The following is a 57,671-nucleotide window of genomic DNA, read 5'->3' as shown; positions in this document are numbered from 1 at the left end:
CGGAGGACGAACGCGAGCGCGCCGCCGCGGAGCTGGCCGCGCTGCTGGCCGCCGGGACCGCCGAGTCCGCCCCGGGTCCCCGCCACACGGTGGCCGCCGCCGGGGACATGCGGGTCAGCGCGAGAGGCGGCGGCGTCGCCGCCGGCGTCGTCCAGGGGGACGTGACCCTCGGCCACCCTCGGATGCCGGCTCCGCCCCAGGGCTGAGCGGAGACCCGGCGCCCCCACCCCCAGGCCCTGTCCGCGCGCCACGCGGCGGCAGCGCACCCGGCGCACCACCGGATCAGCCCGCGTCGTCGGACGCGGTGCATGGGCGTACGTGGGCGAGCCCGGCAACGCAGCACCCCAGCCACCATGCCGCTGCCGCGGCGTGGGCCGCGGCCGGCGGCGCGGGCCCGGCGCACCACCGGACGGCCGCCTCCGCCCACGACGGCGGCGTGGCGTTCGGCCTGGTGCTCGGCGGCGTGCACCAGCACCATCACCAGCATCTCCACCACCCGCCGCCGGTGTCCTGGCCGCACCTGATCGGGGTCATCCCCCGCGAGGCCGACAGCTTCCAGCGCCGCGCGGAGGCCGACGAGCTGGAGGCGGCCGGCTGCCAGGTCCTGACCGGCATGGGCGGCGTCGGCAAGACCCAGCTCGCCGCCCACCACGCCCGGCGCGCCTGGCAGGCGGGCGAGGCCGACCTCCTGCTCTGGATCACCGCCACCTCCCGCCAGGAGATCGTCAACGCCTACGCCGACGCCGCCGCCCGCATCCTGTACGCCGACCGCGCGGACCGCGCCGACCCGGAGGCCGCGGCGCGCGCGTTCCTCGCCTGGCTCGAGCCGGGGCCGGCGTCCCCGGGCCCCGTCCGGTGGCTGATCGTGCTCGACGACCTCGGCGACCCGGCCGACCTCCACGGGCTCTGGCCCCCCGCCGGCCCGCACGGCCGGACCCTGGTCACGACCCGCCGCCGCGAGGCGAGCCTCGCCGGGCGCGGCCAACGGCGCGTCGCCGTCGGCCTGTTCAGCCCCGCCGAAGCCGTCGGCTACCTCACGACGGCCCTCGCCGCCCGCCGCCGCCACGAGCCGCGCGAGCAGCTCGACGCCCTCGCGCGCGACCTGGGATGCCTGCCGCTGGCCCTCGCGCAGGCCGCCGCGTACCTCGTCGACACCGGCCTGGACAGCGCCGCCTACCGCCGCCTGCTCGCCGACCGCGCCCGCGCTTTCGCCGACATGCTGCCGGACCCTTCCGGGCTCCCCGACGACCAGACGACCAGCGCCGCCGCGGCCTGGTCGCTCTCCCTCGACCGGGCCGACCAGCTTCCGCCGGCCGGCTGGGCGCGCCCCATGCTGCGGCTGGCGGCCGTCCTCAGCCCCAACGGCATCCCGGCGACCGTCCTCACCGCCCTCCCGGCGCTGGCGTACCTCGCGGGCCCGCAGGACGGGCAGGCCGGTCCCCACCCCCTCCCCTTCGGCCACGCTGTCGCCGCCGAGCGCGCCACCCGCGCGCTGCGCGCCCTGCACCGCCTCAGCCTCGTCGACCACTCCCCCGGCGACCCCGACAGGACGGTCCGCGTCCACCAGCTGGTCCAGCGCGCCGTCCGCGACGACCTCGGCGCCGCCGAGCGGGACCGCGTCGCCCGCGTCGCCGCCGACGCGCTGGCGGCGGCCTGGCCCACGTGGGAGCGGGACGCCGCCCAGAGCGAGATCCTGCGCGCCAACGCCGAGGCGCTGAGGGAGCACGCGCCCGAGGCGCTCTACCGGCCCGACGGCCACCACCTGCTCATCCTGAGCGGCGACAGCCTGGGCCTCAGCGGCCGGGGCGCCGCCGCCGTACGCCACTTCCAGCACGTGGTCGACACCGCCCGGGCCCTGCTCGGGCCCGACCACCGCCTCACGCTGGACGCGCGGGGGCACCTCGCGGGCTGGCGCGGCGAGGCCGGGGACCCGGCGGGAGCGGCGGCGGCGTTCGCCGGACTCCTCGCCGACCGCGAGCGGGTGCTCGGGCCCGGCCACGCCCGCACGGTGATCGCCCGCCGCAACGTGGCCCTGTGGCGCGGGGTGGCCGGAGAGGCCGCCGCCCAGGCCGTCGTCGCCGAGCTGGCCGACGTCCTGGAGCGGTCCCGGCGGCTGCTGGGTCCTGGCCACTTCGAGACCCTGCGGACCTGGCGGGAGCTGGCCGACTGGCGCGGGCGGGACGGCGAGCCCGAGGCGGCCGTCCGCGAGCTGTCCGGCCTCCTCGCTCACGCGCGGCGTGTCCTGGGCCCGGACCACTTCTACGCCCACGCCCTGCGGGCCGACCTCGCCGGCTGGCTCGGGGAGGCGGGGCACCCGGCCGGGGCCGCCGCCGCGTTCGCCGCGCTCCTCGCCGACGCCGAACGCCTCCACGGCCCCCATCACTCCATGACGCTGTCGGTGCGTCAGGAGCTCGCCCACTGGCGGGGAGAGGCCGGGGAGTGGAGCGTCGCCGCCGCCGAGCTGGCCGAGGCCCTCGAACAGACCCGCCGCCTGCTGGGGCCCGACCACCCGCAGACACTGGCCGCCCTCGCGGACCTGGCGTACTGGCGGGCCAGGACCGACGACCCGGCCGGGGCGGCCGAGGCGTTCGCCGAGCTCCTCACCGACCAGCTGCGCCTGCTGGGCCCCCGCCACCCCGAAACCCTCGAAACGCGGCGCCTCGTGGCCCACTGGCGGGGGAACGCCGGGGACCCGGCCGCGGCCGTCGCCGGTCTCGCGGCGCTGGTGCCGGACGTGGAGTCGGCCCTCGGCCCGGACTCCGCCGACCTCCTGAGGGTCCGCACCAACCTCGCCCACTGGCGGCGGGCGACGGGCGAGACCGCCGACGCCACCGAGGCCGCCGCCGAGCTGGCCGACGTCCTGGTCCGGCAGCGGCGGGTGATGGGCCCCGACCACCCCGACACGCTCAGCACCCGCCACCGGCTGGCCCTCTGGCACGGCAGGGACGGAGACCCCGCGGGCGCGGCCGCCCGGCTGGCCGACCTCGTCCGCGACCAGGCGCGCGTCCTCGGCCCGCACCACGCCGACACCCTCAGCACGCGCAGCAACCTGGCGCTGTGGCGCGGCTACGCCGGCGACGCCCGGGGGGCGGCCGACGCCTTCGCGGAGCTGGTCCCCCTACGCCGCGATCTGCTCGGCCCCGACCACCCGACGACGCTGCGCACCCGCTTCTTCCACGGCTACTGGCTGCTCTCCGCCGGGGAGGCGGCGCGGGCCGCCGCCGAGCTGGCCGACGTGGTGGAACGCCAGGAGCGCGTGCTGGGGCCCGGCCACGACCAGACGGCGCAGACGCGGAAGGCCCTGGCGGCCGCGGAAGCCGCTCAGCGCGCGGGCCGGTAGCTCGCGATGACCGTGCCGCTGCTGGTGGGCTGGGCGCTGATCAGGTCGAGGTTCTTCAGCGCGGCGTCGTCGGCGAACAGCTTCCTGCGGCCCCCGCCGGCGACCACCGGATGGATGAACAGGTCCAGCTGGTCGAGCAGGTCCCGCTCCAGCAGGGAGCGGACCAGGGTGGGGCTGCCCGCCACCGAGATGTTCCCGCCCTCGCCGGCCTTGATCTCCCCGATCGCGGCGGCCAGGTCGCCCTTGAGCAGCGTGCTGTTGGCCCAGGCGTCGACGCTGTCCAGGGTGGTCGAGGCGACGTACTTGGGCGCGTTGTTGATCCAGTTCGCGAATCCCGCGTCCTCGCCGCTGGTCACCGTCGGCCAGTACCCGGCCCACTCGCTGTAGGTCACCCGGCCGAGGAGCACCGCGTCGCAGGTCTCCATCGTGCCGGCCAGGGACGCGCCCATCTCCTCGTCGAAGGCGTGCTGCCACTGGTCCGGTGACTCGACGACGCCGTCGAGCGAAATGAACAGACCCGAGATGACCTTCCGCATGGCTTCCTCCCCATCGTTCGCGTGTGCTGTGCCGGAGGCTACGGGGTCGGCGGGTCTCATGTCTTGTACAGAAGCGACAGCGGCTCGGACGTCTCCGGCTCGCCGGACAGGCGTGTGGCGGTCCGCCCGACGAAGCGGGCCAGGGAACGCGCCAGGTGCGGCTGGTCGAAGTACCCGAGCCGGTGGACCACCTCGTGGGCCGGGACGCCGCCCTCCTGGAGCAGGACCGCGGCCTGCCGCGCGCGTTCGATCTGCCGGATGGCGCCGCGCGTGAGGCCGGTCGCCGCGACGAAACGCCGCTGGAGGGTGCGTTCCGACACCTCCGGCGGCGCGCCGCGCAGCACGTCGGCGACGATCGGGTCGCGGGCCAGGATCTCCTCGCGCACCAGGCGCCGCACGAACGCCTCGGCGTTGTCGTAGTCGGGAAGGTGCCAGGCGGAGCCCTTCAGCCGGAACGACCTGCCCGTCACGTCGGGGATCTCCACGGCCCCGTCGACGAGCCCGCCGACCGGGAGGTGCGGCATGGACGTGCCGAGCGAGAAGGTGATCCCGAAGAAGGTGGCGTCCTCGGGCACCGGGGCCAGGGTCGCCCGCGTCTCCGGCCCGCGCACGGCCACGCCGACGCGGCCGCGCTCCTCCCAGGCGACCAGCTCGCCGTGCGCGGTGGCGACCGACGTCATCCGGTCGACCTCGGAGCTGTGGCTGCGCCAGACCCGCTCGATGTAGAGCGAGTCGGACGGCCGGCTCTCGACCTCCAGCCCCATCGTGACTCCTGCCCTGTCAGTCCGTCAGTCCGTCAGTCCGTCGCCGTCGGGCGGCGCGAGGCCGCCATCGCGTCGGCGACGGAGGCGAGGGGGCGCAGCCGGTAGGTGTAGGCGTAGTCCTGGTCGGCGAACAGCTTGTACTGGTCGTGGGTGTGCGCGCCCCAGCTGTCGTCGCCGCCCACGCCCATCTGATGGTGTGCGAGCCGCAGCACGACCTCCTCGCGGGGGTCGAGCTGGTAGTCGTGGCGGCGGCCGACGGACAGGTCCTCGGGCGTGTGGAGGAAGAGGATGGTGCCGACCTCCGGGATGTACGGCAGCGAGGACGCGCCGGGGTGCAGGGTGTTGTCGACCTTGATCTCGGCGTTGCCGAAGACGGTGTACGTGGTGGTGTAGGCGGACTCCACGCTGGTGGGGAGGGTCCCGCTGACGGTGATCTCCACGGCTCGGTCGCGCAGCGCGCGCACGCGCACGTCCGTCACGGTCCGGCGGGCGCCGGCGTCGCGCCAGGTCTGGTTGCGGGTGTGCTGCCCGTTGCCCTTGTCGTTGTCGGTGGGGGCGCGCCAGAAGTTCGGCTCGGGGCCGGAGGCGATGAGCTGGGCGCCGGCGGCCTCGTAGGAGGTGATGACGCCGGTGGCCTTGTCGATCGTGACGGAGAAGCCGTCGCCGGTGACCGTGACCGCCGCGTCGCCGTCCTCGTGGCTCAGCGCGGGGACGGCGTCCAGCGGCAGCGGCGTCACGGGCGGGCTGCCGGCGTCCACGGGGAGCTGCTGCCGGGCCACTTCGAAGCCGGCCTCGGCCCAGGGCGTGGGCTCCTTGGTGGTGAAGGAGAGGCGGAGGAAGTGCTCGGCGCCGGGCGCGGGGTCGTCGGGCAGCCGGAACGGCACGGTGATGTCCTTGCCGGTCAGGGGCGGGATGTCGAGCTGGGCGCGGGTGAGGCGGCCGCGCTGCACCACCTCGCCGTCGGCGATGAGGGCCCAGCTTCCGTCGAAGGCGCGGAGGTTGGTGAAGAGGTACTCGTTGGTGACGGTGACGCGGCCGTCGGTGAGGCCGTCCGTGGCGGGTGCGGCGTTGACGGCCTGGTAGACGTGCTTGACCTCGGCGGCCTTGCCCGTGTGGCCGCGGTCGGCGAAGACGATGCCGTCGGCGATGTTGCCGTCATTGGGGTTGTCGCCCAGGTCGCCGCCGTAGGTGAGGTACGTCGGCTGGTCCGGCCGCGTCTCGGTGACCTCGGCGGTGGCCGCGTCGAACCAGAAGCGGACGCCGTCGTCGCCGGGGCCGCCGGTGGTGGAGGCGAGCTCGGCCGCGCTCAGCGCGCGGGCGTGGACGCGCGCGGCCCGGATGGTGCCGCTGAAGGAGCGGGTGGCGTTGTCGACGTCGTAGCCGAGCGCGAGCGGGGCGGTGTTGACGCCGGGCCGCCGCGTGGTGGCCTTGGCGGCCTTCTCCTCGCCGTCGACGTGGAGGGTCAGCGTGCCCGCGCCGGCGTCGAAGACGCCCGCGACGTGGTGCTCGGTGCCGGTCCAGCCCTCGGCCGGCAGCGCCCAGCTCGCGGCGATCCACTCGCCGCCGGCGTGGATGAAGAACTCCAGGCTGTCGCCGCTCTGCTTCAGGGCGTACTGGGTGTCGCCCTTGGCGAGGATGGGCTGGTCGAAGCCGGTGAACGCCTGTGTGATCCAGGCTTCCAGGGTCAGCGAGCCGGTGATGTCGAGGGCGGGGTCGCGGTCGAAGACGGTGGCCCCGTCGACGCCGCCGTCGCGGTCGAAGGTGCCGGAGGGGGCGAGGATCTCGCCGCTCAGCGCGCCGGGCCCGGTCTCCGGGTAGCCGTTGGCGGGCGGCTCCCACGCGGCGCCCTCACGGCCGGCCGCGTGGGCGCCCGGCACGGACCCGAGGGCGAGCACACCGAACCCGGCGGCTCCCGTCTCGAGAAAGCGGCGGCGGCTGACGGGCAGGGGGGAAGGCGGCATGCCCGACAGGCTAGGTAACTGACGGGTTCTGTTCAATACTGTTGACAGTGGTGACGCCGGGACACCGGGCCGGATGGTCATGACGGTCCAGATGGCCCGAATAGCCTGAACGGCCTGAACGGCCTGAACGGCCCGGAGGGTCAGCGGCCCGGCGCCGGGGCGCCGCGGAAGGTGCGCCGGTAGGCGAGCGGCGAGACGCCGATGGCCGCGTGCAGGTGCTGCCGCAGCGAGGTGCCGCTGGCGAAGCCGACCTGCCCGGCGATCTCGTCCACCGCCAGGTCGGTGGACTCCAGGAGGTGCCGCGCCCGGGCGACGCGCTGCTGGATCAGCCAGCGCCCCGGGCTCATGCCCACCTCCTCGTTGAAGCGGCGCGCGAAGGTGCGCAGGCTCATGCGGGCCTGCCGGGCGAGGTCCGCCAGGGTCAGCGGCTCGTGGAGGCGCTCCAGCGCCCACTGGCGGGCGGCGGCCGTGCCGTTCGCCGGGTCCTGGGGCACCGGCTGCTCGATGTACTGCGCCTGCCCGCCGTCCCGCCACGGCGGCACGACGCAGACGCGCGCCACCCGGTTGGCGACCTCGCTGCCGTGGTCCTCGCGCACGAGGTGCAGGCACACGTCGAGCCCGGAGGCGGCGCCGGCCGAGGTCAGCACGTCCCCGTCGTCGACGAACAGGACGTCCGGGTCCAGCGCCACGCGGGGGAACCACGCGCGGAAGACGTCCGCGAGCCTCCAGTGCGTGGTGGCCGGGCGTCCGTCGAGGAGGCCCGCCGCCGCGAGGACGAACGCGCCGGTGCAGATGGAGACGATGCGCGCGCCCGGGGCCACGGCGGCGAGCGCCGCCGCCACGCCGGCGGGCAGCTCCCGGGTGACGCGGGCGGTGTCGAACGGCGGGATGACGACGGTGTCGGCCGTGCCCAGCGCCTGCGGGCCGTGCTGGACGGTGACCGAGAAGTCGGCGTTGGTGCGCACCGGGCGGGCGTCGACGGTGCAGGTCAGGATCTCGTAGCGGCCGTCCGCCGCCCCGAGGACCCGGCTGGGAATGCCCAGCTCGAAGGGGTAGACCCCGTCCAGGGCCAGGACGACGACGCGGTGGGCGCCCGGGGCTTTTCGGCCTTCTCGCATGGCAGGATCCCGTCGAAAGTTGGCAATCATGCCATGGTACGGAACGCGGGTGCGCGCGACGCTGGGACGCATGACGAACACCGCGAGCAACGCGAGCACCGCGAGCACCGCCACCATGCGCGCCATCAGCCAGGACGCCTACGGAGCCCCCGAGGTCCTGAAGGAGGTCCGGCTCCCCCGGCCCGCGCCGGGCCCGAGCCAGATCCTGGTCGCCGTCCGCGCGGCGGGCGTCAACCCGACCGACTGGAAGCACCGCGCCGCCGCCCGGTTCCTGGACCGCCTTCCGCTCGTCCTCGGCTGGGACGTCTCCGGCGTCGTCGAGGCCGTCGGCTACGGCGTCACCCTCTTCAAGCCCGGCGACGAGGTCTTCGGGATGCTGCCCTACCCCTACGGCGTCGGCTCCCACGCCGAGTACGTGACGGCACCCGCCCGCGCCTTCGCCCGCAAGCCCGCCGCCATCGACCACGTCCAGGCCGGCGCCCTCCCGCTCGCCGCGCTCACGGCGTATCAGGCGCTCGTCGACACCGCCGGGCTCCGGGCCGGGCAGCGGGTCCTCGTCCACGCGGCGGCCGGCGGCGTCGGCCACCTCGCCGTCCAGATCGCCAAGGCCCGGGGCGCGTACGTCATCGGCACCGCCAGCGCCCCCAAGCACGACTTCCTGCGCTCCCTCGGTGCGGACGAGGTCATCGACTACCACGCCGTCGACTTCGCCGGGGCCGTCGCCGACGTCGACGTGGTCCTCGACGCGCTCTCGGGCGAGGTCCGCGCCCGCTCCCTCGACGTCCTGCGCCCGGGCGGCATCCTCGTCTCGCTGCTGCCGGGCGCCGGCTCCGATGCCGACGAGGCGGCGAGGGCCGCCGAGCGGGGCGTGCGCGTGGAGACCATGCTCGTCGAGGCCGACCACGCCGGCATGAACGCCGTCGCCGGCCTCGTCGAGACCGGCGAGCTGCGCGCCCACATCGAGGCCGCCTTCCCGCTCGCCGAGGCCGCCAAGGCCCACGCCCTGGGCGAGACCGGCCGCACCACCGGCAAGATCGTGCTGATCGTCCCGGGGGCGTGAGGGCGCGTCAGTCCTTACGGTACGGCCCAGCAGCGCGAGGGCGTTTCATCCCGGAATCAGCCTGGAGTCATCCCGGAATCATCCGGGAATCAGGCCTTCCCCGCTCAGCAGCTCCGCGACCTCCGCCAGGCCGGCGTCCGGTCCGGGCAGCACCAGGTCCGAGGGGGTGAGGACGTCGGCCGGCAGGGGCGTTCCCAGGCGGCGCACGGCGTCCAGCAGGTCCCGCAGCGCGGCGGCGAACGCCCGCTCGTCGCCCGATTCGACGGCGCGCTGCGCCGCCGCGTCCAGGTCGTTGAGCTCGTCGAGGTGAGCCGCGTCGATCTCGTACTGTGCCTCGCCGAGGATGCGCATGATCACGATGCGGAGCCCTCCTTCCCAGCCTCCCCCGGCGGGAGCTGGGCCTTCATCCGCTCCAGCTCCCGCTCCACCTCGCCGCGCGTGGACACGGCCTCCAGCTCCGCCTGGATCTCGTCCCGGCCGGGCGGCAGGGTCGCGTCCTCGAGCGCACCGGAGGCGAGCAGCTCGTCCAGCGCTCCGGCGCGGGCCTGCATCTGGTCGGTCTTGTCCTGGGCGCGCTGCATCGCCATGCCGACGTCGCCCATCTCCTCGCCGATGCCGGTGACCGCCTCGCCGACGCGGGTCTGGGCCTCGGCCGCGGTGTACCGGGCCTTGATCGTCTCCTTCTGGGTGCGGAAGGCCTCCACTCTGGCCTCCAGGCGCTGCGAGGCGACCGTGAGCTTCTCCTCCTCGGCCCGCAGCGCGTCCTGCTGCCCGCGCAGGTCCGCGATCTGGGAGGTCACCGCGGCGCGCCGGGTCAGTGCCTCGCGGGCGAGATCCTCGCGTCCGGCGGCGAGCGCCTGCTGCGCCTGCTCGTTCAGCTTCTCGCCGGACTGCCCGAGCTGGACGATCTGCGTCTCGACGCGCTTGCGGCTGGTGGCCACGTCCGCGACGCCGCGACGCACCTTCTGGAGCATCTCCTGCTGCTGGGTGTAGGAGTAGTCGAGCACCTCGCGCGGGTCCTCGGCGCGGTCCAGGACCTTGTTCGCCTTGACCCGGAAGAGGCCGGCGATGCGCTGAGCGATGCTGGCCACGGCGACCCGCCTCCGTACTCCTCGCGTGCTCCTCGCGTACTCCTCCAGCCTCCGGCGCCACGCCCCGGGCCGCAAATCCGCCGCCTGGAGGCCGTGGCGCACTCGCGCGGCTGCGTGCTTGCGCCACCGCTCTGACATGGGAAAACGCGCCGCCGGCAGGTCGCCGCACCGGCTCGGTGGAGCTGCGGGCCGCGCGCTGCGGGCGCCGCTCCGGAGGCGGTGGCCGAGGGGGTGTCACGAGGCGATCGTCACCGACTTCGGGCACGTCGGCGTCGCCGACGCCCCGTTCCAGCGCTGCGTGCGGGCGCTGCTCCGGCGGTGCGGCTGGCCGCGGAGGGCCTGCTCGTCCCCAGCGCCCGGCCGCCAGCGCGGCCCGCGGCCCGCGGCCCGCCCGGCTGGGGCGTCCCGGTCGACGGCTCGCCGGGCAGGGCGTGGGCGCCGCCTTCGCGAACCCCGCGCGACCGACGGCTTCGCCGTGGCCGGGGCGCCGCTCGTCGCCGCCCCCCCGCGCGCCAGATGGGCCTCCCCGCGTGGAGGAGCGGCGCTGACGGCGGCTCAGCCCGCGTGGGCCGTCTCGGCGCGGGAGAGGGCGACGTCGAGGACGACCAGCAGCGCGTCGCGCACCGAGCCGGTGTCGCGCGCGTCGAAGACGACCAGCGGGGTGTGGTCGGCGATGTCCAGCGCCCACCGCACCTCGTCCAGGTCGTGCTCGATCTGCCCGTCGAAGGCGTTGATGGCCACGGCGAACGGCACCCCGCGGTGCTCGAAGTAGTCCACCGCCGCGTAGCAGTCGTCCAGGCGGCGCGTGTCCACGATCACCAGGCCGCCCACGGCGCCCTCGACGATGTCGTCCCACATGAAGCCGAACCGGTCCTGGCCCGGCGTGCCGAACAGGTACAGCTTCAGCGTCGGGTCGATGGTGATGCAGCCGAAGTCCATGGCGACCGTGGTCGTGGACTTCCCTGGCGTGTGCGTCAGGTCGTCCACGCCCGCCGCGACCTCCGTGATGGCGGCCTCGGTGGTGAGCGGCCGTATCTCGGATATCGCGCCCACGGCGGTGGTCTTGCCGACCCCGAAGCCGCCGGCGATCACCATCTTGACGGGCAGCGGCGGCTGTTCGGCGCGCTCTGCACGTTCAGCTGGTGTCGCGGAGTGTGTTGCCCCCGGAGTCGGGGACGGCACGGAGACCATCGATAACCCTTCGCAGTACGGAGATGTCCTGGACTGTGCCGGCGTTCGGCCGGTGGATCGCCAGATGCCCGGCGGTGCACAGGTCGTCGGCCAGCACACGAACCACGTTCAGGTGCAGCCGCAGCCGGGCGGCCAGTTCCGCCACCGACTGCGGCTGACGGCAGGCGGCGACGATGTCGTGCTGCTCGAAGGCGAGCGAGTGCAGGGCCCCCAGCCCGGCCGAGGTGGCCACGACCTGCGTCTCCAGCGGGAGCGGCGGCCCGGCGCTACGCCCCGACACCCGGCCGGCGGTCAGCAGGAACGGCCGGATCGCCAGGGCGCGGCGGGCGTCCCCCGCCGCCTCCGTCTCGCCTGCTTCCTCGTGCGGTGCTGATTCCCCGTCGGCCATCACGGTCCCTCCGGTCAGCCGGCCGGCGTGGCGCCGACGCTCTTCTTCAGCTCCAGTACGAGCTGTGGGGTGAGCGCCGCGCCGGCCCGGTTGGCGAAGAGCGTCATCTCGTAGGCGATGTTGCCGAGCTTCGCCTCCTTGGTGGCCACCACGCCGAGGACGGCGCCGCAGCCGATGGACGACACCAGGACGTGGCCGCCCTCCAGGTCGATGATGACCTTGTTGAGGCCGCCCAGGCCGTAGTTGCCGGAGGCGCCCGAGGCGAGGCTGGTGAGGCCGGAGACGATCGCGGCGAGCCGCTCGGAGTCGCCCTGGTCGCGGAGTTGGGAGACGGCGATCAGCAGGCCGTCGGACGACACGGCGATCGCGTCGACGACCCCCGCGGTTTCGGTGGCGAACCGGTCGAGCAACCAGGTGAAATCGGCCGCGGCGGCTCGCAGGTCGGTGGGCTCCCCCGGTTCCGCCAGTTCGGAAACGCTGTCACCTGTCGGCGTGGTCACTGCCCGACTCCTTTTGTTCCTGGGATGGCGAAGGTGCGTCGTCTGCTGTTCGCTCCGCATCGTGCTCGGCCCGGCGTACGGCCGACTCGAGCTCGTCCAGCTCGGAGCGGACCGCGTCGGCGTCGACGGGCGGCCGTACGGCGGCGGTCCCCCGGTCGGCCGGCGCGATGGTCCTGGCGAGCGTAGCGCCCCGCACGCGCCGCCTGAGGGGCCGAGGGCCGGAGGCCACCTCCGCACCATTGCGGATGGGGAGCGAGGGCAGGGTGCCGTCGGCCGGAGCCGGTACCGGCGCCGTGGCCACGGGCCGCCCCTCGCGGTCGGCCGGCGCCGGAACCGGAGCCGTAGCCGTAGCCGTAGCCGGGGCCGTAGCCGGGGCCGAGGACGCCGCCCGCTGCGGCGGAGCGGCGGCGACGGCCCTGGCCGGGCTCGCGGCCGGGGACGGCACGGGGTCCGCCGCGCCCTCGTCCACCAGCAGCGAGGCGGGGATCCACACGGTGCCGGTGACGCCGCCCCCCGGCGTGCGGCTCAGCGTGACCCGCACGCCCCAGCGCCGGGCGAGGGTGCCGACCACGAAGAGGCCGAGCACCTTGGTCGGGACGAGGTCGAGCCGCTCGCGGCGGATCAGCCGGGCGTTCTCCTCGGCGAGGCGTTCCGCGGTCATGCCCAGGCCGTGGTCGATGACCTCGACCAGGGCGCCGCCGTCCGACGTCACGTCGGTGCCCGGCCGGACGACGACCTCCACGGGGGCGTCGGAGGGCGAGAACGCGGTGGCGTTCTCCAGCAGTTCGGCGAGCATCAGCGTCAGGTCCCCGATCACGTCAGGGCCGACGGTGACCTCGGTCTCGGACCGCAGGGACACCCGCTGGTACCCCTCGATCTGGCTGAGCGCCGCGCGGATGACGTTGGCCAGGGCGGTCGGCTGGGCGTCGACGCCCGTCTCGCGGCTGCCGGCGAGCAGCATCAGGCTGTCGGCGTTGCGCTGGAGGCGCACCGCGATGTGGTCGATGCGGTACAGCCGCTCCAGCACGTCGGAGTCGGTCTCCTCGCGCTCGACGGCGTCGATCAGCGTGAGCTGACGGGTCACCAGGTTGGAGACGCGGTGCCCGACGTTGCCGAACATCTCGGCGACGTTGCGGCGGCTCTGCACCTGGCGTTCCAGCAGCGCCGCGGCGGTGACCTGGACCTGGTTGAACGCCTCGGCCAGCCTGCCGATCTCGTCGCGGACCGGGACGGGGATCGCGTGCGGCCGCAGCGGCGTGGTGTCGTCGGCGGACTCGTCGGAGTCGTCGTCCGCGACGCGGGCCAGCTCATCGCCGGCCACGTCGGCCACCCGCTGGGCCGCGCGGGTCAGGGCGGCGAGGGGACGGACGACCGAACGCCGCGCCAGGACCGTGAACGCCAGCCACGCGGCGAAGCCCAGCGTCGCCAGGCCCACCAGCAGCAGCGCCTGCCCCAGGGCTCCGGCGGAGTCGTCGTCGGCCTGGGCCGCGATCTCGCCGATCAGCGACCGCGTGATGCCCAGGCGGGCGTCGGACTGCTCCGCGCCCGCCGCGATCGCGTCGCGCAGCTCCTGCGGCGTCTGGGCCTGCAGGGAGCCGGGATTGACCTGGAGCCCCGCGAACTTGGACTCGATGCCGTTCTCCTCGGAGGCCCGCTCGATGCCGCTCAGCGTCAGCACCTGGTCGGGCGCGGCGATCCTGGCGAACCGTTCCGCCTGCTGCTTGAAGACCTCGCGGGCGCCGACCGCGCGGGAGTACTCGGTGAGGGCGTTGGCGTCCCGGGTCTGTGCGGAGAACACGGCGCTCTCGAACGCCGCGTGGGCGGCGTCGGCGCGCAGCACCGTGTCGAGCAGCGTGACGGCCGAGGAGGACTCGCTGTCGGAGATGTGGTCGAGCCCGATGCCGTCGATCAGGTAGTCGACGGCCGAGGAGTACGCCGGGTCGATGTTGGCGCTGGGCACGTGGCCGCGTTCCAGCCGCTCGCGCAGCACGGACAGGCCGTCGAGGTACTCGAGCGCCTCGGCCTGCTCCTCCGGCAGGTCCGAGCCGAACGCCGAGCGCACGGCCTCGATGCCGGCGTCCGTCTGGCGCTGCGCCTCGCGGTAGTCGCTGATCGAGGGCAGCGTCGTGCTGCCGGGCTCGGCCGACTCGTACGCCACGGACAGCACGAGCGCCTCGCGGTGCTCGGCCTGCACCTCGTTGATGAGCCTCGCCACCTGCTCGCTGTCGCGCACCAGCCCCGCGGTCCGGCGGGCGTCCAGGGCCTCGTCGACCTGGGTGACGACGCTGATGCAGAGCAGCGTGCCGACGACCGCGACGGGCGCGATGACGAGGACGTTGAGCTTCCGCCGGAACGGCCACCGGTCGATGCCGGCGCCCACCCGCCGCCGGAGCCGGGGCAATCTGTCCCCCCGCTCGGGCTCGCCGGGTTCGGGGGACGGGTCCGCCGGGTTCGCAGACACCTGGCCTCTCCTTCGCTGTACTTCGCCGTACTTCGCTGTACGTCGCGGTGCTTGTCAGCGGTGGCCGAGGTGTCAGGTGCCGAACCGCCGCAGGTCGGGGTGCGGGACATTACCGGCGTGAGGCGGTCGGGGACACATGTGGCCGGGATTCGATTGCAAAGTATTCGTCAAGAGTCGGGAAAGAGCGGTGCTTTGCTGGCTGAGACCTTCTCAGGCCTGGTGGAGGCGGACAGGCGTACTCCTGCTCCCCGGCCAGTCAGATTCCCGTCCCCCACCTCACCTCATCGGCCCGAAGCGCCCGCGCCGCCATCCCCGCCGGTCACGGGCGTGTCACGGGCGCGGACGAGGGCGGCACGGCTGTCGCCCGCCCCTGCTAGCCTCCCTGCCCTGCGAGCCCGGTCCGACCGATCGCGTGCCTGTAAAAGGAGTTCCCGTGCACCCCATACGCAAGGCGCCCACGGCCGCCGCCGCGCTCCTGGCCGTGGCCGCCCTCACGGTCGCCGGCTGCGAGGGCGGCTCCTCCGCCACCGAGTCGGACGCCGAGCCCTCCGGGCCCGGCTGCCCCGACGTCGTCGACAGGGCCAGGCAGGCCGTCGAGGAGGCCCAGGCCGTCGACGCGCCCTGGACGGGCCCCACGACCGGGCCGGAGGCCGTCCCCGACAAGACCATCGTCTACATCGCCCACACCATGACCAACCCCGGCGTCTCCGGCGTCGCCAGGGGCGTCCAGGAGGCGGCGCAGATCCTCGGCTGGCAGGTCGAGACGCTCGACGGCCAGGGCACGGCCGAGGGCGTCCGGGCCGCCTTCGACGAGGCCATGGACCTCGATCCCGACGGCATCGTCATCGGCAGTTTCGACCCCGAGGCCAGCGCCGATGGGCTCGAGGCGGCCAATGACGCGGGCATCCCGGTGATCGGCTGGCATGCCGTCGCCGAGCCCGGCCCCAGCCAGGACCCGGAGCTCTTCACCAACGTCACGACCAGGGTGGAGGACGTCGCCAGGATCAGCGCCGACTGGATCATCGCCGACTCGGACGGCCACGCGGGCGTCGTCCTGTTCACCGACGGGACGCTGCCCTTCGCCAAGAACAAGTCGGACCTCATCAAGGAGGAGCTGGAGACCTGCGCCGGCGTCTCGCTGCTGAGCTACGAGAGCATCCCCATCCCCGAGGCCAACAGGCGCACCGTCGACGAGGTCTCCTCCCTCCTCTCCCGCTTCGGTGACCGGTGGACCCACTCCGTGGCCATCAACGACCTGTACTTCGGCGAGGCCGCCCCCGCCCTGCGCGCGGCAGGCATCGAGGGCGACGGCGCCCCGTTCAACATCGGCGCGGGCGACGGCGACCCGTCGGCGTTCGAGCGCGTCAACGCCAGGGAGTTCCAGGCCGCCACCGTGCCCGAGCCGCTGTACGAGCAGGGCTGGCAGATCGTCGACGAGTTCAACCGCGCCTTCGCGGGCGAGCCCGCCAGCGGGTACGTCGCCCCCGTCCACATCACCACCCGCGCCAACAGCGGCGGCGCGGTCTTCTGGGACTCCGGCGGCTACCGCGTGGCGTACCGCGAGATCTGGGGCCGCTGACGGCGGTGATCACGCGCCGTCAGCTCATCGGCCCTCAGTCCGCCGCGCCCGGGCAGACCTGGTCCGGTCGGGGAGCGGGCCGCCCGCCAGAACCGGCCGACGGCCCCTGGGGTTGACCCACCGCGGCGTCGATGACCCGGCAGGTCATCGACGCGGGCACATCCGGATGCCAGGATCGCCTGCGGAGGAAGCCCGACCGGCCGAGAGGACGCCATGCCCGCCTACGCCATTGCCCACCTGCGGGACGCCGCCCCGCACGCGGAGATCGCCGAGTACATCGAGCGCATCACCGCCACCTTCGAGCCGTACGGCGGCCGCTTCCTGGTGCACGGCACGCGGCACGAGACGAAGGAGGGCAGCTGGCCCGGCGCGGTCGTGGTGATCGGCTTCCCCTCGATCGCCGAGGCGCGGGCGTGGTGGGACTCCCCCGCCTACCAGGAGATCGCACCGCTGCGTTCCCGCCACATCGAGGGCGACATCATCCTGGTCGAGGGCGTGCCCGACGGCTACGACCCGGCCGCCACCGCGAAGGCGATCCGAGAGGCCCTGCCCGCCGAGTAGCCCCCAGGCCGGGCCGGTGGGAACCGGCAGCCGGAGCGAGCACCGTCGCGCCCTGGCTCAGCTCGGTGAAGGCAGCTCAGTCGTCAGTAGTCCTCAGAGAGGGTCGATCGCCAGCCAGCGCACCCCGTGCGCGGGGACGGCGGCCTCGATGGCGTCCCCGGCTATCCGGTGGCCGTCCGGCGTGGCGTCCCGCGTGCCGGCCCAGAGGTCGGTGAGGGACCACGACCTCGCCCCAGCCCCGGAGCCGAGGACGGAGGCGAGGGGGACCCGGACCGTGCGGGCCGACGTGCCGGTCCAGAAGAGGGCGGCGTAGGCACGGTCCCCCTCGGCGGCCCGGGCCGCCCAGACGATGAGCTCGGCGTCGTCGACCGGCTCGCGGACCACCTCGGCGCCGTCGGTGGATCCCCGGACGACCTCGCCGACGGCCGGGACCGTCAGCAGGCCCAGCGTGGCCTCGTCGGTGGACGGCAGGTCGGCGCCGAGCATCAGCGGTGACCGCGCCATGCACCACAGGGTCAGCAGGGTGCGCTGCTCGTCCCAGGTGAGGCGGCTGTCGCGGGGCTCGCCGCGCTCGGCGCGCAGCCCGATGCGTCCCAGCGGCAGCATGTCGGCGTCCGCCCAGCCGCCGGGCCGCTGGAGGGGAGCCCAGCGCGCCAGGCGGGCGAACTGGGCGTGCACGTCCTCCCAGCGGTCCCACAGGTCGTCGGAGACGCGCCACATCTGGGCATTCGCGCGGAGGTGCTCGACGTGGCGGGTGGAGAGGTGGGTGCCCGGGGACAGGGACAGCACCATGGGGCGGCCGCTGCGGGAGATGGCGGCGGCGTACGCCGCGATCTCGCGGTGGTAGTAGGGGGCCTGCATGTCGTCGGCCTTGATGAAGTCGACTCCCCAGTCGGCGAATTGGGCGACCTGGGCGTCGTACCAGGCCTGGGCGCCCGGGTGGTCGTGGTTGAGGCCGTAGTTGTCGGGGTTCCAGACGCAGACGTGGTCGCGGTCGGCGACGTCGCGCGCGGTCCACGAGGTGCCCAGGACGGGCAGGTCGAGTTCGAACGCCCGGCGCGGGATGCCGCGCATGATGTGGACGCCGAAGCGCAGGCCCATGGCGTGGACGGCGTCGGCGAGGGGGCGGAAGCCGGCGCCGCCGGCCGAGGAGGGGAAGCGGCCCGGGGCCGGGAGCTGCCGCCCGAACGCGTCCAGCTCGACCGGGGCGTCGGCGTTGTAGCCGTGGGACCGGGCGGTGGGGTCGTACCAGGCGATGTCGACGACGACGGTGTCCCAGCCGTGCGGCAGCAGGCGGTCGCGCAGGACGCGGGCGTTGGCGAGGACCTCCGCCTCGGTCACGGTCGTGCCGTAGCAGTCCCAGCTGTTCCAGCCCATCGGCGGTGTCGGAGCCAGCATCGTCACGCGTCCCTCCTCGGCGTTGTCGCACGACGATAGCTGGCGCCGCGCCGCGCCGCGGCGGCGGCCCGGGGTGGGCCTCAGCGGGTGGAGTTGGTCTGCGTCAGCGGGCCGAGCCGGCAGGGCAGGACGTTGTACGCGTCGGTGGTGAACGGTCCGGTCAGGCGAAGGCCGCGAGGTGGTCGGCGGAGCCCCCGTGCCACTCGATCATGAAGAGGGTGGCGTCGTCGGTGGTGCGCCCGCCGCGTTCCCCCTTCAGGGTGTGGGAGAGGCGGCGCAGGTCCGCCCGCACCGTCCCTGGCGGCTCCTGCCCCAGACGCTCGACGCAGCGGATGAGGCGTTCCTCGCCGAACAGCTCCCCGCCGGTGACGTGCTCCTCGATGACGCCGTCGGTGTAACACAGCACCCGGTCGCCTCGCTGGAGGCTGTGCTGGGTGATCCGTGGCACCTCGCCGCCGAAGCCGACGGGCAGCGTCGTCGCGCTCTCCAGCTGCCGCACAACCCGGCCGTCGCGGATCAGCAGCGGCGCGGGGTGGCCGGCGTTGACCATCTCCAGCTCGCCGGTGGCGACGTTGATGTGCATCAGCTGCGCGGTGACGAAGTGGTCGGGCCCGAACTGCTGGGAGATGGCCTCGTCCATGAACGTGTACTTCTCGGCCAGGCTGACGAAGACGCGCCGGGCATGCCGGTAGGCGCCGATGGCGACGGTCGCCATCGTCGCGGCGTCCAGGCCGTGGCCCATCGCGTCGATCACGGCCACGTGCAGGATGGTGTCGTTGAGGGCGTAGTCGAAGCTGTCGCCGGCGACGCGGTAGGCGGGCTCCAGGATGCCGGCCAGCTCGGCCTGCGGCACGGACATCGCCAGCGGCGGCAGCAGGGTCCACTGGATCTCCGCGGACACGCTCATCGGCTCCCGGCGCCGGGCCAGGAAGAACTGGTCGGTGTAGGCGTTCTTGGTGACCAGCATGTCGGCGACGAGCCCGGCGAGCCGGCGCAGCAGCCGCCGGTCGTCATCCCCGACGGCACTCATGCTCAGGGCCATCACGCCCACCTGGTCGCTGCCGTCCAGCAGCGGCAGATACATCCGAACGGCGCCGTCGGCCTGCGGAACCTCGATGACGTCGCCGCTGAGGAAGGCCCGGCCGGCCGGGGAATCGGCCATCGGCTCGGGCTGGCCGACGTGCAGCTTCGTGCCCGGCAGCGGCACCAGCAGCTCCTGCGCATAGTCCTGGAGCAGGATGGAGACGTCACGACCGCCGACCCTCGCCATCTCCTCCGCGATCAGCGGGGCGATGAGCTGCGGCGGCATCAGGTGCGCCCTGTCCAGCAGCAGGCCGAGCAGCCGCTCGCCGAAGCCCTCCGACCGGTCCACGATCTCCTCGTCCATGGCCCGGTTCGCCACCTCCTTCCCGCCTCCGCCTCGATCACGCGCCTCCGCACAACGTGACCCGGGAGGCCCGCCCGAGCACGGCATTACGCCGTACGCGGCATGTCGGCGCGTCTGCGCGGCCACGGCGCGTCCTCGTCCACGCCTGTCACACCTCTCAGGGGGAATGGTCAGAGACCGCCGTCCGCGAGCCGGCCGAAGGGGAGCTCGGGGAGGTGGCCGAGCTGAGCGTAGGCGTGCAGCTCGCTCCAGAACGGCACCGAGCCGATGGGCCACCGCTCGGCGGGCACCGCTTCCTGGCCGCGCCCGGCGGGCAGGTCCGCGAGCGAGAGGGCGGGCACGTAAAGATCGGCCTGCACGATGCTGAAGACCGGCGAGGCGTCGTCGGGGCCGACGTACCGGTGGCCCCACAGCGGGGTGAGCCGGGGCACCTCGGCCAGCCGCCGCCGTGCCGCCGACAGCCGGTCCTCCATCGCCGCCGGGGCCGGTCCCCACGCGTGCCACCAGAAGCCGTTGTGCTCGACGTCGTACAGCAGGCCGTCCACGGGATCGTCCACGCGGCCTCGCAGGGCTGCCTCGTCGCCGTGCCGCCAATCCGGAAACCCACGGCCCCTGGCGTCCCCGCGTGAGACCGGGCACACCCGGCTCAGCACCGCGCGCCACAGCGGCGGCATGGTCAGACCCGAGACCCGCTCGGCGCGGTCGAGTTCGGCCGTGCTCAGCCCGGGCGTGAGCTCGTGGCGGTGCGCGTCCTCGCGCAGCCAGGCGACCAGCTCAGCGACCACGCCGGAATCCCGCAGTGCCATGCGGGCACGGTAACCGACGCGCCGGCACCGCCATCGAAGGCGTCAGAACGCGTTAAGCGGTGGCCCCGGCGGCGGGGCGTCCCGCACAGTCGGGGGCATGACGATCTCTGGCGCCGGCTTCATGCCCGGCATCGAGCTCTCCGGGGTCCTGTACGAGGAGGCGGTTCGGCCGATCCTCCGGGAGGCGTATCCGGGACTGCGGTACGCGGCGGCGCGCGTCGGCACCGGCTCCGAGGTGCTGGGCTTCGACACGCCGCGCTCAGCGGACCACGAGTGGGGGCCCCGGCTGCAGCTCTTCCTGACGGCCGGGGACCACGCCCGGCACGGCGCGGACATCCACCGCCTCCTGGCGCTGCGGCTGCCGAAGCGGGTGCGGGGCTGGCCCACCCACTTCCAGGAGAGCGACAATCCGCTGGATCCGAGCGGGATCATGCGGCCGACCGACGGGCCGGTCAACCACCGTGTGGGCGTGGACGATGTGGACGGGTGGCTGGCGAGGCAGCTCGGGCTGCGTTCGGCCGCGGCCGCCGCCGAACCGAGCGTGCGCGAGTGGCTGGCCATGCCGCAGCAGCGGCTCGCCGAGGCCACCGGCGGCGCGGTGTTCCACGACGGGCTCGGCACCCTCACCGCCGCGCGGCGCAGGCTGGCGTGGTATCCGGAGCAGGTGTGGCGGTACCTGCTGGCGTGCCAGTGGCAGCGCGTCTCGCAGGAGGAGGCGTTCGTGGGGCGCTGCGCGGAGGTCGGCGACGACATCGGCTCGGCCGTCGTGGCCGCCCGCCTGGTGCGGGACCTGATGCGGCTGTGCCTGCTGCTGGAACGCCGTTACGCCCCCTACGGCAAGTGGCTCGGCAGCGCGTTCGCGCAGCTGCCGGTGGCCGCGTCGCTCACCCCGTCGCTGCGCGGCGCGCTGGCGGCGGTGGACTACCGGGACCGGGAGGCGCACCTGTGCGACGCGTACGAGGCCGTCGCCTCGCTGCAGAACGCCGCCGGGCTCATCTCGCCCGTCGATCCGAAGCGCCGCCCCTACCACTCGCGGCCCTTCCTGGTGCTGCACGCCGAGCGCTTCGCGGACGCGCTCGCCCGGACCGTCACGGATCCCGGCCTCCGGGAGCTGCCCCTGGTGGGAGGCGTGGACCAGTGGGCGGACAGCACCGACCTGCTCGACCAGCCCCGCGCCGTGCGGGCGGCGGCGCACGCCGTCGGCTGAGCCGCCCGGTCACTGCGTGCGGCCGGTCAGCCGGTCGTACAGGAGCCGCGCCAGGCGGGCCGGCGTCACGTCGGTCGTCAGGTCGAGGGGGGACAGGTGCACGTCGAACTCGTCGCGGAGGCGGAGGAGGAGCTGCGCGGCCATCAGGGAGTCGACGCCGAACTGGTCCAGGGGGCGGTGGGGGTCGATGTGCGCGGCGTCCATGCCCAGCACGGCGGCGAGCTGCGCGCCGACCAGGCGCAGGAGGGTCGCGTGCGCCTCGTCGGGCGAGAGGGTGGCCAGGGACCGCAGCAGCTCGTCGCGCGAGTCGTCGGCCGCGAGGAGGTGGGCGGGGACGAGGGCGGCGTAGCGGGGGGCGCGCAGGGTCCTCATCAGGTGGGCGGCGCGGAGCCACTGGCAGCGGCCGACGCCGGCCACGGCGGGGCCGGTGCCGGGGCTGGTGCCGGGGCCCAGGAGGCGTTCGGCGGCGGCGAACGCCTCCTGGCAGGTGAGGGGTTCGAAGCCCATGGCGGAGAGGGTGTCCGCCAGGCCGGTGCGGGCGACGTGGCCGGTGTCGGCGATGGGACCCCAGGCGACGGCGGTGCCGGCCTGGCCGGCGGCGCGCCGGGCGCGGGCCAGGGCCTCCAGGTAGGCGTTGCCCGCCACGTACGGCGCCTGGCGCAGGTTGCCGAACCCGGCGGTCACCGAGGAGTGCAGCAGGAACAGGCCGGGACCGGCCCCGCGCGTCACGCCCGAGCCCGGCAGGAGGCCGGACAGGACGGCGGCGCCGGTCGCCTTGGGCGCCATGACCCGGGCGAAGCGCTCGCCGTCGAGGTCGGCGAGCGGCGCGTCGTCGTAGTGGGCGGCGGCGTGGACGACGCCCCGCAGCGGGTGTCCGGTGGCGTCGATCTCCGTCCGCACGCGCCGCATCGCCGCCGGGTCGGTGACGTCGGCGGCGTGGGCCGTGGCGGTGACCCCCCGGGCCCGCAGCCCGTCGAGGACCGCCGCCGCCTCGGGGGCCGCCTCGCCGCGGCGGCCGGTCAGCGCCAGGCGGCGGGCGCCGCGTTCGGCCAGCCAGGCGGCGGTCGCCGCGCCGAACCCGCCGAGCCCGCCGGTGACGAGATAGGTGCCGTCGGGGTCCAGGGCGAGGGCGGCGGGAGCCGGCACGACGGGCACGGGCTCGTCGAGCGGGTCGAAGGACACCACGATCTTCCCGGTGTGCCGCGAGTGCTGAAGCAGCCGGAACGCCTCCTGGACGCGGGCCGCCGGGTAGACGGTGTGCGGCAGGGGGCGGTAGGTCCCGTCGCGCAGGAGCGGGAGGATCTCCTCCCGCAGGGCGCGGCCGGCCTCGCTGTCCTTCTGGAACTCGCTCAGGTCGAAGGAGAAGAACGCCAGGCCGGCGCGGAAGGGCCCGAGCGGCAGCGTGCTGTCCCGGAGGATGTCCCGCTTGCCGATCTCCAGGAACCGGCCGCCGGGCCGCAGGAGTTCGAGCCCTCGGCTGATCGCCTCGCCGCCGAGGGAGTTGACGACCACGTCGATGCCCCTGCCGCCGGTGACGTCGCGGACGCGCGCGGCGAACTCCAGGCTGCGGGAGTCCAGCACGTGGCGGACGCCGAGCGAGCGCAGCAGCTCGCGTTTGGCCTCGCTGCCCGCGGTGGCGATGACCTCGGCACCGCGGGCCCGTGCGTACTGGAGGACGGCCAGGCCGACGCCGCCGGCGGCGCCGTGCACCAGCAGCGTCTCGCCGGGCGCGAGGCGGGCCTGGTGGGTGAGGACGTGATGGACGGTGAAGAGGACGACGGGCAGGGTCGCCGCCTCGGCGTCGGCCACGCCGTCCGGGAGGGGCCAGCACTCGTCGGCCGTGACGGTGGCGTGGGAGGCGAGCTTGCCGTCGCCGAGCGCGGCGACGCGGTCGCCGGGGGCGTAGCCGGTGACCCCGGGCCCGGTGTCGAGGACGACGCCGGCGCACTCCATGCCCAGGGCGCGGTCGCCGAGCGGCAGCAGGCCGTTGGCCCGCATGGCGTCGCGGTAGTTCAGCCCGACGGCGCGCACCTGGAGCAGGAGCTCGCCGCGGCCGGGGCGCGGCACGGCGGTCTCCCGCCAGGCGAGCCGGTAGTCGAGGCCGGGGTCGGCCGCCTCCAGGACGAACGCCGTGGCGGCGGCGGGCGCGGCGGGGAGCCGGTCGGCGGGGTGCTGGGTGTGGCGGGGGACGAAGCGGCCGGCGGGGGTGAGCACGACCTCGTCCTCGTCGGTGGGGGCGAGGAGTTCGGCGGCCAGGCGGCCCGTGCCGCCGTCGCCGTCACCGTCGCCGTCGCGGTCGCGGTCGCCGTCGCGGTCGAAGCTGATGCGGCGGACCGTCAGGTCGGGGTGCTCGTTGGCGAGCGTGCGGGCGACGGCCCAGGCCGCGGCGTCGACGGGGTGCGTGGGGCGTTCGGGCGCGGGCAGCAGGCCAGTGGGCCGGGTGACCAGCCACAGCCGGTCGCCGTGGCCGGCCAGGGAACGCAGCAGCGCGGCGCGGCGGGTGGTGACCTCGGTGACCTGGTCCTCGTGCTCGGCCAGCACCAGGACGACGGCGGCGGGCGGGGCCGGGGCGGGCAGGGCGGCGGCGGTCGTCGCCTGCGCGGGGCCGGGGAGCCGGTCCGCGAGGGCACGGCACAGGTAGGACTCCGCCTCGGTCTCGGCGACGACGAGCCAGGGGCCGGCCGTGTCCGCGGCGGGTTCGCCCCCCGGCTCGTCCCCCGGCTCTGCGCCCGGCTCTGCGCGGCGTTCGGCCTCCGGCCCGGCGGCGGCCAGCAGAACGGTGATCTCCCCTTCGCCGAGCTGGACCGGACCGGCGAACCCGGTCCCCGCCAGCAGCGGCGGCCACTCCTCGGCCGGCAGCAGCTGGCTGACGGGCCGCAGGTCGTGGTCGGCCCGGCGCCACAGGTCGTCGAGCGTGCCGAACGCCAGCGCCCGGGCCAGCGGGTCGTGTGACTCGACCGCCAGCAGGTGCCCGCCGGGCGCGAGCAGCGCGGCGACCCGGCGCAACGCGGCCGACAGGTCGCGGGCGGTGTGCAGGGCGTCGCCTGCCACCACCAGGTCGCAGCTGCCGTCGGGGAAGCCCTGCGAGGCCAGGTCGGCGTCCGGGTCCAGGCCCCGGCAGTCGACGAAGTCGTAGTCCGCGAAGCGGTGTTCGAGGCGGGTGAGGGCCTGCGCGGAGGCGTCCGTGCAGGTGTACGCCGTGCGCTCGGGCGGCAGCAGCGGCAGCAGCGCGGCGGTCAGGCCGCCGGTGCCGGCGCCGAGTTCGACGATCCTGAGCGGCCGGTCGCCGGGCCAGTGGGTCAGCGCCTCACGCAGCAGCGCCTGCGCGACCCGGTGGGCGTGGCGGCGCGCGGGGGCCACGTCGCAGAACTGCTCGTACGCCGCCTCGTGCGGCACCTCGCGCGGCGCGAGCTGCCGCCGTGGCGCGGACGCCGCCGTGCCGCGCAGCGCGGCCGGCAGGTGGCGGGCCTCCCTGACGAGCAGGTGGCTCTCGGCCAGGTGGGCGGGGTGGTCCTCGACGAGGGCGCGGAGCAGGTCGTCGTGGCGGAAGTCGGTGGTGGTCAGCCGCCAGCGGTCACCGCCGGCCCGCTCGGCGAGGCCGTGCCGTGCCAGCAGGGGCAGCACCAGCCGCACGAGGCGGCGGTGGCGCGGCTGGAGGCCGGCCACGACCAGGGCGGACATGCGGAAGGGCTCGGCCGGCTCGGGCAGCAGGCCGGCCAGGGCGGCCCCCCAGGCGTGGGCGCATGCCTCGGCGCGGGCGGCGGCGAACCGGTCGGGGCCGGTGGCGTGCCAGGCGTCGCGCAGGGCGGTCAGGCGTTCGGCGGCGGCCGAGGCCAGCTCGGCGGGGGCGGGCAGCGGCGACGGGGCGCACCGCTCTCCGGGGAGCGGCGCGGCCCGCAGCACGGTGCGCTGCACGGTGAGGGGGGTGTGGTCGGCGTTGGACAGCCGGCGCATGGTGAAGTCCTCGATGGCGGCGTGGACGGTGCCGTCCTCGCCGAACCAGGTGATGTCGGAGCGCACCTCGGTGGCGGTGCGTCCCCTCTCCACGAGGCGGACGAACCCGGTCCCGGGGATGCCGCCCCAGACGCGGACGGCGCCGAACGCCGAGGGCAGGAACGTGCGTTCCTCGCCGGCCTCGGCGGCGATGAGGAGGGCACCGAGCTGGAGCCCGGCGTCCAGCAGCACCGTGTGCGCGCCGTCGCCGGCGGTGGACTCGGGCGCCCGGTACGCCGCCAGGTACTCGCGCTCGCCCAGCCACGCGCGGGTGATGGTCTGGAACGCCGGGCCCAGCTGGAGCCCGATGCGCCGGCATGCGGCGTAGAAGCCGGGGCCGTCGAGCTCCTCGGGACAGCGGGCCCGCAGCGCCGCCAGCCCCGCCGCGTCCAGTGGGGCGGGGGCGGGATCGAGCAGGGCGCGCACCCGGCCGCGGGCGAGAGGGCTCGGCTGGCCGGAACGCCCCTGCCTGCCGCTGAGGTCGCAGGTTCCGTCGTCCGGGGTGAGGGCGAGGGACAGCCGCAGCCCGTCCGGGTCGGGCCAGTCCACGGGCAGCGGCCGGAGCAGCTCCAGGTGCCGGATCTCGGCCACGGTGTCCAGGGCCAGCCGACCGGCGGTCAGCGCCATCGCCAGGTAGGCCGCGCCGGGCATGAGCACCCGGTCCACGACGCGGTGGTCGCCGAGCCACGGCACGCGCTGGGGCTCCAGCGTGCCCTCCCACGTGGGGTGGGGGCTCGGCAGGCGGTCGCCGAGCAGCGGGTGGTCGCTCGCCCCGACGGGGAAGGAGGAGCAGTTCCAGTCGTCGCGGGGGCTCTCCCAGTGCCGCTCCCGCTGCCAGGGGTAGGCGGGCAGGTCCGCGACGCGGCCGGGACGCGGGAAGTACGCCTCCCAGCTCACCGGCGCGTGGGCGGCCAGCAGCGCGGCGACGGCGGCGGCAGTCTCGCGCGGTCCGTCGCCGTCGCGGCGCAGGGTGGGCACGTAGCCGGCGGGGGCGCCGCTGTCGGGCACCGTGGCGCGGCTCAGGTAGGACCGCAGCACCGGGTGGGGGCCGATCTCCACGAAGACGTCCGCCCCGTCGCGCAGGGCGTGGCCGACGGCGTCCGCGAACCGGACCGGCTCGCGGACGTTGCGCCACCAGTAGGCGGCGGTCAGGTCCTCGCCCGCGACCGGGGCGCCGGTGACGGTGGAGACGAGGGGGACGCGCCCGGCGCGGGGGGCAAGCCCGGCGAGGCCGGTCGTCAGGGCCTCGCGGACGGGCTCCATGGCGGCGCTGTGGAAGGCGTGGTCCAGGTCGAGTTCGCGGAAGAAGACCTCCCGCTCGCGCAGCCGGTCGCCGAGCCGGGCGAGGGCGTCGGCGGGCCCGGCCACGGTGACGTCCTGGTCGCTGTTGACCCCGGCGATCTCCAGGGCGCCGCCGAACCCGGCCAGCTCCTCGCGGGCGCGGTCCTCCGGGAGGCCGACGGCGGCCATGCGGCCCCTTCCGGCGGTGGCGGCCTGGGCGCGGCCGCGGACGGCGATCACCCGCGCGGCACCGGCCAGGTCCAGGGCTCCGGCGGCGTGGGCGGCGGCGATCTCGCCGACGCTGTGGCCGATGACCAGCTCGGGGCGCAGCCCGCGGGCGGCGAGCAGCGCCACCAGGCCGGCCTGGACGGCGAACAGCGCCGGCTGCGCCACCTCGGTGCTCCGCCAGCGCTCGGCGTCGGGCTTGCGCAGCTCGTCGGCGACGCTCCAGCCGAGGAGCGGCAGCAGCGCGGCGTCCGCTTCCTCGACGGCGGCGCGGAAGGCGGGCTCGGCCGCGAGCAGGTCGGCGGCCATGCCGGGCCACTGGGAGGCGTTGCCGGAGAAGACGAACGCCACCCGGGCGTGGCCGGTGGCCCGGGCGCGGCGGGCGATGGCGCCGGCCGCCGGCTCGCCGCCCAGGAGCCGGTCGAGCTGGGCGGCGGCGTCGCGCGGGCCGGCGGCCAGGACGGCCGCCCGGTGGTGGTGGGGGCTGCGGCGCCGGCAGGTGGTGTGGGCGAGGTCGTAGTACTCCTCGGGTGCCGCCTCGGCCAGGCGGGCGGCGACCTTCGCGGCGAGCTGCTCCAGCGCGGCGGCGGACCGGGCGGAGACGACGACGGGCAGCGGCCCGGCGGGCGGAGACGGACGTGGTGGGGCGGGAGCGCCCGCGGGCGGCGCGGCGACGATGGCGTGCGCGTTGGCGCCGCCGAAGCCGAAGGAGTTCACGCCGACGGCGGCCCGCTCGTGCCGGGCCAGCGGGCAGGGCTCGACGGTGGGCGCCAGGCCGAGCCCGGCGAAGTCGATGCGCGGGTTGAGCGGCGCGGCGTGCAGCGTGGCGGGCGCGGTGCCGTGGCGCAGCACGAGCAACGCCTTCAGCACGCCGGCGATGCCCGAAGCGGTCTCCAGATGCCCCAGGTTCGACTTCACCGAGCCGACGGGCAGCGGGCCGCGACTGCGGCGGCGGGCCAGGGCCCGCCCGATCGCCTCGGCCTCGGCCGGGTCCCCGGCCTGGGTGCCGGTGCCGTGCGCCTCGAAGTACACCAGGTCGTCGGGGCCGACGCGGGCCCGCTCGTACACCGCGCGCAGCAGGTCCTCCTGGGCTGCGGCGCTGGGCAGCGGCAGGCCGCGGGTGTGGCCGTCGCAGTTGGTGCCGGTGCCGGCGAGGACGCCGTGGACGCGGTCGCCGTCGGCGATCGCCTCGCGCAGGGGCTTGAGGATCAGCACGCCACCGCCCTCGGCCCGGACGAAGCCGTCGGCCTCGGCGGAGAACGCCGCGCACCGGCCGCGCGGCGACAGCATCGCCGCCTGGGAGAAGCCGACGAACCCGAAGGGGCTGAGCAGGACGTTGACCCCGGCGGCGACGGCCAGGCGGCTGGTGCCGTCCAGCACGGTGCGGCAGGCGCGGTCCAGGGCCACCAGCGATGACGAACAGGCGGTGTCGATGGCCATGCTGGGGCCGCGCAGGTCGTAGGCGTGGGAGATGCGGTTGGCGGCGACGCACGGCAGCGCGCCGGTCATCAGGTGCGGGCTGGACGCGTTGTCGCGCATCATCTGCACCTGGCCGTACGACTGGTCGCCGATGCCGACGAACACGCAGGTGTCCGAGCCGGCCAGGGATTCGGCGTTCAGGCCGGCGTCGTCCAGCGCCTCGGCGGTCATCTCCAGCAGCAGCCGCTGCTGCGGGTCCATGTACCGCGCCTCGGCCGGGGAGATGCCGAAGTACGCGGCGTCGAAGGCGCCGACGTCCCCGAGGAATCCACCGGCGCGCGTGTAGCTGCGGCCGGGACGCCGGCCGGCGGCGTCGACGAACCTGGTCTCGTCGAAACGGTCCGCCGGCGCCTCGCCGACCATGTCCCGGCCCTCCCGGAGCACGCCCCAGAGGCCGCCGAGGTCGGCGATGCCGCCGGGCAGGCGGCACGCCACGCCGATGATGGCGACGGCCTCGTCGGCGGCGTCCTTGTCCTTGTCCCTGTCCCTGTCTGAATTCACCCCGCGCCCCCTTCCCCACTTCTTGAACTGCCCGTGGCGGGAGGCGAATTAATCCCTCGAAAGGATGGTTTCATCGGAGAAGAACTGTTTGCGCCGGGCAGATCAGTACGGTGCGACACATGCCCCCTTCCCCCGGCGGACCCCCGCTCCGCGCCCGCCTCGCCGCGACGGCGGTCCACCTGCCGCCCCGCCACCGCACGATGGCGCAGACCCGGCAGCGCCTCATCGACCTGGGGAGCCCCTACGTCCCGCCGCCGGGGCTGCTGGAGGAGCTCACCGGCGTGCGCCGCGTGCACGAGAGGGACGACGGCCAGCAGGCGTCCGACCTGGCGGTCGAGGCGTGCGGCAAGGCGCTGGCCGCGGCGGACGCCGGCATCGAGGACGTGGACCTGCTGCTGTTCGCCTCCTCCAGCCAGGACCTGATCGAGCCCGCCACGGGCCACGTCGTCGCGGCCAAACTGGGCGCCGCCTGCCCCGTGTTCGACGTGAAGAACGCCTGCAACAGCGTCCTGAACGCCGCCGAGGTCGCCTCGGGGTTCATCGAGTCCGGCCGCCACCGCACCGTCCTCATCGCCTGCGGCGAGGCCGGCACCCTCATGACGCGGTGGCACGTCCCCGACGAGGAGGAGTTCACCCGCTGCCTGCCCGGCTACACCGTCTCCGACGCCGGCGCCGCCCTGCTGCTGACCGCGGGCCCCGCCGGGGAGCACGACCCGGGCGTGCTGCACCTGGCGTTCGGCTCCGACTCCACCGCCTGGGAGGCGTGCACCATCGCCGCGGGCGGCACGCTGCACGGGCGCCGCAACGACTGGGAGGTGTCCAGCCTCCGCCTGGGCGGCAACCAGCTGCGGGACGCCGCCCTCGGCGGCCTGCCCCTGGTGCTCGACCACACCGACGTGCTGGAGCGGGTGCGGGCCAGCGACTTCATCGCCGTGCACCAGATATCCCGGCCCGCCTTCGACGAGCTGGTCGCCGCCCTCGAACTGCCGCCGGAGCGCTGCCTGCCCACGATCGTGGAGCACGGCAACGCCGCGTCCGCCTCCCTCCCCCTCCAGCTGGTCACGGCCCGGGAGAGCGGCCTGGTCGAGCCGGGCGACACGGTGGCCCTGATCGGCCTGGCCAGCGGCTTCAGCGTCGGCCTGGCCCTGATCCGGCTGTGAGCGGCGCCGTGAACCCGCCCGCCCCGTGGCCCAGACCGCCGCTGCGCATCCACCCCGCCCGGCTGCCCGGCTACCCCGACCCGGCGTGCTGGCAGACGGTCCCCGCCACCGGCCAGCACTACGTCGACGCCGGCCGCGGCGACCCCGTGCTGCTGCTGCACGGCAATCCCGCCTGGAGCTACGTGTGGCGCCACCTGATCGCCGCCCTGCGGCCGGACTTCCGCTGCCTCGCCCCCGACCACGTCGGGTTCGGCCTCTCCCCCCGCCCCCACGACCCGGACCGTCCGCTCACCCGCTACCTGGACGACATGGACGCCCTGTACGCCCACCTGACGGCCGAGCGCGGACTGCCCGCGCGCGGCTGGACGTTCGTCGTCCACGACTGGGGCGGCCCGCTCGGGCTGTCCTGGGCGCGGCGCCGGCCCGGCGTGCTGCGGCGCCTGGTCGTCCTCAACACCACCGGCTTCCGCTGGCCGCCGGGCTTGCGGCTCCCGGCCGGGCTGCGCCTGATCCGCGAGCACCGGTCCGTGGCCCGCCTCGCCCACCTCACCAACGCCTTCCCCCGCGCCGCCGTCCGCGCCGGCGTCGTCCGCCCGATGCCCCGCGCGGTGCGCCGGGCGTACCTGCTGCCCTACGGCCGGCCGCGGCACCGGCGTTACGTCGTGGAGGTGGTGCGCCGCATCCCGCGCGGCACCACCGAGGAGATCTGGAACCTGCTCGACCCGGACGGCCGGTCCACCGCATGGACGTCCCTGCCCGTCTTCATCGGCTGGGGGATGCGCGACCCGGTGTTCACCCCGCGGGTGCTGGAGGAGTGGCTGCGCCGCCATCCGGACGCCCGCGTCCACCGGTACGCCGGCGCCGGGCACTTCGTGATGGAGGACGCCGCCGACGCGCTCGCGGCGGACGTCCGGCGCTTCCTCTCCGACACCGCCGACACCGCCGACGCCGCCGACGACGGTGCCGCCGACGTCGCGTGACCTCCCGGAAGGAGCAGCATGGACGAAACCATGGACGTGCCCGGGTTCTTCGACGAGGTGACGCGCCGGGTCCGCGAGCGGCCCGACGAGCCGGCCCTGCTCGTCGGCGACCGGGGCGGCGCCCTGCGGCCGGTGACCTTCGCGCAGGTGTACGGGGGGTGCGCCAGGACCGCCGCGGCCCTGCGCGGCGCGGGCGTGAGGCCCCGGCAGCGGGCGGTCGTCATGGCGCGCCACCCGTACCACATGGTGGTGACGGTCTACGGGCTGCTCGCCGTCGGCGCCGTGCCGGTGCTCATCGACCCGGGGCTGCCCCGGGCGGCGCTGCGGCGCTGCCTGGACGAGGTCGCGCCGGAGGTGTTCGCCGGGGAGCCCGCGGCCCACGTGGCCCGCCGCCTGCTCGGCTGGGCGCGGGGGCACGTCACCGTCCCGCTGGTCACCGGCCGCGCGATCCCCGGACTGGGCGGCGGGCTGCCGCCGGTGCCCGGCCCCGCGCCCGAAGGCCCCGGCGAGGGGCCGGCGTTGGACGCCCCGCCGGTCCGGCTGGACGACCTCGCGGTGATCGCGTTCACCTCGGGCTCCACCGGCACGCCGAAGGGCGTGGAGTACCGGTTCGAGACGCTGGCCGCCCAGATCCGCCTCGCCACGGCCGCCATGGGCCTGGAGCCGGGCGCGGTCCTCGCGACCGGCTTCCCGCCGTTCGCCCTGTTCGGGCCGGTCAACGGGGTGACGACGGTGGTGCCCGCCATCCGCTACCCCTGGCCCGCACGCACGCCGGGGGCGCGGATCGTCCGCCCGCTGCTGGCCAGCGGCGCCTCGGCGATCGGCGGCGGGCCCGCGGTGCTGCGGGTCGTGGCCGACCACTGCGCCCGCCACGGGCTGACCCTGCCAGCGGTGAGGCGGGTGTACTCCTTCGGCGCCCCGCTGCCGGAGCGGCTCGCCGAGGACTTCGCCCGCGTGCTGCCGCCGGACGCGCGCGTGATCAGCGTGTACGGCGCCACCGAGTGCCTGCCGGTCAGCCAGGTGGACGCCGCCGAGGCGAAGGCGGCGCGCGACGAGGCGGCGGCGGCGGGCGCGGTGGGCGCGGCGGGTACGTGTGTCGGCCGGCCGGTGCCCGGCGTCGAGGTCCGCATCGTCCCGGCCGGCGACGGCAGCGGGGACGGCGAGATCGCCGTCGCCGGGCCCAACGTCGCCCCCGGCTACCACGGCCGCCCCGAGGCCACCGCGGCGGCCCGCGTCCCGCACGAGGGCGGCGTCCTGCACCGCACCGGCGACCTCGGCCGGCTCGACGACGCCGGACGCCTGTGGTTCCTGGGCCGCGCGGCCGACCGCGTCACCGGCGAGGGGTTCACGCTGACCACCGAGGACATCGAGGCCGCCGCCGGCCGGGTGCCGGGCGTGGCGCGAGCCGCGCTCGTCGGCGTAGGGCCGCGCGGGCGCCAACGGGCCGTGCTGTGCGTGGAGCTGTCCGGCCGCCGGGGTCGTGCCGAACGCCGCGCCACGCTGCGCGCGGTGCGGGCCGCGCTCGCCGCGCTGCCCACCGGCCGCCACGTCGGCGAGATCCTGACGCACCGGCGTTTCCCGACCGACGTCCGGCACAACGCCAAGATCGACCGCGACCGGCTCGCCCGCTGGGCCGCGCGTCACCGGCGGCGGGAGGGGGCGCCGTGACGGTCCTGGTCACCGGCGGCAGCGGCTTCCTGGGGACGGAGATCTGCCGGCGCCTGGCCGCCCGCGGCACGCCGACGCGCTCCCTCACCCGCCGCCCGGCCGAGGCGCTGGCGGCCCTCGGCGTCCGCCAGTACCACGGCGACCTGGCCGACCCGGCCGCGGTCTCCCGCGCCGTCGCCGGCTGCGATGCCGTGATCCACACCGGCGCCCTGGCCGGGGTCAGCGGCCGGCTCGGCCCCTACCACGCCACGAACGTCACCGGCACGCGCAACGTCCTGGACGCCTGCCGCCACCACCGCGTGCCGTTCCTGGTGCACACCTCCACGGCGAGCGTCGCGTTCACCCTCCCGGGCCTGGTGTACGCCGACGAGTCCGCGCCCGTGCCCGAGCGGCACGCCGCGGCGTACCCGCGGACCAAGGCCGCGGCGGAGGCCCTGGTGACGGCCGGCGCCGACCGCCCGGGCGGCCCGGCGGCCGTCGTGCTGCGCCCGCACATCGTCTGGGGCCCCGGCGACCCGCACTTCCTCCCCGCCCTGCTGCGCGTCGTCCGTCGCGGAAACCTGGTGATGCCCGGCGACGGCCGTCACCTGCTCGACACCACCCACCTGCACACCGCCGCCCAGGCCCACCTGCTGGCGCTGGACCGCCTCCGCGCCGGGGCGCCCCTCGGCGGCCGGGTCTACTTCGTCGCGCAGGGCGAACCGCTGCCGCTGCGCGCGTTCGTCACCGCCCTGCTGGCGGCGGCCGGCGTACGCGCCCGCTGGCGCACCGTCCCCGCCCCCGCGGCCCGCGCGGCGGCGGCCCTCCACGACCAGGCGGCCCGGCTGCTGCGCTCCACCGCCACGCACCGGCTGAGCCGCCTCCTGGTCGACGAGCTGACGCACCCTCACTGGTTCGACCTGACCGCCGCCCGCCGGGACCTCGGCTTCCGCCCCGAGACCACCGTCGCCGAGGGCATGGCCGCCCTGGCCGCGGCCCACGGCGGCACTCGCCGTCGCTAGGCCGTCTCGTTCGGATCTTGGCGGGGCCCCGCCGCGGGCCGGTCGATCCGGCGGGATCGCCCGGACAGGCCTAGTCGGTCTGCGCGCCCTGCGGGAGCGAGCGCAGGCTCATCGTCCTGGCGGAAGACGTGCCGAAGGCGTAGTCCAGCATCTCGGCCGCGTCGTTGTAGCGCTGGTCGGCGCTGGAGCTGTTCAGCACGACGCCCGCGACCGTCCGGCCGTCGCGCCTGGCGGCGAAGACCAGGCACGGGCCCGCGACGGAGCCGGTGCCGGTCTTGATGCCGATGGCGCCGTCGTAGGAGCCCAGCAGCTGGTTGGTGTTGTACCAGGTGTAGGTGCGGCCGTTGGTGGCCCTCTTGACGGTGCTCTGGCTCTTCACGATCACGCGCAGCGCCTTGAACGACAGCGCCTTGGCGGCCAGCATCGCGGCGTCGCGCGGGGTGGTGTGGTTCTCGCCGTTGCGGGAGATGCCGTCGAAGGAGTCGTAGTGGGTGTTGGCCAGGCCCAGGTTCTCGGCCATGGCGTTCATCTTCCGGATGAACGAGGTGGTGCGGGCCCTGATGGAGTCACCGCTGCCGAAGGTGTCGGCCAGCGCCATCGCGGCGTCGCAGCCCGAGGGCAGCATCATCGCGTAGAGGAGCGCGCGGACGGTCAGCCTGTCGCCCTTCCTCAGGTCGGCGGTGCTGGCGCCCTGCTCGGCGACGTAGTTGCGGTACGCCTGCTTCATCGTGACCAGCCGGTCGAGGTCGAGATTGCTCTGGCTGAGCACGACGACGGCCGTCATGACCTTGGTGGTGCTGGCCATCTGGCGGGGTGTGGCGCCGTCCTTCACCCACAGCCTGTCCTTGGCGGTGACGTCGTAGAGGTAGGCGCCCTGCGCCGAGACGGTGGGCGTGGCCCTGGTCGTGGTGGGGGCGGTGGCGGTGGCGGCCTGGGCGACAGGCGACGCCAGGGCGGGCGCCGCGACGGCGAGCGAGGCAGAGCCGAGCAGCGTGGCTCCGAGCCGGCGCCGGGTGATACCGGGGTTCAATGCAACTCCTGAGAGCTCCTGAGAACGGGACGAGTGGGCTGAGCCTAGCCCGTGTCCGGAACATGGTTCGTACCGGTCCTGTCGTGCATGACACGACACATCCCCCGGAGCGCGGGCGGCCCTTGCCGGTGCCGGGTGCAAGACTGCCGGGATGGCGACCTGGCAGCAGTTCGAGAGCGAGGCCGGTGAGCTCGCGTCCGCGGTGAAGGCTCGGTTCGAGGCGGGAAAGACCCACATCCTGGCGACGCTGCGCAAGGACGGCTCGCCCCGGGTGAGCGGGACCGAGGTCGACTTCATGGGGCCCGACCTGTCGTTCGGCTCGATGCTGAACGCGGTCAAGGCCATGGACCTCCGCAGAGACGGCCGGTGCGCGCTCCACGCACACCCGCACGAGCGCGGTGATGCCAAGGTCGCCGGGGTCGCGGTCGAGGTGACGGATCCCGGGGAGAGGCGCGCGTACGCCACCGGCTCCGAGCCGCCGGGCGACTTCCACGCGTTCCGGCTCGACCTCCGTGAGGCCGTGCTCACCGCCGTGGAGGGCGACGAGCTGGTCATCCGGCTCTGGCGGCCGGGGCGAGCTGTCGAGACCCTGCGACGCGGGTAGCCGGTAGCCGTCCGCCCCTCGACATGACCTTCGGCGGCAAGCAGCTCATGCCCTGACCGCTCTGACCGCCACGCGGCGGCGATGCCGCTTGTGGCGGGCGAGGCGGAAAATGCGTTGCCGCGGCGCCCGGTTCTCCGCTCGAATGCCGACCATGGATGCTCGTGACGGCGGTGCCGACCATGTGGAGCTGAACCGGCGGTACTGGGACGATCAGGCGGCCGCCTGGCACGGGCCGCTGGCTCGCGATCACTGGTCGCGGACCGAGGTGTGCTGGGGCCTGTGGGCCACTCCGGAGTCCCGGGTCCGCGTGCTGCCCGCCGAGCTGGCCGGGACGCGCGCGATCGAGCTGGGCTGCGGCACGGCGTACGTCTCCGCCTGGCTGGCGCGGGCGGGCGCCCACCCGGTGGGCATCGACCTGTCGGAGAAGCAGCTCGCCACCGCCCGCGCGATGCAGGAGGAGTTCGGCCTCGACTTCCCCCTCGTCCTCGGCTCGGCCGAGTCCGTCCCCTACGAGGACGGCACCTTCGACCTGGCGATCAGCGAGTACGGCGCCTCGCTGTGGTGCGACCCCCACCGCTGGATCCCGGAGGCCGCCCGCCTGCTGCGGCCCGGCGGACGGCTGGTGTTCATGCGCTACTCGCCGCTGTTCGCGCTGAGCCTGACGAGCGAGGGGCGGGCGTCGACCACCCTCGTCCGCGAGCAGTTCGGCCTGACCCGGCTGCCCTGGGGCGACCGCGTGGAGTTCGTCCTGCCGCACGGCGAGATGCTGCGCGTGCTGCGCGCCAGCGGCTTCGTCGTCGAGGACCTCATCGAGATCCAGGCGCCCAAGCCGACCCAGCGGGACTACGCCGAGATCTCCGCCGACTGGGCCCACCGGTGGCCGAGCGAGGAGATCTGGACGGCCCGCCGGAGCGGATGAGGCGCGGGCTGCCCGTTACTCCTGCTGCTCCTGACTGCTCCTGCTGCTCCTTCCGCTCCGCCTGGGCCTCGTTGACCGCTCGGCGAGGTCGTCGGGGAAGCCGTGCGCGTTGGTGTCGGCCAGCAGCTCCGGCCGGACGATCAACCGAGGACGAGCGGGAGTTTCGCGGCCAGCCCGCCCAGCTCGTCCAGTTCCGCCTTCTCCGCGTCGGTCGGGGCGCGCCGTCCGGTGCCGACCAGCAGCGCGTCCCGGTCGGAGAACGACGCGGGGAACGCGGCCCCGGCGATCTTCTCCAGCATCTCGCGGGAACGGGCGAGGCCCGCCGCGGGCGGCCGCGCCGCGTCCGGGAGGTGCGCGATCAGGTCGAGGTGGTGCAGCGTCCACTCCAGGACGTACGCGCCGAGGTAGTCGCCCGCGGTGAGGACCACGTCGCGGGTGCTGACCCACAGGGCCGGGTCGGCGAGTTCGGCGGCACGGCCGGCGGCGGAGCCGACGTCGTCGAGGTGGAACTTGAGCAGCCACGGCTCCTCGTACGCGGCGGCCAGCCGGACGGTCAGCGCGTCGAGCGGGTCATCGCCGGTCGGGGGCGTCTGGGAGACCTCCCAGTACGTCACCGCGTCGCGGGTCGGTTCCGTTTCGGCGGGGGTCACGAGGGTGATCAGGACGTCCTGTGCGTCGACGATCAGGTGGCACACCAGGTCCCGTACGAGCCAGCCGGTACAGCCCGACGGCCGTGCGAAGTCGTCGTCCGGGAGCTCGGCGACCGCCGTGCGCAACGCCGTCCACGAGAGTGAGAAGAGATCCACCGCCGCAAGCTAGCAGCGCCCGCCCACCGCGGCGAACGATTTCTCCGCCGCCCCCTTCATCGACTCGTACGACGCCCTCGCTCCGCGCCCCCGGCTGCGCGGCGCCGCCGCGCTCGTCAGCTCGGGGAGCGCGGCGTACAGCCTCGCGGGGCGGTGCGCGTGCCGGCACTCCGCTGCCGGCCGGGGCCACCGGGCCCGGCCGGCAGCAGAACGCCCCACCGGGACGACGAGCGCGGCGGCCGCGTCCGCGGGCCTCCTCCGCCCTCTTCAGCCCTCCTCAGCCCTCCTCAGCCCAGCTTGCCGAGCAGGGTGCGGCAGGCCTGCTCGCAGCGACGGCACGCCTCGGCGCACACGTGGCAGTGCTCGTGCATCCCGGCATGCCGCTCGCACTCCTCCGCGCATGCCTTGCATGCGGTCGCGCAGGCCTCCAGCTGGGCCCGGGTGATGTTCGCGTCATAGCCGGTGTGGCGGGAGAGTACCCAGGCGGTGGTCTGGCAGATGTCCGCGCAGTCCGCGTTCGTGCGGATGCACTTGCGCAGCTCCCCGACCCGCTCCTCGGACAGGCAGGCATCCGCGCAGGCCGTACACGCCTGCGCGCAGGCCAGGGTCTCCTGGATGCACCGGGTCAGTGCCTCGCGATCGATCCGCCCCAGATCGGCCGGATAGGTCTGGAGCATCTCCTTCACCGGAGCAGTCATCAGTACCGCCTCCCTTTCGTTCGAGCCCGAGGCGGCGGCCGGTCGGCCACCGAACCACCCAAGGGCGCCCACACGCGTAACACCCGGACGGCACCGGCAAACCAGACAGGGGCCGAGCTCCCCCGCATGGTCGTCGAAACAGGCCTTGGAACATACCCCGGGGGGTATATGTCGCCCAGCGACACACGCCGCACCACACCCCTGGGTTCCCCGACTGCTACACCCGCTGGGGCCGTCGCCGCGCTCGTGTGACAGTAGCTACCGATCACGGCGGGCCCGCTGTGGATCAGCGGAGCCACAGGTGCAGCGCCGTCGCCGCGTACGACGCCGTGGGGGTCGGCGTCAGGGCGTCGTAGAAGGGACGGGCGGCGGTGGCGGCGATGCCGTCGGCCGGCGGCCGGAGGGTCGCGAGGACCTGCCGGAATCCGGCCAGGTGGAAGGCGGATGCCCCTCCCGCCGAGCGCCCTACTCGTCGTAGGTGATGTTGCCCTGCTCGTCCATGGTGGGACGGATCTTCGTCGGCTCCTGGTGATCCTCGTCCGAGGGACGCGGCCCCTCCGGGCCGTCATGGCCGATCCGCATCATCCGCTCCACGCGGGTGATGTGGAAGCGCCGCCCCCGCACGCGCAGCTCGTTGGGCCGGTTGCGGCCCATGAACTCCTCCGCTGCCCGCGCGTACTCCGTCTTCGCCGCCTCCGGCATCTCCGTCAGCATGGGCAGATACTCGCGCAGGTAGAACACCAGCGAGCGCCGCGCGTCCTGCGGGGTGGGGTGCAGGCCGGAGATCAGCGACCAGGAGTGCTCCTTCCGTTCCAGCACGCGGAACGTCGGGGGGAGCAGCACCACTCCGGGGTGCGTGGTCACCGCGCGCGCGGAGTCGGCGAGCACCTGCTTGGGGAAACGGTCGGAGGTGTAGAACACCGGCAGCAGCGCCAGGCGTTCGGCCGCCTGCGTGGCTGGGACCGCGGCGGCGTGGTCGACCAGGAAGCCCTCGGTGGGCGAGGGCGGCCGCTTGGTCCGGTCCCAGCCCTCGCGATCCGGGTCGGTGGGGCGCGGCGGCTCCAGGCCGTCGTCCCCGATCCGGGCGAACTCGTCGGCCCGCACGACGCGGTAGCGCGTGCCGAGCACCGTCAGCTCGTCGATGCGCTCCGTCTCCAGCCGGGCCACGGCCGCCAGCAGCTCGCGGCGCTCGCAAGGCCCGTCGGCCTCGTCCTTGGCCTTCAGCCACAGGTGGGAGTTGAGAAAGTCGCGTGCGTCCTGCGGGAAGCCGCTGTCCAGCGTGTCGAGCACCCGCCATGCCGACCCGTCCTCCGGGCGTTGCTCGGCCGCGCCGAACAGCGGCCCGCGCACCACGATCTCCGGGTAGCGCGCGAGGGCCGCGAGCGCGTCCGCCTCCGTGACCTGCCCCATCGGGTCGTCGGGGCGCTCGACCCTGATGGTGAGGTGATCGAACGCCGCCTCTACCGACTGCTCCACGTCGTCAGACATGTACTCAGTGTGGCAACAGCAGGCGACCGCCGTCAGCCGAATCCCCAGATTCCGAGGATCTGAGGAGCGCGAGGAACTGAGAAGCGCGAGGAGGCGACCGGACGTCGGACCTTCGACGTCCGGGGTGGATGTCTACGACGTCCCGGGGGAGTCGGCGATCTCCCGCTCCGCGGCGTCAATGATTCCCAGCATGGCCGCCGACGCCGCCGCCGGATCGCCGCCTTCGACGGCTTCCACGACGGCGCGGTGGGCGGGCAGCGAGCCCTTGGCCGCCCCGGGGGTCTGCGTGCTCACGCCGAAGCTGTGCTCCAGCGCGATGTCGATGGCGCGGCCCAGGGAGCCGAGGAGGCGGTTGCCGCTCGCGTCCACCAGGACACGGTGGAACGCGATGTCCGCCTCGACGTAGCCGCTGCGCCCGGGCCGCACCGCCGCGGCCTCCATGTCCGCCAGGGCGGCGTACAGGGCGCGTACGTCCTCGGGGCGGGCCCGGACGGCCGCCAGCCGGGCCGCCGCGGGCTCGACGATCCGGCGCAGCTCGCCGGTGTCGCGCAGCAACGCCGCCGGGTCTCCGGCCTGTTGCCAGCGCAGCACGTCGCGGTCCAGGTGGTTCCACTGCTCCGCCGGCAGCACCCGCGTGCCCGTGCGCGGGCGCACCTGCAGCATCCCCTTGGCCGCGAGGGCCTTGACCGCCTCCCGCAGCGCGCCGCGGCTGACGCCGATCTCGGTGGCGAGCGCGTCCTCGACCGGCAGTGGCTGCCCTGGCTGCCACGCGCCGCGCACGATGCGCTGGCCGAGCTCGTCCACCACCCGCTGATGCATGGTCCGGTAACGCAACGCGATCATGTCCCACCCCTGGACGAGAATCATCTAATCATTTAATGATTCGTCCTAGGTTACGCGACAGAGCAGCCAAACGGCCTAAGGAGGCTGTTGCCCATGACTCACCCGGACGACGGAGTCGTCGCGCCCCGCGAAACCGACGCCACCGCCCCCTTCCCGCTGAACAGCCGCCACCTGCCGCTGCCCGAAGTACGGACGCTGCCCGCCCCGCCCCGCAAGACCTGGCGGATCATCGGTCCCGGCATCGTCGCGGCCGGCGTGGGCCTGTCCTCCGGTGAGTTCATCCTGTGGCCGTACATCGCCTCCCAGGCCGGGCTCGTGTTCCTGTGGGGCGCCGTCGTCGGCGTCATCACCCAGTGGTTCCTCAACATGGAGATCGAGCGCTACACGCTCGCCACCGGAGAGACGGCCATCACCGGCTTCAACCGCTACTGGCGGCACTGGGGCGCGGTGCTCGTCGGGCTCACGTACGCGGCCAACCTGTGGCCCGGCTGGACCACCAGCTCCGCCACCATGCTGTCCTACGTCTTCGGCGGCGACCCCACCGTCATCGCCGTGTGCATGCTGCTGCTCATCGGCGCCATCCTCACGCTGGCACCCGTCGTGTACACGGCGCTGGAGCGGCTGCTGTTCGTCAAGGTCGCGCTGATCGGCGGCTTCTTCGTGCTGGCGGTGATCCTCGCCATCAAGGCGTCGAGCTGGGGAGACCTGCCGGAGGCAGCCACCCACGCCGGCCAGTTCCCCAGCGAGCTCGGCGTCGCCGTGCTGATGGGGGCGCTCGCCTACGCCGGAGCCGGCGGCGGGCAGAACCTGTGCCAGAGCAACTGGATCCGCGACAAGGGCTTCGGCATGGGCCGCTACGTGCCCCGGCTGGTCAGCCCGGTGACGGGCAAGGAGGAGCCCGCCTCCGTGGCGCCCACCGGATACGTCTTCGTCCCCGAAGGGGAGAACCTCGCGCGGTGGCGGCGCTGGTGGCGCTTCGCGAACATCGAGCAGGCCGTGACCTTCGGCCTCACCACGGTCGTCACCATCGTGCTCGCCTCGCTGCTGGCCCACTCCACGGTCTTCGGCGTTCCCGGCCTGTCGAACGACGTGAGCTTCGTGGAGACGGAGGGCGAGGCGCTGAAGGCCCAGGTGGGCGACTGGTTCGGCGTGCTGTTCTGGCTGATCGGGGCGTTCTCCCTCTTCAGCGCGGCCACCGGCATCGTCGACTACACCAGCAGACTCGCCGCCGACGTCCTGAAGTCGACGTACCTGCGCGGCTCGCGCGTTCCCGAGAGCCGTCTGTACTTCTGGCTCGTGTGGGGGCTGGTCGCCATCGGCGTCGTCATCCTGGCGGTCGGGCTCGACCAGCCGCTGGTCCTGCTGATCGTGTCCGCCTGCGTGGCCGGACTGATGATGTTCGTCTACTCCGGTCTGCTGCTCTTCATGAACCGCAAGGCGCTGCCCGCGCCGCTGAAGGTGCGCGGCTACCGGGCGGCCGTCCTGGTATGGGCGGTCGGCCTCTTCGGCGTCCTGTCGGTGCTGACCATACGCCAGCAGATCATCGACCATTTCGGCTGAGCACCTGCCGAGCACCGGCCGGCCAGCCGACGACCACCGACCAACCAACGACCAACCAACGACCGACCAGCGACCGACCCGCGACAGGAGACACTTTTCATGACGGACGGGAAACCGACAGCCCGCCGAAGCCAGGCATGGTTCGGCGCCGAGGGCCGCGGCGGGATGATCTACCGGTCCTGGATGCGCAACCAGGGCTTCGGCCACGAGGTGTTCGACGGGCGCCCGGTCATCGGCATCGCGACCAGCGCCTCCGAGCTCGCCCCGTGCAACGCCCACCTGACCCGCGTCGCCGAAGCGGTCAAGCGCGGCGTGTGGCAGGCCGGCGGCTTTCCGCTCCAGTTCCCCACCATGGCCACCGGCGAGACGCTGATGCGCCCCACGGCCATGCTCTACCGCAACCTCATGGCCATGGAGGTCGAGGAGCTCATCCGGGCCAACCCGCTGGACGGGGTCGTGCTGCTCTCCGGCTGCGACAAGACGACGCCCGCCATGCTCATGGGCGCCGCCAGCGTCGACCTGCCTGCCCTCATGGTCACCGGCGGCCCCATGCTGAACGGGAAGTACCGCGGGGAGGACGTCGGCTCCGGGACCCACGTGTGGAAGTTCGAGGAGGACCTGAAGACCGGGCGGATGACGCAGGAGGAGTGCTTCTTCGCCGAGGGCTGCATGGCCCGCTCCAACGGCCACTGCATGACCATGGGGACCGCCTCGACGATGGCGTGCATGGCCGAGGCCCTCGGCATGCAGCTCCCGGGCTCCGCGACCTGGCCCGCCGTCGACTCCCGCCGGATGGAGACGGCCCAGGCGGCCGGGCAGCGCATCGTCGCCATGGTGGAGGAGGAGCTGCGCCCCTCCCGCATCCTCACCCGGGAGGCGTTCGAGAACGCCATCCGCGTCAACGCGGCCATCGGCGGCTCGACCAACGCCATCATCCACCTCACCGCCATCGCCGGGCGCGTCGGCGTCGACCTGACCACCGAGGACTTCGACGCCCTGGCCCGCCCGGTGCCGACCCTGGTCAACCTGATGCCCAGCGGAAAGTACCTGATGGAGGACTTCTGCTACGCGGGCGGGCTGCCAGCCGTCGTGCGCGAACTCGACCGCGGCGGAATGCTGCACGGCGCGCAGGTCACCGTCACCGGCCGTGGCATCGCCGAGAACGTCGCCGACGCCGAGCGCTTCGGCTCCGACGTCATCACCAGCCTCGACGCCCCGTTCCAGCCGCCCGGCACCGGCACCGCCGTCCTCCGCGGCAACCTGTGCCCCGACGGCGCGGTGATCAAGCAGTCCGCCGCGTCACCGCACCTGCTCACCCACCGCGGCCCCGCCCGCGTCTTCGACTCGCCCGAGGCGTACCACGAGGTCGCCGACGACCCGGATCTCGACGTGGACGAGAACACCGTGATCGTCATCCGCAACGCCGGCCCCAAGGGCTACCCCGGCATGCCCGAGGTGTCCAACGTCCCGCTGCCCACCAAGCTCCTGAAGGCGGGCGTCACCGACATGGTGCGCATCTGCGACGGCCGGATGAGCGGCACCGGCTACGGCACCGTGGTCCTGCACGTCACACCCGAGGCCGCCGTCGGCGGACCCCTCGCCCTGGTGCGCGACGGGGACCCGATCGTTCTCGACGTGCCGAACCGCACCCTGCGCCTTGAGGTGGACGACGCCGAACTCGAACGCCGACGGACGGCGTGGAAGCCGCCGGCGCCGCGGCACACCGGCGGCTACGCCTGGCTCTACACCCAGCATGTCCAGCAGGCCGACCGGGGCGCCGACTTCGACTTCCTCCGGGGCAGCCGCGGCTACCACGTCCCCCGCGACTCTCACTGACCCACCGGCGGTCGCCGGGCGGCCGGGCCGTCCGGCGACCGCCGAGGGGGCGTCCCCCTGCTTCTCGGCACTCCTCCCGAAGCCGCCCGCATACGGTCCGCTCCGTCAACGCCGCACGTCTCCGGCGACGCTCGGCGGCCGGGGGCTGCGGAGGAGCACTCTCCGAGGAGGAAAATCCCGTGAGGCGTACCCGTTTACGGCTGCCGTTGGCGGTCGCCGTCCTCGCCATGGGGGTGGGGGCGCTGGTCGTGCCGACGACGACCGCGCAGGCCGCCGGCGAGCAGATCACGCCCGCCGCCGGCGCGGTCACCGCCAGCACCAGCGACGAGAACACGCCGGCCAACGCCGTGGACGGCGACCTCGGCACCCGGTGGTCGGGCGAGGGCGACGGCGCCTGGCTGCAGTTCGACCTCGGCTCGACCATGACGGTCAGCGAGATCAGGCTCGGCGTGTACGAGGGCACCACCCGTCAGAACGTCTTCGAGCTCCAGTACTGGAACGGATCCGGCTGGGCCACCGCCTACGACGGCGAGAGCAGCGGCACGACGACACAGCTGGAGGCGTTCGAGTTCGAGCCCGTCCAGACCTCGAAGGTCCGCTACCTCGGCCACGGCTACACCGGTGACGGCGAGGGCGACTGGAACAGCCTCACCGAGGTCGAGATCTGGGGCAGCCCCGACGGCGACGGCGGCGACCCGGGCGACCCCGGCGACGATCTTCCGTACGGCACGGACGGCAGCGGCAACCCCAGGACCGACGACTGCACGATCAGCAGCGACTCCGACCCGCAGGCGGCCATCGACGGGGCCTCGGCCGGGGACGTCGTCTGCGTCAAGCCCGGCGACTACTCCGACACGGAGTTGACCGTCGACGAGCCGATCACGGTTCGCGCCAACGGCGTCGTCACGGTGCGGAACATCGTCATCAGCGGCAGCGACGCGACCGTCGACGGCTTCACGGTGGTCGGCGACGCGCTGGACGACCCGTCGACGGGGATCAAGTTCGCCGGTACCGGGCACACGATCATCAGGAACCTCGTCAAGGGCAAGCAGATTCACTACGGCATCGCCTGCGACTACGACGACTGCGCCAGCGACGTGCTGATCTCCCGCAACACGGTGACGCAGACCAGCAACTTCGGCGTCTACCTCTGGGGCGGCTCCGAGATCACCGTCGAATGGAACAACATCTACGACCTGTGGTCCGAGGACGGAAACGACGACGTCGACGGCATGCGCGTCTGGGGCACGGGCCACACCATCCGCAACAACTACATTCACGACCTGAACGCCAGCAAGGGCGAGGGCGAGCCGCACGCCGACTGCATTCAGAACTACCAGAACAGCAGCAGGACGGTCGAATCCTACGACGTCACGGTGGAGAACAACTACTGCGTACGCGTCTCCGGCCAGTGCCTGATCATGCAGAACGAACACCGCCCGACCGCCGACGTCCGCGGCTACACCTATCGCGGCAACGTGTGTGAATCCTTCGGCAGCCAGACCATCGAACTCGGCAGCGTCACCGGTGCCGTCATCGAGAACAACATCCTGTGCGGTGGCGTGGACGGCCACGTCCTGACGTTCCACAGCACGGTTGACGATCTCGAGACGACGGATGTCCGGATGCGCAACAACGTCCTCGTGACGGCCGGCGGTTCCACGTACGCCAGCGGCAGCAGAGACGCGCTGACGGACGACACGGACAACCGTGAACTGCTCGATCCGTCGATAGCCGACGACTGGGAGGAGTTCGAGGGCAACCCGGACGCGGACGTCCCCGCGATCAACCCCGACGACTTCACCCGGTTCCGCGCCCTCGCGCAGCAGGCGGACGTCGTCGACGAGGGCAGCACGCCCCACAGCCCGGACTTCACCCAGGACGTCGACGGAGCGCCCCGTGTCCAGGGCGCGGCCATCGACATCGGCCCCTTCGAGTTCAACTGACGCCGGTGGGCCCGGCGGCCCTCAAGGCCACCGGGCCCACCTCAGCTCGCCGGGGCGGGCGCGTTACGCCTCCGGGCCGACCTCGCTCGCGCTGAGCGGTCCCCGGGTGGCCGCGGCCGACGAGTGCTCGTCCGCTCCGACGTCGGCGGCACCGGCACGGGCCTGGCCGTCCATGTCGTCGGTGACGAAGGCGTGGCCGCCGGTGCCGGCGTCGATCGCCGGGCTGTCCGCGCCGATGCGGTACACGGACCCCTCGCCGTCCCGGGCCAGCAGGGGATCGACCTCCATGATGGCGGAGGAGGGCTGGGTGACGCCGACGGTCGCCGACTCGGTCGGCCACGCGATATTCCCGCTGTACGTCAGGTCCACCGGCGTCATCAGCTCGTTGAACAGCTTTCCTTCGCCGCCGACGACCACGTTGTCGGCGATGACGGAGTCGACCGGTGCGAGGTCGTAGTTGGCGCCGATCTCGATGTTCGACACGTTGTTCACGAAGGTGTTGTTCACCACGGTCGCCCGGTAGACACGCCAGTGCGAGCTGAGCGCGCCCGAGGTGTCCACGTCGCCCCCGTCGAGTTGCAGCGCCGCGTCGTATCCGGTGCCGGTCAGGCCCTCGAAGTAGTTGTTGTAGATCGTGTGGTCCTGGCCGTAGATCCGGATGCCGCCGGTTCCCGGCTTCCCCTCGCCGAGGAAGAAGTTGCCGTAGATCTCGCCGCGGTTCCCGTGCCGGTATGTCAGGGTGCCCTGGGAGGCGCGGAAGGTGTTGTAGCGGACGATGTTGTCGTTGCTTTTCACGGAGACGATCTCCGGGTCACCGTCGCAGTTCTCGAAGAGGTTCGACTCGACGACGGTGAACCCGCTCGACTCGGAGATCTCACTCCAGCCGACCCGGATCGCCTCCATCTCGTTCTCCGCGCGGGGGCCGATGTCGCGGAAGTGGTTGTGGTCGATGCGATCGTGCTGGGACTGCTCGGTCTCCGATCCGTCGATGGTGATGAAGTTCCCCAGCTGGTGCTTCTCCTCGAACAGATTGTGATCGATCCGGTTGTGGTGGCTGTTCGCCCCGCCGATGAGGACCCACTTCAGCGACTCCTCCTCGGTGAGCCGGAAGTGGTTGCGCGTCAGGCGCACGTGGTGCGAGCTGGTGATCTTCAACGTGTCACTGTTCGTCCATGTCAGGCCCTCGAAGGTGACGTACGAGGAGTCCTCGACCTCCAGCTGCCCATCGTTGATCACCGCCCCGCCGCGACGGGCCGCGACAACGGTGATGGGCTCGTCCGCGGTCCCGTTCCTGCCGGTCATGGAGCCGATCGTGTACTCGCCGTCGGCGAGCACGATCCGGTCCCCGGCCCGCGCCGCGGCGAACGCGCTCTCCAGCTCGTCCGAATCCGAGACGTCGACGACGCGGCCGGGCCCCGGTTGCCCCGGATCGGAGCCGCCGTCGCCGTCGCCGTCGCCACTCCCCCAGACCTCGACCTCGGTGAGGCTGTTCCAGTCGCCCTCGCCCTCCCCCTCGTAGCCATGCCCCAGATACCGGATCCGCGACGTCTGAACGGGCTCGAACTCGAACGCCTCAAGATCCGCCGTCGTACCGCTGCTCTCCCCGTCATGGACGGTGACCCAGCTCGTCCCGTCCCAGTACTGAAGCTCGAAGACGTTCTGACGTGTGGTGCCCTTGTGCACGGCGAGCCTGACCTGGCTGACCGTCGTGGTCGCCCCGAGATCGAGCTCCAGCCAGGCGCCGTCGCCCTCGCCCGACCACCGGGTGCCGAGGTCGCCGTCCACGACGTTCCCCGGCACATTGCCATCATGCGTGCTCGCGGTGACGGCATCGGCGGGAACAGCGATCTCGCCGCTCTCGGCCTGCGCGGTCGTCGCCGGGACGACCAGCGACGCCATGCCCGCGACGAGGACGGCGACGGCCAGGAACAGCCGCCCGCGTCTCCGGCGCGCGATACCGATGAAGACGGGGTGCCTCACGGATTGTCCTCCTTGATCGAGTTCGTCGAGTTCGTCGAGTTCGTCGAGTTCTCTCTTCTCGGCCCTCGATGGAGCCCTGGAGGGCCAGGCGGACCGTAGGCGACGAGCCACGGGAGGAGTCACGAGCAACAGGCGGTAGGACGGACGGAACCGCGGCGGCCCGGGGCCAGTTCTTACGGGCATGGAACGCCTCCGCCACCTCGTCGTGGTCCTGCCGGGCATCGGGGGCAGCGTCCTCGCCCGCCCCGGCGACGCGCTCCCGCGCTCGCGCACCGTGTGGGACGCGGGCGCCTGGGACGTCGCCGCCGCCGCGCTGCTCAGCCCGCGGCGGCTCAGCGTCGCCGACCATCCCGCCCTGACCCCCCTCGCGCTGGTGCCCCGCATCGGCTTCGCGGGGCCGCTGGCGCTGCCCGGCTACGCCGGGCTCGTCAGGCGGCTGGTGAAGACCTTCCACGCCCGGGTCGCCACGGCGAGCCCGGCGGGCGGCGCGCCGGACGCGCACGCGGACGTGCTGCTCTTCCCCTACGACTTCCGCGTGGGCGTCCGGGCGGCGGCCCACCGGCTGCGCGCCGCCGTCGAGGACCATCTGTCCGCCACGTGCGGCACCGAACGCGAGAAGTCCGCCCGCGTCATCGTGATCGGCCACTCGATGGGCGGGCTGGTCGCCCGCTACTGGCTCGGCCCCCTCGGCGGGGCGAGCCGCTGCGCCGCGCTGATCACGCTCGGCACGCCGCACCGCGGCGCGCCGAAGGCGCTGGACTGGCTGGTCAACGGCGTACTGGGCGGCAGCCGGCTGTTCGGCCGGGCGACGGAGGTGCTCCGCGGCTGGCAGTCGGTGTACGACCTGCTCCCCCGGTACCGGATGGTGCGTGCGGACGGCGACGGCGGCACGGGCGACGGCAGCACGGGCGACAACGGCGCGCGGCCGCGTTACCCGCACGAGCTCGACGCCGCGCTCACCGCGCGGGTGCCCGGCTTCGCCGCCCGCGCCAGGGACGCGTTCGCGCTCCACGAGGAGATCCGGCAGGCGTGGACACCGGGAGCTCCGGCGCCGCTGCCCGCCCTCACCGCCGTGTTCTCCCGCGGCCACGGCACCCCGCACCTCGCCGTGGTGACGGCCGAGGGCGAGCTGCGCGTCGAGGACGCCGACCCGCCCTGGCTGCCCAACCCCGGCTGGGCGGGCGACGGTACCGTTCCGGCGATCTCCGCGATCCCCATCGAGCTGGACGGGCAGCGCACCGCCTGGCGCGCGGTCCCCGGCAAGCACCTGATGCTCGGCTCCGCACCCGAGGCGGTGCGGATCCTCGCGATGCACACCAGCCCCTCCCTGGCTCAGGTGCATGGCGAAACGCCGCAGGGGCCCTGGCTGGGCATCGACCTGGAGGACGTGCTCCTGGCCGGGACACCGCATCGGCTGCGGGTCCGGCTGCTCGGCGCGGAGCCCGAGGCCGGCACCCGGCTCCACGCCGAGGTGCGCTCGGCACCGCTGGCGGACCCCGCGCCCGCGTCCCCGCCCCCTCGCCGGCGCGTGACGGACTGGTCCGACGCCGGGAACGGCTCGTGGACGTCCATGCTGCCGCCGCTCCCCCCGGGCCGCTACGAGCTGACCGTCCAGGCGGTGCGCGTACCGGCGGCGGGGCGGGTCACGGCCCGCACCGTGCTGGGCGTCGTGCCGCCGGACGCCGACGCCGAGCCCGCAGGGCGCGCAGAGCCCGCAGCACCCGCAGCACCCGCCGAGCCATGAGCCCCCACCGATGGCCCCGCTGGCACCGGGAGTCGGCCCCGGCCGACCTGGCCAGGTACGCGCAGCGCGGCGTCGTGAGCAGGCTGCTGGACGGCGTGCCCGCGCCGTCGCCCGAGCCGGCCGAGGAGCGGGCGCGGCGGCTCTTCGAGGCGTTCGCGGAGCGCGGCATCCGGTACGCCCACGCCTCGCTGGACAGCCGGCCCGGACAGCAGGACATCAGACTCCCCGACGAGGTGCTGCTGCGCCCCGGCCACGGCACCTGCCTGGACCTCGCCGTCGCCTACGCCGGCGGCTGTCTGGACGCCGGCCTGTGGCCCCTGGTGGCCGTTCTCGGCCCTGCCGTCCCTGGTGGCGACGCGCACGCCGTCGTCATCGTCTGGCTCGACACGCTGGGCGAGGGGGAGGCCGGGCACCCGCTCCGGGACGTCGTCCATCACACGGCGCCCGCCGCCGTGCTGGCCGGGCTCGCCGAGGGCCCCGAGGAGCTGGGGGACTTCATCGCGGTGGACGTGGCCCGGGCGGCCGTCGGCTACGCGACCGGGGCGGGCGGCTGGGCGGCAGCCGTCGCGGAGGGGGCACGGCTGCTGCGCCGCCTGCCCTGGGAGGTCGGCGTCGACATCGGGCTCGCCCACTCCTCCCCGGCCCCGCCCGCCACGCACCCCGTCCCCGGCTGGCCCACCCGCCCGGTGCTCAGGGAGCCTTACCTGCGGCCCGAGCACGCGCCCGACGACGAGGGCCCGCTGCGGCAGATCTGGGCGCGGTACGGGATCGTGCCCTTCCAGCGGCGGGGCGAGCTGGAGAGACTTCACGCCTGGTTCCTGGAACGCGAGCCACAGCCCCGGCCACAGCCGCGCCCACGCCCGCGTCCGCCGACGCGGGTCGCCCTGCTGTACGGGCCCGGCGGCGCGGGCAAGACCCGGCTGGCCGCCGAGCTGGCCACCCGGCTGGGCGAGAGCGGCTGGTACGCCGGGTTCCTGGAGCGGAACACCGCCCCGGAGGCCGTCGAGTGGCTGGCCCGCGTGGTCTCGCCGCTCCTCGTCGTCGTGGACTATGCCGACGACCGCCGCACCGAGGAGATCACCGCCCTGCTCGACGTCCTGCTGGAGCGGACGGCTCCGACGTGCGTGCTGCTCACCGCGCGCACCGCGGGCGCCTGGTGGGAGGAGGACATCGCGGAGGAACGCATCGGCCGGGCCGAACTGCGCCATCCGCCGACGGAGCTGACGCCCCGTCCTCCCCGGCCCCTCGACGTCTACAACGCCGCACTCGCGGCGTTCTCGCCGGAACCGCCGCCCCGCCCGGCGCCCGGCCCCGCGCCCGGCCCGCCCCGGCGCGCGGGCGGCGCGGGCGGCACAGGTGGCGACGACGACGGGTGGGGAACGCTCGACCTGGTCATGCTCGCCTGGCTCACCGCCCGCCACGGCGGCGCGGAACCGCCCCGCACGCCCGCCGCGCTGTACGAGAAGATCCTCAGCCACGAGCTGCGCTACTGGCGGCGCGCCTTCCGGGGCCGGTTCCACCAGCGGCTCGAACCCGCCGTCATCGAGGCGTCCGCCGCCTGCGTCAGCTTCCTGGCCCCGGCGCCGGGCCGCGTCCCGGAGGTCCTCGGCGGCGTGCCCGCCCTCTCCGGGACGCCGGTCCGTCGCGCCCGGGTCGCCGCGATCATCACGGGCCTGGTTCCGACGCCCGATCCGGAGGGCGCGCTCTTCCTCCAGCCCGACCTCCTCGCCGAACACCTGGTGCTGCGCCTGCTCGGCGCGGACGAAGGGCTGCGCGACGCCTGCCTGCGCGGTGCCGACGCCGCCGAGCTGCGCAACTCCTGCCTGACCCTCACGCGCGCCTGGCAGCGGGACGCCGAGACGGCCGAGCGCATCGCGGCGGGGATGCTCTCCGCGCGGCCCGACGCGTGGGAGGCGGCGTTGCAGTCCTCGCTGACCCACAACGGCCCGTTCATCCGGCCCCTGGAGGCGCTGGCCCGGGCCGACGGCACTCCCCTGCCCCTCGACCGGCTGGCTCACGAGCTGCCGTTAGGGCACGGCACGGTGCGCCGCCTGGCGCTGATCGCCGCCGAACGGTCCGTGGCCCCGCCCGCCACCGATCCGCCCGGCCGGGACCGGCGTTCGATGTCCCTGGGCACGCTGGCGATCCGGCAGGCCGAGGCGGGGCAGCGGCCGGAGGCGCTGGAGGCGGCGCGGGAGGCCGTCGCCATCCGCCGGCGGCTGGTCGCGTCCGACGCCACGGAGCACCACCAGTCCAACCTGGCCGCGTCCCTGAACACCCTCGCCAACGCCTACGGCGGCCTGGGCCGTTACGAGGAGGCCCTGACGGCGGTCGCGGAGTCCGAGGCGCTCTACCGCGAGCTGGTCCAGCGCGACGCCGAGCGGTATCTCGCCGACTTCACGCGCGTGCTGACCACCAGGTCGCAGCACCTGAGCAACCTCGGGCGCCATCAGGAGGCAGCGGACGCCGCCACCGAGGTGACGGCCCTGCGCCGCCGTCTGCTCGGCGAGCTCGGGCGAGGAGCGGCAGGGGGAGCGGCAGGGCCGGAGGCCGAGCTCCGGGCAGCCGAGTACGCGCGGTCGCTGGTCATGCTCTCCGTCCGGCACGGGGCCCTGGGACGTGACGAACAGGCCGCCGACGCGGCGGCCGAGGCTGTGGGCCACCTGCGCGCCCTCGCCGAGACCAACCCCGGGACCTACCTGGCCGAGCTGGGAGGCGCCCTGCACGCGCTCGCCGCGCGCCTCGGCGACCTGGGCCGCACCGCGGACGCGGCGGCCATGGCCCGGGAGTCCGTCGCCGTCCGCCGCGAGGTCGCCGCTCACGGCGGGATGCCGAGCCAGCGTGCCGACCTGGCCCGCACGCTGAACACGCTCTCCTCGCTGTGCAAGGACGCCGGCCGGCACGAGGAGGCCCACGCCGCCGCGGCGGAGGCGGTCACCCACTACCGCGCCCTCGCCGGGACCGGCGCGCCGGCCCACATGCCGGGCCTCGCCGTCGCCCTGAGCACCCTCGCCGGCCGCCTGGGCGCCCTGGGCCGTGCCACGGACGCGGAACGGACGGCGGCCGAGGCGGTGGACGTGGCACGGCAGGTGGTGGAGCGCGGCGGGACCGCGCAGCTTTGGGTGCTGGCCGGGGCGCTGGGCAGCCTCGCCCGGCACCGGGGCGCGCTGCGGCACTATCCGGAGGCCGCCACGGCGGCCGGGGGGGCCGCCACCCACTACCGCGCCCTGCTGGCCGCCGAGGGCGAACGCCACCTGCCGCGCCTCGCCACGACGCTGACCGGGCTGTCCCGCTGGCTGCTGAGGACGGGGCGGGCGGCCGAGGCGCTCGACGCGGCCCGGGAATCCGTGGACCACCTGCGCGCCCTGTCCGATCGCCGCCCCACGCTCCTGCCGCACCTGGCCATGGCGTTGAACGGCCTCGCCGCCTCGCAGGAGGACGCCGACCCGGAGGCGGCCCTCGCCACGCTCGGCGAGGCCGTCGCTCTCTTCCGCCGCCTCGCGCGCACCGACCCCGGCGCCTCCCGGCCGCGGCTGGCCACCGCCCTGACCAACCAGGCCATGCGGCTCCGCGCGCGCGGGCGCCACGACGAGGCCGGGGCGGCGGCCCAGGAGGCCGTGGACATCGGCCGGACGCTCCAGGACCAGCCGCAACTCGCCAGGTCCCTCTCGGTCCTCGGTTCCTGCCTGACCGCCCTGGGACGTCACGAGGACGCCTGCGCGGCCGACCACGAGTCCGTCGCCATCCGGCGCCGCCTCGCCCGGGCCGACCCGGGGCGCTACGCGGCGGACCTGGCCGCCTCGCTGAACAGCCTCGGCGTCGGCCTGAGCGGCATGGACCGTCTGCCGGAGGCCCGCGCCGCCTTCGGCGAGGCCGTGGACATCCTCCGGCCGCTGGCCGCCGAGCGGCCCGAGACCTTCGGGGCCTGGCTGGCCACGGTCGAGGGCAACCTGCGCCCCGGCCCCGGTCGGCGTTCCGCACCGCCTGGCTGAGCGGCCGCTGCCTTCACGGCCGAGCCCGTCGCCCGCGTCGTGGAAGCCGAGGGGCACCCGTCACGGCGACGCGGGATCCGCATACGATGATCAGCAGCAACACCGCACGGGAGCCTGCCTCTCGACGGCACCGTTTCGCTCCCGTCACCAGGTGACAGACGAGGGAAGCCACGACCATGCCGACCGAGACGTTCGAGTTTCAGGTGGAAGCGCGCCAGCTTCTGCAGATGATGATTCACTCGATCTACTCGAACAAGGACGTTTTTCTGCGGGAGCTCGTCTCCAACGCCTCCGACGCGTTGGACAAGCTCCGGATCGAGGCGTTGCGTGACGACACGTTGGGCGCCGACGTGTCCGACCTGCACGTCAGCATCGAAGCCGACAAGGACGCCCGCACCCTCACGGTGCGCGACAACGGCGTCGGGATGTCGCGCGAGGAGGTCGTGCGGCTCATCGGCACCATCGCGAAGTCCGGAACCGCCGAGTTTCTCCAGCGGCTCAAGGAGGCCAGCGGCCCGGCGGCGGAGGAGCTCATCGGGCAGTTCGGCGTCGGCTTCTACGCGAGCTTCATGGTGGCCGACGAGGTGACGCTGCTGACCCGGCGCGCGGGCGAGGGCAAGGGCACGCGCTGGACATCCACCGGCGAGGGCACGTACACCATCGAGACCGTCGACGAGGCGCCCCAGGGCACGTCGGTCACCCTGCGGCTCAAGCCGGTGGACACCGAGAACCAGATGTTCGACTACACCTCCCCCTGGAAGATCAGGGAGATCGTCAAGCGGTACTCGGACTTCATCACGTGGCCCATCAGGATGGACGCCCAGCCGGCCGCCGAGGGCGACGACGGCGCGGGCGACCAGCGGCCCGAGCCGGAGACCCTGAACTCCCGCAAGGCGCTGTGGGCGCGGTCCCGGGACGAGGTGTCCGACGACGAGTACCACACGCTGTACAAGCACATCAGCCACGACTGGGCCGACCCGCTGGAGATCATCCAGGTGCGCGCGGAGGGCACCTTCGAGTACCAGGCGCTGCTCTTCTTCCCCTCCCGCGCCCCGCAGGACATCTTCGCGCGCGGCACCCGGCGCGGCGTCCAGCTGTATGTGAAGCGGGTCCTGATCATGGAGGACTGCGAGGCGCTGATCCCCGAATACCTGCGCTTCGTCAGGGGCGTCGTCGACGCCCAGGACCTGTCGCTCAACGTCTCGCGGGAAATCCTGCAGCAGGACCGCCAGATCGAGCTGATGCGCCGCCGGCTGACGAAGAAGGTGCTGTCCACCCTCCGGGAGATGAAGGCCGGCCGGCCCGACGCGTACGCGACGTTCTGGCGGGAGTTCGGGCCGGTCGTCAAGGAGGGGCTGCTCAACGACCACGACAACCGCGACGCCATCCTCGCGGTCGCCTCGTTCGCCACCACCCGCGACGCGGAGGAGGCGGCCACGCTCCCCGAGTACGTCGAGCGCATGAAGGACGGGCAGGAGCACATCCTCTACATGACGGGCGAGTCCCGGGCCGCCGTCGAGAGCTCGCCGCACATGGAAGCCTTCCGGGACAAGGGGCTCGAGGTGCTGATCCTCACCGATCCCATCGACGAGCTGTGGGTGGGGGCGATCCCCGAGTACCAGGGCAGGGCGCTGCGATCCATCGCCACGGGTGAGGCCGAGGTGGAGACGGGAGAGGAGAAGGAGCAGGGGAAGGCCGAGCGGGAGCAGCGCCGGCAGGAGTACGCCGAGTTGCTGACGTGGATGACCACGCGGCTCGGCGAGGAGGTGAAGGAGGTGCGGCTGTCCTCCCGCCTCACCGTCTCGCCGGCCTGCGTCGTCTCGGACGCGGGGGACATGACGCCCGCCCTGCGGAACATGTACCGCGCCATGGGCCAGGAGGTGCCCGAGAACAAGCGCATCCTCGAACTCAACCCCGGCCACCCGCTCATCGAGGGCCTGCGCCGGGCCCACGCCGACCGCGCCGCCGACCCGGACGTCGCGGCCATGGCCGAACTCCTCTACGGCATGGCGCTCCTGGCCGAGGGCAGCCAGCCCGGCGATCCGGCCCGCTTCACCAGGCTCCTCGCGGAGCGGCTGGAGCGCACCCTGTAGGGCGTGGGCCCGAACGCCGGGGCGGGCGGCGGGACGGCGACAGTCGCCGTGCTGTCCCCGCCCCGGTCGACGGCGGGCCGGCCGCGCTGGTCATCGGCTGTGAGGACGCCGCGGCGCCACCCACCCCCTTGGCTAGTGTGCACGCGTGACCATCGAGCTGACGCTGTTGCCGCGTGTCGCCTTCCGCGGGCAGGAGATCACCGCGCCGCGGCTGCGCGGGCTGCTCGCGCCGCGTCGGTCGTCGCGGCCCTGGCCGCCGGCTTCCTCTCCGCCGACCTCGGTGGCACCCTCGAACTGTCCCGGACACTCTGCTTCCTGCCGTTCTTCCTGCTGGGCTGGCGGCTGCGCGAGGGGCTGTTCGCCGACGCGCTGCGGGCCCAGTGGAGCCGGTACGCCGCCGTGGCCGTGCTGGGCGCCGCCTTCGCCGCCGCGTGGCCGCTGCGCGACGAGGTGCGGTAGGCCTGGTTGGAGATGCGCGTCCCGTACGAGACACCGTCGGAGTGGGCGATCCGGGCAGCCGTCCTCGTTGCGGGCATGGCCTTGGCGCTCAGCTTCGTCCGCCTGGTGCCGCGCCGCCGCCTGCCGCTCGTGACGTACCTCGGCGCGGGCGGCATGTACATCTACCTGCTGCACCCGTTGGCGCTGCGTCTGCTGGCGCACGCGGGGTACGGCGTCGAGTGGGTCGGGCCCTGGCCCGAGCAGGCCACGCTGCTGGGCCTCGCCACGCTGCTGGCCGCTTCGCTCGCGTCACCGCCGGTGCGCCGCCTGACCCGGCCGATCATTCAGCCGTCCCGACCCGGCCGGGGGTGAGGCGGCGGCACACGGGACTGAGCGGGCGGCGACGTCGGCCGGGCGTTTTATTCCTCGCAGCCTCCCAGCAACCGGCCGGGACCGGTCCCCGGCCCCGCGCCTGGAGGGCTGCCGACGTCAGGCGTGCCGCAGACAGCAGCCCACGTACCTCCCGCGGGCGCGAGCACCCGCCGCCACCGGCGCGGGGGAAGATACGGGGCAGGCACGGAATCGGAAGGGCACCCCACGCCCACCGATCACTCAATCCCCCGGAGCCTTTGGACAGTTGTCACCAGGAGTATTCATGGCCACCTCCACCACCTCCACGCTGGTATTGGTTCACGGTTTCTGGCACGGCTCCTGGTGCTGGAGCGAAGTCATCCCCCACGTGGTAGCCGCCGGCCGCCCGGCCGTTGCGGTGGACATGGCGGGGCACGGCCTGTACGCCCGCCGTCCTCAGTGGTTCACCACGCAGCCGTACAACCCCGAGGCAGTCAGCACGGAGGTTTCACCCGTGGCGGACGTGAGTCTCGACGATGCGGCCGAGTTGCTGACGTCGCAGATCAAGCGGATCGGCGGTGGTGAGCCGGTTACGGTGGTCGCCCACAGCGCGGCAGGCCCCGTACTGACGCGAGTCGCCCAGCAAACGCCCGAACTGGTCGCGCACGCGGTGTACCTCACTGCGTACATGCCGGCATCCGACGTGCCGGCGGCGGCATACACGCGGATGCCCGAGGCCGTCGGCGACCAGGTCGCGCCGTTGCTGCAGGGCGACCCGGCCCAGATAGGCGCGCTGCGGCTGGACTTCGCCACGGACGACGCGGACTACCGGCAGCGGCTGTACGAGGCGTTCTACGGCGACGTGGACCCGGTCCTCGCCGACGCCGCCACCGGCCTGCTGACGCCCGACGGTCCTGTTGGCATTATGCGCGGCACCACCACCCTCACCGAGAGCGGCTGGGGATCCGTTCGGCGCACGTACCTCACCTGCGCCAGGGACATGGCGATCGGGCCGGCCCTCCAGGCGAAGTTCATCGCCGAGGCCGACACAGCCTTCCCGGACAACCCGACCTCCGTCGTCGCGCTCGACGCCTCCCACTCGCCCTTCCTCTCCATGCCGGAGGAGGTGGCCGACATCATCACCCCCCTTGGGTGACCTGCGTGCCCGCCGGGAACTCGTCACGCAGTCGAAGCACTTCGACGGCGAACCGGCGTCACTCAGCCGATGGCGCCGCGAACTCGATCCGGTGTAGGCGGATGTTGCCGTGGAGGGTGATGTGCAGGTCGTGGATGCCGGTGGGGGTGTGGGTGAGTGTCTGGCGGATGGTGGTGTAGGTGTAGGGGTCGCCGGTGTCGGGGATGGGGATGGTGGCGTGGAGGGTGGTGCCGGGTGCGTGGAGTTCGATTTCGGCGGGGGTGTGGGTGGGGATGGCGGAGGCGGTGATGGCCACGGTGCCGGGTCCGTGGGTGCCGAGGTCGCAGGAGTGGAAGATGAGTTCGCCTGGCGTGTCGTGGTTCGCGGGTGTCGTTGAGTCGCCGGCGGTTTTGGTGTGGTCGACGAGTTCGATGTTGTGGGATTGGTCGAAGTCGGCAGCCGCCAGCCCGGCACTCATCACCGGGCGGGGCGGGATGGGGTCGCCGTCCACCGTCACCGTCTCCGAGCAGCGGATGTCGCGGCTGGAGGCGCCGGCCTGCACCTCGTACGCG

At 74.2% G+C, this 57,671-nt stretch carries 41 protein-coding genes and 1 pseudogene (1 of these 42 running past the window's edge); 21 read left to right on the top strand and 21 right to left on the bottom strand.

Features of this window, described 5'->3' with window-relative positions; genetic code table 11:
• Window positions 1–206 carry the 3' portion of a hypothetical protein gene (locus ACTWQH_RS22265; RefSeq protein ID WP_443288445.1) on the top strand. 205 nt of this gene lie to the left of the window's left edge, so 206 of the gene's 411 nt are visible here — the last part of the coding sequence; its start codon lies off the left edge, out of view; the stop codon is at window positions 204–206.
• Window positions 207–304: 98 nt separating this feature from the next.
• Window positions 305–3,340, top strand: a complete 3,036-nt coding sequence (locus ACTWQH_RS22260) for a tetratricopeptide repeat protein (RefSeq protein WP_443288444.1) — start codon at window positions 305–307, stop codon at window positions 3,338–3,340.
• Here ACTWQH_RS22260 and ACTWQH_RS22255 read toward each other — a convergent pair.
• The 4 genes and pseudogenes from ACTWQH_RS22255 to ACTWQH_RS22240 all read right to left on the bottom strand — a co-directional run bounded on the left by ACTWQH_RS22255 (window position 3,322) and on the right by ACTWQH_RS22240 (window position 7,719).
• Window positions 3,322–3,876 (bottom strand): dihydrofolate reductase family protein, encoded by a 555-nt coding sequence (locus ACTWQH_RS22255; protein WP_443288443.1) that lies wholly within the window; start codon window positions 3,874–3,876, stop codon window positions 3,322–3,324. The genes ACTWQH_RS22260 and ACTWQH_RS22255 overlap by 19 nt on opposite strands.
• Before the next feature lie 56 nt (window positions 3,877–3,932).
• Entirely contained in the window at window positions 3,933–4,640 is a 708-nt protein-coding gene (locus tag ACTWQH_RS22250; RefSeq protein WP_443288442.1) for a helix-turn-helix domain-containing protein, read from the bottom strand.
• A gap of 32 nt (window positions 4,641–4,672) precedes the next feature.
• Window positions 4,673–6,472 (bottom strand): annotated as a pseudogene (locus ACTWQH_RS22245) (beta-galactosidase domain 4-containing protein); the annotation flags it as partial.
• A gap of 269 nt (window positions 6,473–6,741) precedes the next feature.
• Window positions 6,742–7,719, bottom strand: coding sequence for a GlxA family transcriptional regulator (locus ACTWQH_RS22240; protein WP_443288441.1), 978 nt, complete (start codon window positions 7,717–7,719; stop codon window positions 6,742–6,744).
• Window positions 7,720–7,834: 115 nt separating this feature from the next.
• On the opposite strand from ACTWQH_RS22240, the gene ACTWQH_RS22235 reads away from it, so the two are divergent.
• Window positions 7,835–8,779 carry an NADP-dependent oxidoreductase gene (locus ACTWQH_RS22235; RefSeq protein WP_443288458.1) on the top strand — a complete coding sequence of 315 codons (945 nt, stop codon included), beginning with the start codon at window positions 7,835–7,837 and terminating at the stop codon, window positions 8,777–8,779.
• A 78-nt stretch (window positions 8,780–8,857) separates the two neighbouring features.
• Here the strand turns inward: ACTWQH_RS22235 and pspAA are convergent, their stop codons facing one another.
• The 6 genes from pspAA to ACTWQH_RS22205 all read right to left on the bottom strand — a co-directional run bounded on the left by pspAA (window position 8,858) and on the right by ACTWQH_RS22205 (window position 14,410).
• Window positions 8,858–9,136, bottom strand: coding sequence for a PspA-associated protein PspAA (pspAA, locus tag ACTWQH_RS22230; protein WP_443288440.1), 279 nt, complete (start codon window positions 9,134–9,136; stop codon window positions 8,858–8,860).
• Window positions 9,133–9,870 (bottom strand): PspA/IM30 family protein, encoded by a 738-nt coding sequence (locus ACTWQH_RS22225; protein WP_443288439.1) that lies wholly within the window; start codon window positions 9,868–9,870, stop codon window positions 9,133–9,135. The genes pspAA and ACTWQH_RS22225 overlap by 4 nt, the downstream gene beginning before the upstream one ends.
• Before the next feature lie 555 nt (window positions 9,871–10,425).
• Window positions 10,426–11,061 (bottom strand): GTP-binding protein, encoded by a 636-nt coding sequence (locus tag ACTWQH_RS22220; protein WP_443288438.1) that lies wholly within the window; start codon window positions 11,059–11,061, stop codon window positions 10,426–10,428.
• Window positions 11,006–11,449, bottom strand: a complete 444-nt coding sequence (locus ACTWQH_RS22215) for a DUF742 domain-containing protein (protein ID WP_443288437.1) — start codon at window positions 11,447–11,449, stop codon at window positions 11,006–11,008. Before ACTWQH_RS22215 ends, ACTWQH_RS22220 begins: the two co-directional genes overlap by 56 nt.
• A 14-nt stretch (window positions 11,450–11,463) precedes the next feature.
• The gene (locus ACTWQH_RS22210; RefSeq protein WP_443288436.1) at window positions 11,464–11,949 is read right to left on the bottom strand and encodes a roadblock/LC7 domain-containing protein; all 486 of its coding nucleotides are present in this window, start codon (window positions 11,947–11,949) and stop codon (window positions 11,464–11,466) included.
• Window positions 11,930–14,410, bottom strand: a complete 2,481-nt coding sequence (locus ACTWQH_RS22205) for an ATP-binding protein (RefSeq protein ID WP_443288435.1) — start codon at window positions 14,408–14,410, stop codon at window positions 11,930–11,932. The genes ACTWQH_RS22210 and ACTWQH_RS22205 overlap by 20 nt, the downstream gene beginning before the upstream one ends.
• A 433-nt stretch (window positions 14,411–14,843) precedes the next feature.
• On the opposite strand from ACTWQH_RS22205, the gene ACTWQH_RS22200 reads away from it, so the two are divergent.
• Window positions 14,844–15,989: a substrate-binding domain-containing protein gene (locus ACTWQH_RS22200; RefSeq protein WP_443288434.1), complete on the top strand. Its 1,146-nt coding sequence runs from the start codon at window positions 14,844–14,846 to the stop codon at window positions 15,987–15,989.
• A gap of 213 nt (window positions 15,990–16,202) precedes the next feature.
• On the top strand, window positions 16,203–16,550 hold the full coding sequence (locus ACTWQH_RS22195) for a DUF1330 domain-containing protein (protein WP_443288433.1): 348 nt from the start codon (window positions 16,203–16,205) through the stop codon (window positions 16,548–16,550).
• A gap of 93 nt (window positions 16,551–16,643) precedes the next feature.
• Here the strand turns inward: ACTWQH_RS22195 and ACTWQH_RS22190 are convergent, their stop codons facing one another.
• From ACTWQH_RS22190 to ACTWQH_RS22180, 3 genes are all read right to left on the bottom strand, one after another.
• Window positions 16,644–17,948 carry a glycoside hydrolase family 27 protein gene (locus ACTWQH_RS22190; protein WP_443288457.1) on the bottom strand — a complete coding sequence of 435 codons (1,305 nt, stop codon included), beginning with the start codon at window positions 17,946–17,948 and terminating at the stop codon, window positions 16,644–16,646.
• Between the two features lie 160 nt (window positions 17,949–18,108).
• A complete protein-coding gene (locus tag ACTWQH_RS22185) occupies window positions 18,109–19,335 on the bottom strand; it encodes a PP2C family protein-serine/threonine phosphatase (RefSeq protein WP_443288456.1) in 1,227 nt (408 codons plus the stop codon).
• Between the two features lie 170 nt (window positions 19,336–19,505).
• Window positions 19,506–20,141, bottom strand: coding sequence for a hypothetical protein (locus tag ACTWQH_RS22180; RefSeq protein WP_443288432.1), 636 nt, complete (start codon window positions 20,139–20,141; stop codon window positions 19,506–19,508).
• 97 nt (window positions 20,142–20,238) lie between these two features.
• Here ACTWQH_RS22180 and ACTWQH_RS22175 point away from each other — a divergent pair, with 97 nt between their 5' ends.
• Entirely contained in the window at window positions 20,239–21,348 is a 1,110-nt protein-coding gene (locus tag ACTWQH_RS22175) for a DUF4037 domain-containing protein (RefSeq protein ID WP_443288431.1), read from the top strand.
• 9 nt (window positions 21,349–21,357) lie between these two features.
• On the opposite strand, the gene ACTWQH_RS22170 is transcribed toward ACTWQH_RS22175, so the two are convergent.
• Window positions 21,358–28,827 (bottom strand): SDR family NAD(P)-dependent oxidoreductase, encoded by a 7,470-nt coding sequence (locus tag ACTWQH_RS22170; protein ID WP_443288430.1) that lies wholly within the window; start codon window positions 28,825–28,827, stop codon window positions 21,358–21,360.
• Window positions 28,828–28,946: 119 nt separating this feature from the next.
• On the opposite strand from ACTWQH_RS22170, the gene ACTWQH_RS22165 reads away from it, so the two are divergent.
• Genes ACTWQH_RS22165 through ACTWQH_RS22150 form a run of 4 tightly spaced genes read left to right on the top strand, consistent with a single transcriptional unit; the run spans window position 28,947 to window position 33,636 of the window.
• Entirely contained in the window at window positions 28,947–29,987 is a 1,041-nt protein-coding gene (locus tag ACTWQH_RS22165) for a 3-oxoacyl-ACP synthase III family protein (protein WP_443288429.1), read from the top strand.
• The gene (locus ACTWQH_RS22160; RefSeq protein WP_443288428.1) at window positions 29,984–30,967 is read left to right on the top strand and encodes an alpha/beta fold hydrolase; all 984 of its coding nucleotides are present in this window, start codon (window positions 29,984–29,986) and stop codon (window positions 30,965–30,967) included. The genes ACTWQH_RS22165 and ACTWQH_RS22160 overlap by 4 nt, the downstream gene beginning before the upstream one ends.
• A gap of 18 nt (window positions 30,968–30,985) precedes the next feature.
• Window positions 30,986–32,635, top strand: a complete 1,650-nt coding sequence (locus ACTWQH_RS22155; RefSeq protein ID WP_443288427.1) for an AMP-binding protein — start codon at window positions 30,986–30,988, stop codon at window positions 32,633–32,635.
• The gene (locus tag ACTWQH_RS22150) at window positions 32,632–33,636 is read left to right on the top strand and encodes an NAD-dependent epimerase/dehydratase family protein (protein ID WP_443288426.1); all 1,005 of its coding nucleotides are present in this window, start codon (window positions 32,632–32,634) and stop codon (window positions 33,634–33,636) included. Before ACTWQH_RS22155 ends, ACTWQH_RS22150 begins: the two co-directional genes overlap by 4 nt.
• 70 nt (window positions 33,637–33,706) lie before the next feature.
• Here the strand turns inward: ACTWQH_RS22150 and ACTWQH_RS22145 are convergent, their stop codons facing one another.
• Window positions 33,707–34,666 (bottom strand): D-alanyl-D-alanine carboxypeptidase family protein, encoded by a 960-nt coding sequence (locus ACTWQH_RS22145; RefSeq protein WP_443288425.1) that lies wholly within the window; start codon window positions 34,664–34,666, stop codon window positions 33,707–33,709.
• A gap of 151 nt (window positions 34,667–34,817) precedes the next feature.
• Between ACTWQH_RS22145 and ACTWQH_RS22140 the strand changes: the two genes are divergently transcribed.
• The gene (locus tag ACTWQH_RS22140) at window positions 34,818–35,270 is read left to right on the top strand and encodes a pyridoxamine 5'-phosphate oxidase family protein (protein WP_443288424.1); all 453 of its coding nucleotides are present in this window, start codon (window positions 34,818–34,820) and stop codon (window positions 35,268–35,270) included.
• Window positions 35,271–35,421: 151 nt separating this feature from the next.
• A complete protein-coding gene (locus ACTWQH_RS22135) occupies window positions 35,422–36,189 on the top strand; it encodes a class I SAM-dependent methyltransferase (RefSeq protein ID WP_443288423.1) in 768 nt (255 codons plus the stop codon).
• 140 nt (window positions 36,190–36,329) lie between these two features.
• On the opposite strand, the gene ACTWQH_RS22130 is transcribed toward ACTWQH_RS22135, so the two are convergent.
• The 4 genes from ACTWQH_RS22130 to ACTWQH_RS22115 form a co-directional block, all read right to left on the bottom strand.
• On the bottom strand, window positions 36,330–36,995 hold the full coding sequence (locus ACTWQH_RS22130; protein WP_443288422.1) for a maleylpyruvate isomerase N-terminal domain-containing protein: 666 nt from the start codon (window positions 36,993–36,995) through the stop codon (window positions 36,330–36,332).
• A 287-nt stretch (window positions 36,996–37,282) separates the two neighbouring features.
• Window positions 37,283–37,693: a four-helix bundle copper-binding protein gene (locus tag ACTWQH_RS22125; RefSeq protein WP_443288421.1), complete on the bottom strand. Its 411-nt coding sequence runs from the start codon at window positions 37,691–37,693 to the stop codon at window positions 37,283–37,285.
• A gap of 465 nt (window positions 37,694–38,158) precedes the next feature.
• Complete coding sequence (locus tag ACTWQH_RS22120; RefSeq protein ID WP_443288420.1) at window positions 38,159–39,181, bottom strand: DUF5954 family protein; 1,023 nt, start codon at window positions 39,179–39,181, stop codon at window positions 38,159–38,161.
• Window positions 39,182–39,313: 132 nt separating this feature from the next.
• A complete protein-coding gene (locus tag ACTWQH_RS22115) occupies window positions 39,314–40,048 on the bottom strand; it encodes a FadR/GntR family transcriptional regulator (RefSeq protein ID WP_443288419.1) in 735 nt (244 codons plus the stop codon).
• A 69-nt stretch (window positions 40,049–40,117) separates the two neighbouring features.
• On the opposite strand from ACTWQH_RS22115, the gene ACTWQH_RS22110 reads away from it, so the two are divergent.
• The 3 genes from ACTWQH_RS22110 to ACTWQH_RS22100 all read left to right on the top strand — a co-directional run bounded on the left by ACTWQH_RS22110 (window position 40,118) and on the right by ACTWQH_RS22100 (window position 45,366).
• Complete coding sequence (locus ACTWQH_RS22110) at window positions 40,118–41,584, top strand: Nramp family divalent metal transporter (RefSeq protein WP_443288418.1); 1,467 nt, start codon at window positions 40,118–40,120, stop codon at window positions 41,582–41,584.
• 99 nt (window positions 41,585–41,683) lie between these two features.
• Complete coding sequence (locus ACTWQH_RS22105; RefSeq protein WP_443288416.1) at window positions 41,684–43,420, top strand: IlvD/Edd family dehydratase; 1,737 nt, start codon at window positions 41,684–41,686, stop codon at window positions 43,418–43,420.
• Window positions 43,421–43,599: 179 nt separating this feature from the next.
• Window positions 43,600–45,366: a discoidin domain-containing protein gene (locus ACTWQH_RS22100; RefSeq protein ID WP_443288415.1), complete on the top strand. Its 1,767-nt coding sequence runs from the start codon at window positions 43,600–43,602 to the stop codon at window positions 45,364–45,366.
• A 63-nt stretch (window positions 45,367–45,429) separates the two neighbouring features.
• Here ACTWQH_RS22100 and ACTWQH_RS22095 read toward each other — a convergent pair whose 3' ends face one another.
• Entirely contained in the window at window positions 45,430–47,346 is a 1,917-nt protein-coding gene (locus ACTWQH_RS22095) for a chondroitinase-B domain-containing protein (RefSeq protein WP_443288414.1), read from the bottom strand.
• A gap of 181 nt (window positions 47,347–47,527) precedes the next feature.
• On the opposite strand from ACTWQH_RS22095, the gene ACTWQH_RS22090 reads away from it, so the two are divergent.
• The 6 genes from ACTWQH_RS22090 (at window position 47,528) to ACTWQH_RS22065 (ending at window position 57,120) form a co-directional block, all read left to right on the top strand.
• On the top strand, window positions 47,528–49,090 hold the full coding sequence (locus ACTWQH_RS22090) for an esterase/lipase family protein (RefSeq protein WP_443288413.1): 1,563 nt from the start codon (window positions 47,528–47,530) through the stop codon (window positions 49,088–49,090).
• Complete coding sequence (locus tag ACTWQH_RS22085; protein WP_443288411.1) at window positions 49,087–53,082, top strand: tetratricopeptide repeat protein; 3,996 nt, start codon at window positions 49,087–49,089, stop codon at window positions 53,080–53,082. Before ACTWQH_RS22090 ends, ACTWQH_RS22085 begins: the two co-directional genes overlap by 4 nt.
• Before the next feature lie 176 nt (window positions 53,083–53,258).
• A complete protein-coding gene (gene htpG, locus ACTWQH_RS22080; protein ID WP_443288410.1) occupies window positions 53,259–55,175 on the top strand; it encodes a molecular chaperone HtpG in 1,917 nt (638 codons plus the stop codon).
• 135 nt (window positions 55,176–55,310) lie between these two features.
• Complete coding sequence (locus ACTWQH_RS22075; protein WP_443288460.1) at window positions 55,311–55,634, top strand: hypothetical protein; 324 nt, start codon at window positions 55,311–55,313, stop codon at window positions 55,632–55,634.
• A 6-nt stretch (window positions 55,635–55,640) separates the two neighbouring features.
• Window positions 55,641–55,985 (top strand): hypothetical protein, encoded by a 345-nt coding sequence (locus ACTWQH_RS22070; RefSeq protein ID WP_443288459.1) that lies wholly within the window; start codon window positions 55,641–55,643, stop codon window positions 55,983–55,985.
• 283 nt (window positions 55,986–56,268) lie between these two features.
• Window positions 56,269–57,120 (top strand): alpha/beta fold hydrolase, encoded by an 852-nt coding sequence (locus ACTWQH_RS22065; RefSeq protein ID WP_443288409.1) that lies wholly within the window; start codon window positions 56,269–56,271, stop codon window positions 57,118–57,120.
• 58 nt (window positions 57,121–57,178) lie between these two features.
• Here ACTWQH_RS22065 and ACTWQH_RS22060 read toward each other — a convergent pair.
• On the bottom strand, window positions 57,179–57,671 hold a 493-nt coding region (locus ACTWQH_RS22060), incomplete at its 5' end, for a carbohydrate-binding protein (RefSeq protein WP_443288408.1).

The sequence above is a fragment of the Streptomyces sp. 6N223 genome (assembly GCF_052246635.1).
Lineage (GTDB): Bacteria > Actinomycetota > Actinomycetes > Streptomycetales > Streptomycetaceae > Streptomyces.
This window is presented reverse-complemented; position numbering and strand designations above follow the sequence as displayed.

Coding starts and splice junctions, on each gene's coding strand:
- ACTWQH_RS22255 (WP_443288443.1), bottom strand. CDS start 3,876: ATGCGGAAGGTCATCTCGGGTCTGTTCATTTCGCTCGACGGCGTCGTC.
- ACTWQH_RS22250 (WP_443288442.1), bottom strand. CDS start 4,640: ATGGGGCTGGAGGTCGAGAGCCGGCCGTCCGACTCGCTCTACATCGAG.
- ACTWQH_RS22240 (WP_443288441.1), bottom strand. CDS start 7,719: ATGCGAGAAGGCCGAAAAGCCCCGGGCGCCCACCGCGTCGTCGTCCTG.
- ACTWQH_RS22235 (WP_443288458.1), top strand. CDS start 7,835: ATGCGCGCCATCAGCCAGGACGCCTACGGAGCCCCCGAGGTCCTGAAG.
- ACTWQH_RS22220 (WP_443288438.1), bottom strand. CDS start 11,061: ATGGTCTCCGTGCCGTCCCCGACTCCGGGGGCAACACACTCCGCGACA.
- ACTWQH_RS22215 (WP_443288437.1), bottom strand. CDS start 11,449: ATGGCCGACGGGGAATCAGCACCGCACGAGGAAGCAGGCGAGACGGAG.
- ACTWQH_RS22195 (WP_443288433.1), top strand. CDS start 16,203: ATGCCCGCCTACGCCATTGCCCACCTGCGGGACGCCGCCCCGCACGCG.
- ACTWQH_RS22190 (WP_443288457.1), bottom strand. CDS start 17,948: ATGCTGGCTCCGACACCGCCGATGGGCTGGAACAGCTGGGACTGCTAC.
- ACTWQH_RS22185 (WP_443288456.1), bottom strand. CDS start 19,335: ATGGACGAGGAGATCGTGGACCGGTCGGAGGGCTTCGGCGAGCGGCTG.
- ACTWQH_RS22180 (WP_443288432.1), bottom strand. CDS start 20,141: ATGGCACTGCGGGATTCCGGCGTGGTCGCTGAGCTGGTCGCCTGGCTG.
- ACTWQH_RS22175 (WP_443288431.1), top strand. CDS start 20,239: ATGACGATCTCTGGCGCCGGCTTCATGCCCGGCATCGAGCTCTCCGGG.
- ACTWQH_RS22165 (WP_443288429.1), top strand. CDS start 28,947: ATGCCCCCTTCCCCCGGCGGACCCCCGCTCCGCGCCCGCCTCGCCGCG.
- ACTWQH_RS22155 (WP_443288427.1), top strand. CDS start 30,986: ATGGACGAAACCATGGACGTGCCCGGGTTCTTCGACGAGGTGACGCGC.
- ACTWQH_RS22140 (WP_443288424.1), top strand. CDS start 34,818: ATGGCGACCTGGCAGCAGTTCGAGAGCGAGGCCGGTGAGCTCGCGTCC.
- ACTWQH_RS22135 (WP_443288423.1), top strand. CDS start 35,422: ATGGATGCTCGTGACGGCGGTGCCGACCATGTGGAGCTGAACCGGCGG.
- ACTWQH_RS22125 (WP_443288421.1), bottom strand. CDS start 37,693: ATGACTGCTCCGGTGAAGGAGATGCTCCAGACCTATCCGGCCGATCTG.
- ACTWQH_RS22120 (WP_443288420.1), bottom strand. CDS start 39,181: ATGTCTGACGACGTGGAGCAGTCGGTAGAGGCGGCGTTCGATCACCTC.
- ACTWQH_RS22115 (WP_443288419.1), bottom strand. CDS start 40,048: ATGATTCTCGTCCAGGGGTGGGACATGATCGCGTTGCGTTACCGGACC.
- ACTWQH_RS22110 (WP_443288418.1), top strand. CDS start 40,118: ATGACTCACCCGGACGACGGAGTCGTCGCGCCCCGCGAAACCGACGCC.
- ACTWQH_RS22105 (WP_443288416.1), top strand. CDS start 41,684: ATGACGGACGGGAAACCGACAGCCCGCCGAAGCCAGGCATGGTTCGGC.
- ACTWQH_RS22090 (WP_443288413.1), top strand. CDS start 47,528: ATGGAACGCCTCCGCCACCTCGTCGTGGTCCTGCCGGGCATCGGGGGC.
- ACTWQH_RS22085 (WP_443288411.1), top strand. CDS start 49,087: ATGAGCCCCCACCGATGGCCCCGCTGGCACCGGGAGTCGGCCCCGGCC.
- htpG (WP_443288410.1), top strand. CDS start 53,259: ATGCCGACCGAGACGTTCGAGTTTCAGGTGGAAGCGCGCCAGCTTCTG.
- ACTWQH_RS22065 (WP_443288409.1), top strand. CDS start 56,269: ATGGCCACCTCCACCACCTCCACGCTGGTATTGGTTCACGGTTTCTGG.